This is a genomic window from Streptomyces sp. NPDC046122, from assembly GCF_056429965.1.
The window spans coordinates 267,467-323,432 of record NZ_JBWKLQ010000004.1; the positions used below are offsets into that span (position 1 = coordinate 267,467).

The window sequence follows — 55,966 nt, forward strand, 5'->3', positions numbered from 1 at the left end:
GACTCGGGCCTGATGATCGCCCAGTACACCCAGGCCGCCCTGGTCAGCGAGATGAAGCGGCTCGCGTCGCCCGCGTCCGTGGACTCGATCCCGTCCTCCGCCATGCAGGAGGACCACGTCTCCATGGGCTGGTCGGCGGCGCGCAAGCTGCGCACCACGATCGACAACCTCGCCCGGATCGTCGCCGTCGAGCTGTACGCCGCCACGCGCGGCATCGAGCTGCGCGAGGGCCTGACGCCCGCGCCCGCCTCGCAGGCCGTCATCAAGGCCGTGCGGGAAGCGGGAGTCCAGGGCCCCGGCCCGGACCGCTTCCTGGCGCCCGATCTCGCCGCGGCCGACGCCTTCGTACGGGCGGGCGGGCTCGTCGCGGCCGTCGAGCCGGTGACCGGACCGCTCGCGTGACCGGACCACTCGCGTAAACCGGACCACGGAGCGGCGCGCGGCACCGGATCGTCGCGTGCCGGACGAGCCGTGGACCGGGCGCGCCCCGGGGAGCCGGGGCGCCGAGCGCCGGACAGCAGGAGCGAGGGCCGTGCGTCAGATCACCGGACGTGCGGCCCTTCGCATCGAGTAGGCCATGAAGGCGGCGCCCACGCCGAGGAACGCGGTGCCGCCGAGCAGGTACGGCGTCGTGTCCACGCTTCCCGTGTCGGCCAGCGCGAGGTCCTGGTCCTGCGAGGACCGGGTGGGCGACTGGGCGGGCGTCTGCGCCTGCGACGCGGGCTGTGGTTTCGCCTCCTGCTCCGCCGTGGCATTGGCGGACGGGACGAACCACAGGGCACACAGCAGTGTGCCCGCGGCGGTGGCGGTCAGCAGCGGTCGGCGTGCGGACACGTAATCGATCCCCCTTGAGGCAACCGGGAATTGGCCGTGTACGCCGATGCTAATGAAAGCAGCGGGTCGCAGGAAAGTCGCGGGCGTTCCGCGGCCTACGCTCCGACACATGAACGCAACTGACACGTCCCGTTTTGTCCGTCTCCAGGTGGAATTGGTACTCGAAATCTCCGACTCCGGAGCGCTCACCGAGGCGGCTCTCGCCCACGTCTCGCAGGATGCCCACGCGGCGGACGTCGAGCGCACGCATGCCGAGGCCGCCGTGCGGGAAGACGATGCGGAGGCCCTCGCGCACCTCGTGGACCCGTTCGACCTGATCAGCGACGTCCCCGGTGTGGAACTCGCGCAGGCCTCGTGGAGCAGCGAACGGATCGACTACAACCCCGACGCCGTGGAGTGGGACCTGGATGATGACGACGAGGAGGGCCCCGCGTAGCGTTGGCGGCGAGCCGGGCGTGCCCGGCGGATGCCGCCAAGAAATGCGCGCCGCCGCCGCAACCGGCGGCGGCGCGGCTGCGTCGATCACTGTGACCAGTGGTGTTCCCCACATTCCCCCGAGATGTGGAACGGACGAAACGGTACAGGTGTTTTAGACATTGGCAGGGTGACGCTGCCCAGCGGCTCTGCCCGGGGATCTGTGGGGAATCGGCAACGATGGAGAAGCGTGTGATGACGGACAGCAAGCGGCGCAGGGGCCTGATGGCCGCGTCCGCACTGCTAAGCGGCGTTCTGGTCCTTTCGGCCTGCAGCGACGGCGGCGACAAGAGCGGCAGCAGCGCCCAGAGCTCGGAGAAGTCGCAGGCCGAGGTGGACGAGGCGGCGGCCAAGGACACCTCCAAGGCCCGAATAGCGATCACGCCGAAGGGCGGCGCCGACAACGTCAGCATCAACCGCGGCACCAAGGTCACCGTCAGCGAGGGCAAGCTGACCGAGGTCACGATGACCTCGACCGCCGGTGCGAAGGTGGCCGGCACGATCGCCGCCGACGGCAAGAGCTGGAAGCCGGACGCGCAGCTGGAGCGCTCGACGACGTACAAGATCTCGGCGACGGCGGCCGACTCCGCGGGCCGCGAGGCCCACGAGAACGCTTCCTTCACCACCGTCTCGCCCGCCAACAGCTTCATCGGCAACTTCACGCCCGACAACGGCTCCAAGGTCGGCGTGGGCATGCCGGTGTCGATCAACTTCGACAAGGCGATCACCGACAAGGCCGCCGTCCAGAAGGGCATCACGGTCACGTCGAGCAGCGGCCAGGAGGTCGTCGGCCACTGGTTCAGCTCGCAGCGGCTGGACTTCCGCCCCCAGGAGTACTGGAAGGGCGGCTCCACGGTCACCATGAAGCTGGCTCTCGACGGCGTCGAGGGCGCCGACGGGATCTACGGCGTCCAGGACAAGACCGTCACCTTCACCGTCGGGCGCAACCAGGTCAGCACCGTCGACGCCAAGACGAAGACCATGACGGTCACGCGGGACGGCAAGACGGTCAAGACCATCCCGATCTCCGCGGGCGCGCCGGAGAACCCCACGTACAACGGCCAGATGGTGATCTCCGAGAAGTTCAAGGAGACCCGGATGGACGGCTCGACCGTCGGCTTCACGAAGAAGGACGGCAAGGGCGAGTACGACATCAAGGACGTGCCGCACGCCATGCGGCTGTCCACCTCGGGCACGTTCATCCACGGCAACTACTGGGGCGCCGACTCGATCTTCGGCAGCGTCAACACCAGCCACGGCTGCGTGGGTCTGAACGACGCCAAGGGCGCGAACGACCCGAACCAGCCGGGCGCGTGGTTCTTCGACAACTCGCTCGTCGGCGACGTGGTCGTCGTCAAGAACTCCCCGGACAAGACCATCAAGCCGGACAACGGTCTCAACGGCTGGAACATGGACTGGGAGCAGTGGAAGGCGGGCTCCGCGGTCTGATCCGAGCCTCCTCTCCGCGTTCCCCGCAGCACGTACGACGGCGGGCGTCACCCTCGCATCCGAGGGCGGCGCCCGCCGTCGTCGTTGTCGGCCGTGCTGCTGCCGTGCTGCCCTGCGGCTCCGGTGGCTCTTTCGGGCGTCATCCCACCCCGCTGCTTCTCATGCGGCTCTCAGACCGGCCTTATCAAGCCATCACGAGCCGCTCGTAGCTTCGCGCCATGTTCTTCACCTACCTCCGGCGCGAACTGCGCCGCCGCAGAAAGGCGGCCTTCGTCGTCGCCTCCGGCCTCGCGCTGGGCATCGCACTGGTCATCGTGGCCGGTTCGGTCTCCGCCGGCATGGGCCGCGCCCAGGACAAGGTCCTGGAATCGCTGTACGGACTCGGGACCGACATGACGGTCACCAAGGCCGCGACACCACCGGGTGAGAACGACACCAGCCGCAGGCCGCGCTTCGAGTTCGACGCCAAGGACAGCGGCGACGACGAGGAGCAGAGCAGCGACCGGGTGATGGTGCAGGGCTTCCAGACCCTCGCCGCCTCCACCGTCGCCGAGGTCGCGGACCAGGACGGCGTCGCGGACGCCGTCGGCGGACTGAGCCTCCAGGTCCTCAAGGTCAGCGGCCAGTTCAAGCGCGGCGAAATCGACAAGGCGCAGCCCGCGCAGCCGGGCGGCGGGGCGGGCGGCGGAGGCGCGGTGCGCGGCGGCGGCGCCGCCTTCGGCGTCGACTCGTTCTCGGTCTACGGAACCGACGTCACCGAGCCCGCGCTCGGCCCGCTCACCTCCTCCCGGATCACGGCGGGACGCACCTTCGCGACGACGGAGACCAACGCCAGGACCGCCGTCCTCGACAGCGCGTACGCCAAGGAGAAGAAGCTCGGCGTCGGCGACACCGTCACCGTCTCCGGCACGAAGTACGAGGTCATCGGCATAGCGACGGCCGACAGCGGCGACGCCGCCGCGAACGTCTACCTCCCCCTCCAGCAGGCGCAGACGCTGGCCGACGCGAAGAACAAGGTCACCACCGTCTACGTCAGGGCCACCGGCTCGCAGCGCATCGAGGGCGTCAAGACGGCCGTGCAGAAGGACATCCCGGGCACCACCGTCACCACCTCCGCCGACCTCGCCGACACCGTCTCCGGCTCCCTGTCCACCGCGTCCGACCTGGCCACCAGCGTCGGCAAGTGGCTCTCCGTCGCCGTACTGGCCGCCGCCTTCCTGGTGGCCGGCCTGCTCACCTCGTCGGCCGTCAGCCGCCGGGTGCAGGAGTTCGGCACGCTCAAGGCACTCGGCTGGAAGAGCGGCCGCGTCACCCGCCAGGTCGTCGGCGAGGCCCTGGCCAACGGTCTGCTCGGCGGTGCGCTCGGCATCGCCGTGGGCGTGGGCGGCGCGTACCTCGTCACCGCGATCAGCCCCACCCTCACCGCGCAGCTCGGCGGCGGTTCAGGGGGCGGTGGCGGCGGGGCCGCCGCCACCGTGACCGGCCCCGGGGGCCAGGCGGGCGGCCCGCTGCGGCAGGCCACCGGCAAGGCCGTGGACATCGCGCTCACCGCGCCCGTGTCCCTCACCACCATCGGTCTCGCCGTCGCGCTAGCCGTCGCGGGCGGGCTGATCGCGGGCGCCTTCGGCGGCTGGCGGGCCTCCCGGCTGCGCCCGGCCGACGCGCTGCGCCGCGTGGCCTGACGAGCGCGCCCTCCCGAACCCCCATCTCGTACAGCAGGAGTTGATCCACCGATGTACCAGCTCAGAGGCGTCACCAAGCGTTACCGGCGCGGCAGGGAAACGATCGACGCGCTCGCGGGCGTCGACCTGACCATCGAGGACGGCGGCCGGCTCGTCATCCAGGGCCCCACCGGCGGCGGCAAGTCCACCCTCCTCCAGATGCTCGGCGGCCTCGACCGGCCCACGGCCGGCAGCGTCGAACTCGACGGCGTCGACCTCGCCGCGCTGCCGGAGGCCCGGCTCACCAAGGTCCGCGCCGAGAGCATCGGCTTCGTCTTCCAGAGCTTCAACCTCATCCCCACCCTGACCGCCCAGGAGAACGTCGAGACGGCGCTCGTACCGCTGGGCCTGAAGGCGGCGGACCGGCGCGAACGGGCGGGGGAGGCGCTGCACTCCGTGGGCCTCGGCGAACGCCTCGGTCACCTGCCCGGCGAGATGTCCGGCGGCCAGCAGCAGCGCGTCGCGATCGCCCGCGCGCTCGTCAAGCGGCCCAAGGTGCTGCTGGCCGACGAACCCACCGGAAACCTCGACGAGTCGATGCGCGACGAGATCATGGACCTGCTGGAGGGGCTGTGGAAGGAGCACGGTCTGACGTTCGTGATGGTCACCCACGACAGCGCCATCGCCCGCCGCGCACCGCGCCTCGCCACGATCCGCAAGGGCCGCGTCACGGTGACGGAGAACGCGACCACGCCCTGAGGACCCCCGCCCTGGGACGCCGCACGGCGCGGCGTCCGGGGCGGGGGCGTCAGCCCTGCGGTTCCGGCGCCCACACGTAGCGCACGTCCGGCTCGCGTTCCTCGTTGCGTGAGCCGTCCGTCCGCTCGGCGACGCGGAAGCCGTGCCGTTCGTAGAAGCGGTGGGCGGGCCCGTTGACCTGGAAGGTCCACAACTCCAGGCCGCCGGGGGAACGTTCCTTCGCGAGCCGCACGAAGCGGTCGCCGAGCCCGCGTCCCCGGTGTTCCGGCGCCAGGTACAGCTGCTCGATGCGGCCCGGCTCCAGGGCCATCATCCCGACCACGGCGCCGCCGCTCTCCGCGACCCAGGTCTCCTGATCAGGCACGACGACGTACCGGAAGAAGTCCCGTACGCCGTCGTCGCTGTGCGCCCGCCGCACCGTGGGCAGCGCGGCGTCGTAGGAGCGCAGCCACACGTCGGCCACCGCCGCCGCGTCGTCGGGTCCTGCCGCCCGGCGCAGGGTCACGGCCGCGTCGCTCATCCCCGTACCTCCACGCTCACGTCGGATCCCCAGCTCGCCAGCAGCCGCAGCGAGTCCTGCGAGGGCGAGCCCGGCTCCGCGTGGAAGGTGACCAGGCACTGCTCCGGGTCGTCGGGCAGCCTGAGCGTCTCGTACGACAGGGTCAGCTCACCGACCAGCGGGTGGTGCAGACGCTTGCTGCCGTGCCCCTTGTCCTTCACGTGGTGCGCGGCCCACAAACTCCTGAACACCTCGCTCTTCACCGACAGCTCGCCGACCAGCGCGCTCAGCAGCGGATCGTCCGGGTGGCAGCCCGCGTCCAGCCGCAGGTAGCTGACGACTTCGCACGCCTTGAGCTCCCAGTCGACGTACACGTCGCGGAACTCGTCGGCCAGGAAGAGCAGCCGGGCGAGGTTGCGCTCCTCGGCGGGCAGCGCGCCGATGTCGCCGAACAGCGCGCGAGCCAGGCGGTTGCTGCCGAGGACGTCGGTGCGCCGCCCCATGACGTACGCCGGGACGCCCTCCATGGCGTCCATGAGCTGCTGGACACCGCCCCGCAGCCGTTGCGGGCGGGCCGGACGCTTCCGCTTCTGCGTGGGCTTGGCGAGGTGCGTGAGGTGGGCGCGCTCGGCGTCGGACAGCCGCAGGGCGCGGGCGATCGCGTCCAGGACCTCCATGGAGACGTTGCGGCCGTTCCCCTGCTCAAGACGCGTGTAGTACGCGACCGAAACCCCGGCGAGCTGTGCCAGCTCCTCGCGGCGCAGCCCTGGGACGCGGCGGTGCCTGCCGAAGTCGGGCAGGCCGACGTCCTCGGGCTTGAGCCGCGCACGGCGGGAGCGGAGGAATTCACTCAGTTCGGCGCGCTGGTCCATAACGGTCAAGTATTGCCTGTCGTACGACGGTCATCCTGACCCCGCCGGTGGTACGCACAGCAGACGTACGCTCACCAGGGGGCTGGGTGAATACCCGCAGCTCAGGCAGGCTCTCCGCATGACCACTTCTTCCTCCCCCGCAGCCTCTGCCTCCTCTGCCTCCCCGGCCTCGCCGGTCTCCTCCGTCGCCGCGTACGCCGCCCCTTCCGCGAAGGCCCCGCTGGAGAAGATCTCCGTGCCGCGCCGCCCGGTCGGCGAGCACGACGTACTGATCGAGATCAAGTACGCCGGCATCTGTCACTCCGACATCCACCAGGTCCGTGACGGCTGGGGCAAGGGCATCTATCCGATGGTGCCCGGCCACGAGATCGCGGGGATCGTCACCGAGGTCGGTTCCGGCGTCAGCAAGTACGCGGTCGGCGACCGGGTCGGCGTCGGCTGCCTCGTCGACTCCTGCCGGGAGTGCGAGGCCTGCCTCGCGGGCCAGGAGCAGCACTGTGCCAAGGGCGCGACGGGCACGTACAACGCCCTCGACAAGAACGGCGAGCCGACCTACGGCGGCTACTCCACCCACCTCGTCGTCGATGAGAACTACGCCGTCCGCATCCCCGAGGGCCTGTCGCTGGACGTCGCCGCGCCGCTGCTGTGCGCCGGAATCACCCTCTACTCGCCGCTCAACCACTGGAAGGCCGGCCCCGGCAAGAAGGTCGCAATCCTCGGCCTGGGCGGTCTCGGCCACATGGGCGTCAAGATCGCCCATGCGCTGGGCGCCGAGGTCACCGTACTGAGCCAGACCCTGCGCAAGCAGGAGGACGGGCTGCGGCTCGGCGCGGACCACTTCCACGCGACCGGCGATCCGAAGACCTTCGAGGAGCTCGCGGGCTCCTTCGACCTGATCGTCTCGACGGTCTCGGCACCGCTGGACATGGACGCGTACCTCAGCCTGCTGAAGGTCGGCGGGGCGTTCGTGAACGTGGGCGCTCCGGAGGAGCCCAACTCGCTGAACATGTTCTCGCTGATCGGCGGCAACAAGACGCTGGCCGGCTCGATGATCGGCGGTATCGCCGAGACGCAGGAGATGCTCGACTTCTGCGCGCGGCACGGGCTCGGCGCGGAGATCGAGCTGATCGACGCGGAGGGCATCAACGAGGCGTACGAGCGGGTCCTGGCGAGCGACGTGCGGTACCGCTTCGTGATCGACGCGGCGACGATCTGACCGGGGGCGGTTGCGGCCGGTTTCGGGGCAGGGCTGGGCCGGTGGTCGGCTCGGGTCGTCGTCGTATTATCTGCGGGGTAATCGACGGCTCGACCCCTACGAGGGACGCTTCCTCGTGCACGGCACGGAAGTGGAAGTGCTGGAGGGCGAGTGGCCCGGTCACCTGGTCGTCATCGGCTTCCCGGACCTGGAGAAGGCGCGCGACTGGTACGACTCCGAGCCCTACCGGGCGCTCATCCCGCTGCGTACGCGGCACATCACCGGGGACGTGGTGCTGGCTGACGGAGTGGCCCCCGGCTACGACGCGGCGAACACGGCGGCGAGGCTGCGGCAGCAGGCGGGGTGACGCGCGGCAGCGAACGCCGCCGCGCGTCACCCCGGGCGGCTCGCTGGAGGGCGGAGTGTCACCGGGGACGGTTCGTTGTGGGACCGGATTGCTGCCCGGAGGCGGCTCCGTTACGAGGACGGAGTGCTACCCGGGCGGCCGGAGTGCAGTGCCGCGAGGCCGCGGGCGTGGTCGAAGGCCAGGACGGGGTCCTTGGCGGCGGTCCACGGGGCGGCTCCGCACCACCCTCCGATCAGCCGGAACTGCGCGAGGGCGTCGGCGTAACGTCCGCTCTTCACCAGCGCCCAGGCGAGCAGGTGCCGTATCTGGCGCAGTCGGTGATCCTCCGGGTCCACCTGCGCCATGTCGGCCTGGACTCGGGCGAGCAGGGGCTTGGAAACCCAGGTCCGGAACGCCTCGTCACCGTCCTGGAGCACGGCCTCGTGCAGGGCGTTCAGGTGGAGGGCGGAGAGCAGGGAGCCGGCCGGCGCCGACTCGGCCGCCTCCTTGGCGAACTTGAACATGATCTTGTGCGAGCCGTACCACTTCTGGCACCAGTACTGGAGGGCATGCCAGTGGGCGTCGTAGTGGTGCGGCGCGCGCGCCTTCACTTCGGACCACAGCTGCTTGAACTCGTCGTGGGAGAGCCCGAGCCCGCGTGCGGCGGCGACCATCGTGATCCACGGCGAGGGGTCGCGCGGCGCCATCTGGGCCGCCTCCCGGGCGGCGTACATCGTGGTCGGCAGCAGCTCGGCGAAGAGCGCCATCTGGGCGTCGGAGGTCTCCCCGGCGTACGCCTCTCCGCGCGCCGCCCACGCGCGCAGGAGGAGCGCGTGCGCGTGCACGACAACGGCGTCGGCGTCCTGCGGCAGCTCCGCGCGCCAGATCCGCAGCCAGCGCTCGTCCTCCACCGCGACGTCCGCGAACACTTCGACGAGCCGCCATCGGGTGGCCCAGTTCGCGTCGTCGGCGGCTGCGGCCAGCAGCCCGGCGGCGGGCTCCCAGTCGCCCTTGCAGGCGGCCTCTACGGCGAGGTGCAGGGCGGGTTCGTCGCGCGGAGGGGCGGGACGGTGGTGGTTGAGCTGATCGCGGGGTACGAGACCGTAGGCGGCGGCGTCGAAACGCTTGGCCTGCTGGTTGCGGAGGGCGAGGCGGGTGACATGGACGAGCGCCCAGGCGAGACCGGCGAGGCCGACGGCGGTGATGAGGTTCGTGAACACAGGACGTAATCATCCCTGGTCAGCATCACGTTCCGTACACGGGCGGGAGAATTACCGGACTCGGTCCGTGGGGGCGTTCGGGTGGGGTGGGGTGCCGGTGTGGGTGCGGGCGCCCTTCCACTGGCCGCGATCCAGGGCGTACTCGACTTCGCCGAGTTCCGAGCCCTCGATGCGCTCGGGCCAGTCCCCGTACCAGCGGCGTACGAACGTGAGGCCGGCCTTCTCCATCACGCGCCGGGAACGGGAGTTGACGTACATCGTGTTGGCGGTGACGCGCTGTACGCCGAAATCCGTGAAGCCCTTGTCGATCAGGGCGCGGGCTCCTTCGGTGGCGTATCCGCGCCCCCAGGCGGCGCGGCCGAGCCGGTACCCGAGCTCGACGACTTCACCGTTGTCCTCGGACAGCGGCCGGAACTCGAACCATCCGAGGAACGCGCCGGAGCGTCCCGATCCTGATCCCGCTCCTGCTGCCGTTCCCGTTCCTGTAGCTGCTGCTGTCGCTTTTTCCTCGACGGCCCAGAAGCCGCGGGTACCGGTGCAGGCGTAGTCGTGCATCAGCTGCGGCAGCACGCTCTCGACGACGAACGTGCGGGAGGTGGGGCGGCCGCCGTTGAGGTAGCGCATGACGTCGGGGTCGCTGTCGAGGGCGACGAGCCGGTCGACGTCGCTGTCACCGGGACCGTGAGCATGACCGTGGCCGTCACCCGAACCGTCACGGAAGGGGCGAAGTACGAGCCGGTCCGTCTCGAGGAAGATGCTGTGCATCCTGTGATGGTGCCGCGCGGTGTCGCGGCAGACCAACGAATTACGTGCCGACGCGAGGTGGTGAAGGGGCCCTGGTGAGTGGGGCTCAGCCGGTGGAGGCGAGGACCGCCCGGACGAACTGGGCGGGTGGCGCGTAGTCGTGGGCCTCGATGTAGTGGGTGATGAGTTCGGGTGCGGCGTAGACGACGCCGTCACCGACGACGCGTATCTCGGCACTGCCGCGCGGACAGTTGTCACGCGCGCCGTGGAGGCCGAGGAGTCTCGCGGCACACCAGGGGCAGAAGTGATAGCCGCGGGTCTGCTGGGCACGGTGGGTGTGCTGCATGCCCTTGAGGGCTTCCACCAGGCCGGGAGGAGCGTCGCCCTTGGCGTACGGCCTGACCCGCGCGAGCCAGCCGACGTTCACCTGCGGCAGCCCGTCGAACGCACGGGCGCCGTCGGCCCGTTGAGGCGCCGCTCCGCTGTCCGTGGCGTAGGTGTAGGGCGTGAGGTCTGCGTAGTAAGTCATGGTTGCTGTCTATCAGTCGCATTGCCGAGCGGCGGCATGGGCGCGACGGTCGTACGTCGCCGGGTGGCGTGGTGCGACACCGGCATGCCTGGCGCACGGTCGCACGCCGGCTGCACGGGGCCCAGGTGTCGGTCGACCTGCGCGTGTCGATGCTCGGAAGCGGCGCTCGGGGGACAGCCTGCGGGCCGTCTGGCCGGCAGGGGTGGGAGGAAGTACACAAAGTGAGGGCTGGGGGAGGGGGGTGTGACTGGTGGGGGTGGTGGGGCTTCGGGGGCGTGATGTGTGGGCTGGGGCCCGGTGGGAATCGCTTGGGGCCTTCGGCCGTTGAGGAGAGCGGGCACGGGATGCCGGTGGTGTGCGAGCCGAGCAGCCCGAGCGATCGAGCTGACAGATGTGGGAAGGGGCCGTAATGGCTGCGCAGACGCAGAGGGCCGTGCTGGCGGGCGGATGTTTCTGGGGGATGGAGGAGCTGATCCGCCGCCTGCCGGGTGTGTCGGCGACCCGGGTCGGATACACCGGGGGTGACGTGCCGAACGCGACGTACCGCAATCACGGCACGCACGCGGAGGCCATTGAGATCCTTTTCGATCCCGAGAAGACCGACTACCGCGCGATCCTGGAGTTCTTCTTCCAGATCCACGACCCGAGCACCAGGAACCGCCAGGGCAACGACATCGGTCTCAGCTACCGTTCGGCGATCTACTACGTGGACGACGAGCAGAAGCGGATCGCCGAGGACACGATCGCGGATGTGGACGCCTCCGGAATCTGGCCGGGCAAGGTCGTCACCGAGGTGGAGCCGGTCGGCCCCTTCTGGGAGGCCGAGCCGGAGCACCAGGACTACCTGCAGCGTTACCCGGACGGCTACACCTGCCACTTCCCGCGCCCGGGATGGCGGCTGCCCGCCCGCACGGAGGGCTGACCGCGCGGCGGACCGGTCAGCTCGGGAGGGTTGCCGGGTTGCCTCCGTTCGCCTCGTAGCCGGCGACGGCGAGTGCCCGGTACACCGCGTAGTCCGCCGCCGGGTCGGGGCTGTGCGTCCAGGGCAGTGCGCCGACGTGGCCGTCGACGTGGCGGATCTGGTCCATGGCCTCGGCCCAGCGTTCGGCGCGTACGAGGAAGAGGATCAGGAGGTGGCGTACGTGCGCCAGCATCGGGTCGTCGGGGCGGGCGGCGTGCACGGCGTACAGCGCGCCCTCCATCGCCTTCGTCACCACCGCGCTCTGGTAGAAGCTCTGCACCAGCACCACCTCGGGCAGGTGCTCGTACACCGCGAAGAGGGGCAGAGCGGCGAGCAGCGAGCCCTGCGGGGCGCGGGCGGCGGCGGCGGTCGCGAAGGCGTCGGCGGCCTCGCGCGAACCGTGCCAGTTCTCGCTGCGGTAGCTCAGCGCCGCGAGGTGCGCGCCCATGTGGGTCGGCGCGCGGTCCAGGATCTTCGCCCACAGCTGGTCGAACTCCGGCTCGGGGTAGGCCAGTCCGCGTGCGACGGCCAGTTCCGTGATGTACGGGACCGGGTCGCCCGGCGCCAGCAGCGCCGCCTCGCCGCACACCGTGCGGGCCTCCTCCAGGATGATCCGGAAGTCGTCGGTGCCGGGCGTCGACGTGCGCCACGCCTGCTGCACCAGGAACTCGGCGTGCACCTGCGCGCCGCCCGCGTCCTTCGGCGACTCGGCCCGCCAGGCGCGCAGCCAGCGCCCGCCCTCGCCGGGCTGGCCCGCCAGCTCGAGGGACGCGGCTCCGGCGAACGCCTGCACGCGCTGCCAGCGCACCTCGCCGTCCTTGGGCGTCCCGGCCAGCAGCTGGGCGGCGGCGCGCCAGTCCTGGGAGCGCTGCACCACTTCCAGCACGTCCTCGAGGTCCCGGTCCGGGCCCGGCATCCGTACGTCGAGCAGCTCCTGGCGTACGAAACCGTAGGCGGCCGGGTCGGCGGCGTCGGGCGAACCGGGCGCGACCAGGCGGATGCCGCCGGCGCGCCTGCGCCGTACGACGGGGCCGATGACCGCCACGAGCATGCACAGAGCGATCAGGAACCAGAGAATCTCCATGGCTCCATTGTCCCGGACGCCGTGCGGACCGTGGCCGGACGGTGTGTGGGGAGGACGGGACCGGGGCGCAGACGAACTACGCTCGTTTCCCATGAGCGACCAGCACAGTTTCGAGACTCTCGCGATCCACGCCGGAAACACCGCGGACCCCCTCACGGGCGCGGTCGTACCGCCGATCTATCAGGTGTCCACGTACAAGCAGGACGGCGTGGGCGGACTGCGCGGCGGCTACGAGTACAGCCGCAGCGCCAACCCGACCCGTACCGCCCTGGAGGAGAACCTGGCGGCGCTGGAAGGCGGCAGCCTCGGGCTGGCCTTCGCGTCGGGCCTGGCGGCGGAGGACTGCCTGCTCAGGACCCTGCTGAGCCCGGGGGACCACGTGGTCATCCCGAACGACGCCTACGGCGGCACCTTCCGCCTCTTCGCCAAGGTCGTCTCGCGGTGGGGCGTCGACTTCTCGGTCGCGGACTCCTCCGACCCGGCGGCGGTCCGGGCGGCCCTGACCCCGAAGACCAAGGTCATCTGGGTCGAGACGCCGTCGAACCCGCTCCTCGGCATCAGTGACATCCAGGCGCTCGCGGGCGTCGCGCGCGCGGCCGGCGTACGCCTGGTCGTCGACAACACCTTCGCGAGCCCCTACCTCCAGCAGCCGCTCGCGCTGGGTGCCGATGTCGTCGTGCACTCGACGACGAAGTACATGGGCGGGCACTCGGACGTCGTCGGCGGCGCGCTGATCGTGAACGACGCGGCGCTGGGCGAGGAGCTGACGTACCACCAGAACGCGATGGGCGCGGTGGCCGGGCCCTTCGACGCGTGGCTGGTGCTGCGCGGCATCAAGACGCTCGCCGTACGGATGGACCGCCACAGCGAGAACGCGACGCGGGCCGCGGAGATGCTGACGCGCCACCCGCGCGTCACCCAGGTCCTCTACCCGGGTCTGCCGGAGCACCCGGGCCACGAGACCGCGGCCAAGCAGATGAAGGCGTTCGGCGGCATGGTGTCGTTCCGCGTCGAGGGCGGCGAGGAGGCGGCGGTCGAGGTCTGCAACCGCGCGAAGCTCTTCACGCTGGGCGAATCGCTGGGCGGCGTCGAGTCGCTGATCGAGCACCCGGGCCGGATGACGCACGCGTCGGCGGCGGGCTCCGCGCTGGAGGTCCCCGCGGACCTGGTGCGGCTGTCGGTGGGCATCGAGTCGGGCGACGACCTGCTGGCCGACCTGAAGCAGATGCTGGGCTGATCTCCCCGGCAGGCGGCGGCCCACGAGCCCCCGCTACCAGCCCTCCAGCGGTGGTGCCACCTCCGACGGCGGCACCACCCACGGCTGCTCCAGCACCGCCCAGACGGCGAACGTCACCGCCGCCAGGGCCAGCAGCAGCCACAGCAGCCGCCGCGCCAGCCGACGCCGTCGCAGCAGGCGGGCGCCGCGTACGGCGGCGCGTACGCCCAGGTCGGCCGGGACCGGGGGGTGCGCGCCCTCCAGCATTCGGCGGACCTCGTCCTGCTTGCGGTCGGGGAAGCTCACGGCGCCGCCGCCTTCCCGGCCGGGGCGGGCGGCCGGCTGCGCACCGCGGCCGTCGCCCGCGCGCAGATCGCCCGGACGCGCTCCGCCGGGAGCCCGAGCAGCGCCGCCGCCTGCTCCTCGGCGACGCCTTCGTACAGCCGCAGGACCAGAATCAGCCGTTCCTGCGGCGTCAGCCGCTCCAGCACGCCGCCGGACGCGACGGGCCCGCGCGGATGCGGCGCGCACAGCCCGCCGTGCTGCCGGTAACGCCACGCGCCGCGCGCGAAACGGGCGGCCAGCTCCTGGCGCGTGCGGTCGTACGGGTCCTCGCCGCGCAGCCGGTCCCAGTCCGCGTACGTACGGGCCAGCGCGGCCGTCAGCAGCCGCCGCGCACCCGCGTTGCCGTCCGGCGGCTCCGCCGTCAGCAGCGTCGCGGCATGCAGCAGCCTTCCCGCCGCGCCCGCGACGAACGCCTCGAACTCCCTGGCCGTGCGGCGGTGCCGAACCGCCTGCCGCTCTCGCACGCCCTCATATCAGGGCAGGAACCCGCCCCGGGTCAAGAGGCCGGAGGCACCTCTGCGCCGGTGACCGCCGTCTCGGCGCCCGGTTCGGTCCCGGCTGCGCTCTGGCGGGCCGACAGCGCGGAATTGAAGCGCGTGAGGAGCGTGCAGAACGCGTCGCGCTCCTCCTGGGTCCAGCCGTCCGTCACCTGCGCCATCAGTTCGCGCCGGGAGGAGCGCACCTCGTCGAGCCGCGCCTGCCCGCGCGGCGACAGCTGGAGCACGACCGCGCGGCCGTCCTCCGGGTGCGACGTGCGCTTCACGAGGCCCGTGTCGACGAGCGGCGCGACCTGCCTGGTCACGGTCGACGAGTCGATCCCCATGCCCGCGGCCAGCGCCTTGACGCCCATCGGGCCCTCCTGGTCGAGCCGGTTGAGCAGCAGATAGGCCGCGCGGTCCATGGAGTTGCGGACCTGGCCCACTCCGCCGAGCCTGGTCTGCTCGGCGCGGCGGGCGAAGACGGCCACCTGGTGCTGGAGGGCATCGAGGAGGCCGGTGTCCGGATCAGTCGTCATGTCCTGGGAAGTGGGCATGGCTGGGGGCTCTCTTCGTGCGGTGGTCGGTTTGGTGGGGGACAGAGTACGCGGGTGGCAGCGGGTGCGTACCGGCGCTGCGGGAAACGGTGCGAGGCTCCAGACCCCGGCGGCCCCCCGGCCGCCGAGCTGCCAGACTTGCGGTCATGAGCTTCCGTACGGCCGACCCTTTCCGCGACCTCATGCTCGACGACATCCGGGGGGCGCAGAAGATGCTCTCCGGGGTGGCGCGGAGCACGGCGATGGAGGGCAGCCGTCACCTGTCGCAGCTGGTCGGGTCCCCGGTCCACCTGAAGTGCGAGAACCTCCAGCGGACCGGTTCGTTCAAGCTGCGCGGCGCGTACGTGCGCATCGCCGGGCTCTCCCCCGAGCAGCGCGCGGCCGGCGTCGTGGCCGCCAGCGCCGGAAACCACGCGCAGGGCGTCGCCCTGGCCTCGACCCTGCTCGGCGTGCGGTCCACGGTCTTCATGCCGCTCGGGGCGCCCCTGCCGAAGGTCGCGGCGACCCGGGAGTACGGCGCCGAGGTGCGCCTGCACGGGCAGGTGGTCGACGAGACGCTGGCCGCCGCGCAGGAGTACGCCGACACGACGGGCGCCGCCTTCATCCACCCGTTCGACCACCCCGACATCGTCGCGGGCCAGGGGACGCTGGGCCTGGAGATCCTGGAGCAGTGCCCGGAGGTGCGGACGATCGTCGTCGGGGTGGGCGGCGGCGGGCTGGCCGCCGGGATCGCGATCGCGGTCAAGGCGCTGCGCCCCGACGTCCGGATCATCGGCGTGCAGGCGGCGAACGCGGCCTGCTATCCGCCGTCGCTGGCGGCCGGGCGGCCGGTGTCGATCGACACGGCGCAGACGATGGCGGACGGCATCAAGGTGGGGCGGCCCGGTGACGTGCCGTTCGCGGTGATCAACCAGTTGCTCGACGGGGTCGTGACGGTCACCGAGGACGAGTTGTCGAGTGCGTTGCTGCTCTGCCTTGAGCGGGCCAAGATGGTCGTCGAGCCGGCCGGGGCCAGCCCCGTGGCCGCGCTGCTGAGCAGGCCGGAGTCGTTCGAGGGGCCGGTGGTGGCGGTGTTGTCGGGCGGCAACGTCGATCCGCTGCTGATGCAGCGGATCCTGCGGCACGGCATGGCGGCGGCGGGCCGCTACCTGTCGCTGCGGCTGCGCCTGACGGACCGGCCGGGGGCCCTGGCGGCGATGCTCGGGGTGCTGTCGGTGGTCGACGCCAACGTCCTGGACGTGGGGCACGTGCGCACCGATCCGCGCCTCGGGCTCACGGAAGTCGAGGTGGAGCTGCACTTGGAGACCAAGGGCCCCGAGCACTGCGCGGAGGTCAGGTCGTCGCTGCGGGAGGCGGGGTACACCGTGCTGTCCTGAGGGATGACGTAACGCGATGTATCGCGTTACGGTGTGTGCGTCTCGCGCTACAGCTTCGCCGAGCAGGGCAAGTCCGGCAAATCTAGGATCCGCGTAGAAACACCCACTTCACGGGGGGACCGCTTATGCCAGGCGCTATCCATGCCGAAGGTCTGGTGAAGACCTTCGGCGACGTCAAAGCTCTGGACGGGGTCGATCTCGACGTGCCGGAAGGCACGGTCCTCGGCCTCCTCGGCCCGAACGGGGCCGGCAAGACCACCGCCGTCCGCGTCCTGACCACCCTGCTGCGGCCCGACAGCGGCAGGGCGGTCGTCGCCGGCGTCGACGTCCTCAAGAACCCCAACGAGGTACGCCGGTCCATCGGCCTCTCGGGCCAGTTCGCCGCCGTCGACGAGTACCTCACCGGGCGCGAGAACCTCCGGATGGTCGGCAGGCTCTACCAGATGTCCGCGAAGGCGTCGAAGGCCCGCGCGGAGGAGCTGCTGGAGCGCTTCCACCTCGCCGACGCGGCCGACCGCACGGCCAAGACGTACTCCGGCGGCATGCGCAGGCGCCTCGACCTCGCCGCCGCGCTGGTGGTCAGTCCGCCCGTGATGTTCATGGACGAGCCGACCACCGGACTCGACCCCCGCAACCGGCAGCAGCTGTGGGAGGTCATCCAGGAGCTCGTCTCGGGCGGCACGACGCTCCTGCTCACCACCCAGTACCTCGAAGAGGCCGACCACCTGGCCGACGACATCTGCGTCATCGACCAGGGCCGCGTCATCGCGCGCGGCACGTCCGACCAGCTCAAGGCCCGCACCGGCGGCGAGCGCATCGAGGTCGTCGTGCACGACCCCGGGCACCTGACCGCCGCCGACGAGGTGCTGCGCGCCTTCGGCAAGGGGGAGAGCAAGACCGAGCGGCACACCCGGAAGATCACCGTCCCCGTCACCGGCGGCGCCAAGCTGCTCGCCGAGGTCATCCGCGAGCTGGATCTGCGCGGGGTCGAGATCGACGACATCGGGTTGCGCCGCCCCACCCTCGACGACGTCTTCATCTCCCTGACCGGTCACGCGGCCGCGGCCGCGGAGGAAGAAGCGGAGCCCGCCCAGTGAGCGCCGTAACGGACACCGCACCCGGCACCCGCGCCCCGCAGCCGCGCGGCGGCCTCTCCCAGTCGGTCACCGACTCGTTGGTCATCGCCAAGCGGAACCTGATCCGGATGGCCCGGATCCCGGAAATGGTCATCTTCGGGCTGATCCAGCCGGTGATGTTCGTCGTGCTGTTCAGCTACGTCTTCGGCGGCTCCATGAGCATCGGCGGCAGCCTCGACCCCGCCCGGTACCGCGAGTTCCTGATGGCGGGGATCTTCGCCCAGACCGTCACCTTCGCCACGGCCGGCGCGGGCGCGGGCATCGCCGACGACATGCACAAGGGCCTCGTCGACCGGTTCCGCTCCCTGCCCATGGCGCGTGGCGCGGTCCTCACCGGCCGCACGCTCGCCGACCTCGTGCAGACGGCGCTGACGGTCGTCGTCCTCGCCGTCGTCGGCCTGCTGGTCGGCTGGCGCGTCCACGAGGGCCTCGTGAAGGCGCTCGCCGCCTTCGCCCTGCTGCTGTTCCTCGGGTACGCGTTCTCCTGGATCGGCGCCCTGATCGGCCTGTCCGTCCGCACGCCCGAAGCGGCCACGTCCGGCGGCCTCATCTGGCTCTTCCCCGTCACGTTCGTCTCGAACGCGTTCGTGGACCCGACGATGATGGCCTCCTGGATCCGCCCGATCGCCGAGTGGAACCCCTTCAGCGCCACCGTGCAGGCCTGCCGCGAGCTCTTCGGCAACCCGGGCGTCGTCCAGTCCGACGCCTGGCCCATGCAGTACCCGGTGTGGGCCTCGCTGCTCTGGTCACTCGTGATCATCGTGGTGTTCCGCACGCTGGCGGTGCGCAAGTACCGCTCGGCCTCGGTCTGACCCCACGGACCGGCGCGCTCAGGACGAAGCCCCCGGCCGGAGATCCGGCCGGGGGCTTGCGCACTGCTGGGACGCAGGACGTACGGCTCAGCCCTGGTACGGCGTGGCTTCGAGGATCTTCACCGAGGCCTTCTTGCCGTTCGGGAGCTCGTACTGAGCCTCCTCGCCGACCTTCTTGCCCATTACGCCGGTGCCCAGCGGGGACTGCGGCGAGTAGGTCTCGATCTCCGAGCTCGCGTACTCGCGGGAGGCGAGCAGGAACGTCGTCGTGTCGTCCTCGTCGCCGTCGAAGGCGATCTTGACGACCATGCCGGGGGCCACGACGCCGCTGGTCGTGGGGGCCTCGCCGACCTTCGCGTTCTCCAGGAGCTGGGTCAGCTGGCGCACACGGAGCTCCTGCTTGCCCTGCTCCTCCTTGGCCGCGTGGTACCCGCCGTTCTCCCGCAGGTCCCCCTCCTCGCGGGCAGCCGCGATCTTGCCGGCGATCTCCGTGCGTGCGGGACCCGACAGGTACTCCAGCTCGGCCTTGAGCTGGTCGTACGCCTCCTGGGTCAGCCAGGTGACGCTCTCGCTGGTCTGGGTCACAGGTGCTCCTCGTCGGTACTGGGAATACAAAGCAAGCATCGCCCTACCCAGAAGGATGTGCCTCCAGGGGCGGGCGAAACCACGAGCCTAACAATTCAGGCGGAAAAGGGGGAGGAGGAAAACGCTCCGAGCGAAAGATGCGCAGGTCAGCCGGTGGAACCGGCGTCCGCGACGCAGCCTGTCAGCTCGGTGCTCGTCGCCCTCGCCGTCGTACGGACCGTGTAGACCTCGTCGAAGCGGCCGACGCCGGCCCGGTCGATGCGGACGTCCCTGCGGCCCACCTCGGCGCCGTCCTCCGCGAGCGAGCGCAGCGTGCAGGCGCCGGTCGCCCCGGCCTCCTTGCGCACCTCCAGGTGAACCTTCACCTCGGAGTCCGAGACGGTGTCGAACTTGATCATTTCGGCGCTGATCCGCTGGCCGGTGATGTAGTCGTAACCGAACCAGGCCGTCATCGCCAGGAGCAGCGCGCCCAGCACGGCGCCCAGGATCTTGAGCTTGCGGTCCGCGCGCTCGTCCGCCGACCGGCCGTAGCGGCCCTCGGGCAGGTCCTGGCGCACCGCGGTCATGATCGTTCCTCCTGGATCCGGGACTCCGGAATTTTCCGTCCCCCGATTCGGTCACTATAGAAGCCGCTTATTGCGCCGAATCACTGAGGATCGAGTCTTGACTGAGCAGCTGCGACTGATGGCCGTTCACGCCCACCCCGACGACGAGTCGAGCAAGGGTGCGGCGACCATGGCCAAGTATGTGTCCGAGGGGGTGGACGTGCTGGTCGTGACCTGCACGGGGGGTGAGCGCGGTTCCATCCTCAATCCGAAGCTTCAGGGCGACAAGTACATCGAGGAGCACATCCACGAGGTCCGCAAGAAGGAGATGGACGAAGCCCGCGAGATCCTCGGCATCCGCCAGGAGTGGCTCGGTTTCGTCGACTCCGGCCTCCCCGAGGGCGACCCGCTCCCGCCGCTGCCGCAGGGCTGCTTCGCCCTGGAGGACGTAGACGTGGCGGCCGGCCGGCTGGTGAAGTCCATCCGCGCGTTCCGTCCGCAGGTCGTCACGACGTACGACGAGAACGGCGGCTACCCGCACCCCGACCACATCATGACCCACAAGATCACGATGGTGGCCTTCGAGGGCGCGGCGGACACGGAGAAGTTCCCGGAGGACGAGTTCGGCCCGGCGTACCAGCCGCAGAAGCTCTACTACAACCAGGGCTTCAACCGGCCGCGCACCGTCGCGCTCCACGAGGCGCTCCTGGAGCGCGGCATGGAGTCGCCGTACGGGGAGTGGCTGGAGCGCTGGAAGGAGTTCCAGCGATCGGAGCGGACGCTGACCACGTACGTTCCCTGCGCCGACTTCTTCGAGATCCGCGACAAGGCACTCATCGCGCACGCCACGCAGATCGATCCCGACGGCGGCTGGTTCCGCGTGCCGATGGACGTCCAGCGGGAGGTCTGGCCGACTGAGGAGTACGAGCTGGCCAAGTCGCTCGTCGATACGTCCCTCCCCGAGAGCGACCTGTTCGCGGGCATCCGCGACAATGCCTGATGTGAACGTAACCCTGGCAATGACGCAGTTCGTCCCGCTCGCCGCGGACAAGTTCGACAAGGACAAGGTGACCCCGGGTGTTCTCGGGTTCCTGGTGTTCGCGGCGCTGGCCGTCGGCGTGTGGCTGCTGATGAAGTCGATGAACCGGCACATGGGCAAGGTCGACTTCGAAGAGGAGCCGGATCCGGCGGCGAAGCCCGAGAAGGCCGCCGCCACGGCGGCCGGCTCCGCCCCGGCGGCGCCGGCCCCGGGCGACGCCCCCGGAGAGCGACCGAAGGACGCGTAGGGCCGGGGCGGGGACGGCCGGGCCCGGGGGCCTGCGCCGCCCCGCCCTCCTCCCGTGCCCCCGAGCCGCCTTCCGACCCGGTCTCTGCCCGCGCGCCGCCCTTCCGGTCCGCTCCCTACCCGCGCGCCGCCTCCACGGGTACGCCCATGACCTCGCGCGCGTGCCGGTTCGGGACCATGCCGAGCCGCCACGCATGCCAGCCCTCCGCGAGATCCACACCCCGCTCGAGGACCACGCCGTACGCCTCCGCGCAGTCCTCCAGCTTGCCGTCACGGGAGGGGTGGGACGCCCGGAGCAGCTGGGAGAGCTCCTCCTGGGCCACCGCCGTGCCGATCTCCGAACCCCCCGGCGAACCGAACGGCAGCAGCGTGCACCGCAGGAAGCGCGCCCAGTCCGCGCCCCGGCGGTCGTCGTACGACGTGAAGAGGCGCACCGCCTCGTCGCACAGCCCCAGCGCCTGCGCCGGCCGGTCGTTGCCCCCGTCCACGATCGCCAGCTCCAGGCACGTCCACGCCTCGCCGTGCGCCACCTCGATGCGGCGGAAATCGGCGCGCGCGTCCACCAGCAGCTGACGGGCGAAGCCGGAATTGCGCAGATTGCCCGTCCGGGCCGCCCGCTGATCGCGCGTGGCCCGGCCCGAGTGGTGGCGGGCACACGCCAGCCCGTACACGTCCCGCATCCGCGAGAACATCCCGCGCGCCCGCTCCAGCTCCCGCACCGCCCGGTCGGCGTCGCCGTGCTCCTCCAGCGCCTGACCGAGGTAGTACAGCGTCCACGCCTCCCCCCGGGCGTCCTCCGCCTCACGGTGTCGCGCCAGCGCCTCGCGCAGCTCCTCGACCGCCGCCGACGCGTCACCGTCCACCAGCCGCGCCCGGGCCAGCTGCGTCAGCGCCCACGCCTCGCCGCGGCCGTCGCGCGTGCGCCCGTACAGACCGAGCGCCTCGCGCAGCTGCTCCTCCGCCCGCGGCACGTCGCCCATCCGCAGGAACACCTGGCCCAGCTGAAAGTGCGCCCACGCCTGCCCGTGCAGGCTCTCGCTCTCGCGATGGAGCACCAGCGCGGTGTCGAGATGAGCGACCGCGTCGGCGAGGTCCGCCCGGTCCCGCTCCACCGCCGCCAGCGCGTGCAGCGTCCACGCGCGGTCGGCGGCCAGCTCGTCCGACGCCTGGAGCGCGAGCGCCTCATTCAGCTTGGCCGCCGCCTCCACGAGGTTCCCCTGGTGGTGCAGCGTGATGCCCAGCGAACACAGGGCACGCGCGGCGCCCGCCTCGTGCTGCGCCTCGAAGTACAGGTCGACGACCGACGACAGCGTCGTACGGGCCTTGTCCAGCTCACCGAGCTGGCGCGCCGCGATACCCGTACGCCACTGCACCGACCGCACCAGCAGCCCTTGGCCGACGGCCTGCGTCAGCTCGCTGATCTCCCCCAGGCGGTACAGGTCGCCCCGCAGCAGGCAGTAGTCGCACAGCGCGCCCAGCAGGTTCAGCACGGCCTGCTGATCGACCCCCTCCGCCTGGCGCAGCGCCGCCGTGATGAAGCTCGACTCGTCGTCCAGCCAGCGCAGAGCGGTTTCCAGGGACGTGAAGCCGTGGGCGCCGAAATGGTCCGCCCTCGTCGACGTCTTGCCGTCGACCAGGCGGATCACCGAGTCGGCCAGCTCGCCGTAGTTGCGGATCAGCCGCTCCTGCGCCGCCGCCCGGTCCGCCGGCTCCTCCTCGTCGAGCAGACGGGCCTGCGCGAAGGCCCGGACGAGATCGTGCAGCCGGTAGCGGCTGCCCCGCACATGGTCGATCAGACCGGCGCGCGACAACGCCGCCAGCAGCCGTTGCGCCTCGTGCTCGTCCGTCGCCAGCAGCGCCGCCGCCGCGGCGGCACCCAGGCTCGCCCGCCCGGCCAGCGCCAGCCGCCGCAGCAGACGGCGGGCCGCGTCCGGCTGATCGGTGTAGCGCAGCCACAGCGCGCGCTCCACCGGGTCGACGGGGCCGTACGCCGCCAGATCCGCCGCCAGCGCCCGCGGGGTGCGGGCCCCCAGCGACGAACCGGCGACCCGCAGCGCCAGCGGCAGGCCGCCGCACAGCTCGGCGATCCGGTCCGCCGCCTCCGCGTCGTACGGCCCCTCCTTCTCCTCCGCCACCTCCCGCAGCAGCTCCTCCGCGCCCACCGGGTCCAGCGCCTCCACCGGCAGCTGGTGCACCCAGGCCGGGATGTCGGCGGCCAGGTCGAGCGGCCGGCGCGCGGTCACGAGCACCAGGCTGTCCGAACGCTCCGGCACGAGCGTGCGCACCTGCGCCGCGTCCGAGGCGTCGTCGAGCACTACCGTCACGGGCAGGCCCGTCAGATGCTGGTGGTACAGCTCGGTCAGCCTGCGCAGCTGCTGTTCCTGCGAGGACCTTCCGCCGGCTCTCGGCTCCGCCCGGGCAGGGGAGGCCCCGTTGCGGAAGAGCAACGGCTCGCGCGGCGCACCGAGCCGGTTCAGCAGGTGCAGCAGCGCCTCCCGCGTCGACAGCGGCGTCTCGCCCGCCGAGTCGCCGCGCAGATCCACCAGGCACGCACCCCGGAACTGGTCCCGCAGGTGGTGCGCCGCCCGGACGGCCAGCGTCGTACGCCCCGAACCCGGCGCGCCGTGCAGCACCACGACCGTCGGCCGCGTCTCGCTGCTCGCCCGCGCCGCGTGCACCCACTGCGCGATCTGCCCCATCGCGCCCCGCCGCCCCGCGAACGGCCCCTCCGGCTCCGGCAGGTGCCCGAAGGACTGCTCCAGTACGGACCGCCTGCGCGCCGCCTGGCTGCGGTCGGCCCCGCGCAGCTGCCCGACGACGGTGGTCTTCTTCGCCGTGGCGCCACGGTTCGCGGCCAGCAGGACCTGCTGCTGATCGAGGAACGGCCGTATCCCCCGCACCTCCAGCGCCGTCAGCCACTCCAGCCGCAGCTGCTCCGGCCCGCCGGGCTGCGCCAGTGCGCCGGCCCTGCGGTGAGCGGCGGGCCAGTGCGAGGCGGTGACCTTGGCGACGGTGGCGGCGGCCCCGGACACGCCGACGACGGCCCCGGCGGCGAGCGCGGTGCCGGCGCCCGTACCGAGGGCCAGGTCGGCCCCGAAGGCCGCCACGGCCGCAACGGCCGCGACCAGCGCGGGCGTTGCCAGATGCGCACCGCTGAACCGTTCCGCCAGCGACTGCCGCCCGGCCTGCGCCTCGTCCAGCGCCCGGACGTACGAGCCGTACTCCTCACCCGCGCTCGCCGCCATCGACTCCAGCGCGGCCCGGCCCCGCACGAGCAGCGCGTTGGCGTCCACCCGCCCGCCCGAGCGCCGCACATGCTCCTCGACGGCCCGCACCAACAGCCGCTCGGCTTCGGCCCGGTGGCTCTCCCGCATGTACGTCCCCCTCCGACAGCGATGACCGCGACAAGTGTCCTGCTTGACGCGCGTCAGCGCGAGAGAGTCGGGCGATCGGGGAGGGGTCGTGCAGGATGGAGGTATGCCGAACCGACTGGCTCATGAGACGTCCCCTTACCTGCTCCAGCACGCCGACAACCCGGTCGACTGGTGGCCGTGGTCGCCCGAGGCTTTCGAGGAGGCGCGACGGCGGGGAGTTCCCGTGCTGCTCAGTGTCGGCTATTCAAGTTGCCACTGGTGTCATGTCATGGCCCACGAATCGTTCGAGGACGAGCCGACCGCCGCATACCTCAACGAGCACTTCGTCAACGTCAAGGTCGACCGCGAGGAGCGGCCGGACGTGGACGCCGTGTACATGGAGGCCGTGCAGGCCGCGACGGGGCAGGGCGGCTGGCCCATGACCGTGTTCATGACCGCCGACGCCGCGCCCTTCTACTTCGGTACGTACTTCCCGCCCGAGCCCCGGCACGGCATGCCGTCGTTCCAGCAGGTTCTGGAGGGGGTCAGTGCCGCCTGGACCGGGCGGCAGGAGGAGGTCGCCGAAGTCGCGGGGAAGATCGTCCGGGATCTGAGCGAGCGCTCGCTGGCGTACGGGGCGCCCGAGCTGCCGGGGGAGGCGGAGCTGGCGCAGGCCCTGCTCGCACTGACGCGGGACTACGACGCCACCCGCGCCGGATTCGGCGGGGCGCCGAAGTTCCCGCCGTCCATGGTGGTGGAGTTCCTGCTGCGGCATTACGCGCGCACGGGGTCCGAGGGCGCCCTGCACATGGCCGCGGACACCTGCGAGGCAATGGCGCGCGGGGGGATTTACGACCAGCTCGCCGGGGGATTCGCGCGGTATTCGGTGGACCGCGAATGGGTCGTGCCGCACTTCGAGAAGATGCTGTACGACAACGCGCTGCTGTGCCGGGTCTACGCCCATCTGTGGCGCGCCACCGGCTCGGAGCTCGCTCGCCGGATCGCGCTGGAGACCGCGGACTTCCTGGTGAGCGAACTGCGTACGCCCGACGGCGGATTCGCGTCCGCGCTGGACGCCGACAGCGACGACGGAACGGGCAGGCACGTCGAGGGCGCGTACTACGTATGGACGCCGGGGCAGCTTCGTCAGGTGCTCGGGGAGCAGGACGCGCAGTTCGCCGCCGAGCTCTTCGGGGTGACGGAGGAGGGGACGTTCGAGGAGGGGGCGTCCGTCCTCCAGCTCCCGGCCGGGGAGGGCGAGCCCGACGCGGCGCGGGTGGCCGACGTCCGCGCGCGGCTGCTCGCGGCGCGCGGCGCGCGGGAGAGGCCGGGCCGGGACGACAAGATCGTGGCCGCCTGGAACGGCCTGGCGATCGCCGCGCTGGCCGAGACGGGGGCGTACTTCGACCGGCCGGACCTCGTGGAGCGGGCGACCGAGGCCGCCGACCTGCTGGTGCGGGTGCACATGAACGAAGGGGCGCGGCTCGCCCGTACGTCGAAGGACGGCCGGGTGGGTGCGAACGCGGGCGTGCTGGAGGACTACGCCGATGTGGCGGAGGGGTTCCTGGCGCTGGCGGCGGTGACGGGGGAGGGCGTCTGGCTGGAGTTCTCCGGGTTCCTGCTGGACATCGTCATCGACCAGTTCGTGGGGGAGGACGGGACGCTGTTCGACACCGCTCACGACGCGGAGCAGCTGATCCGGCGTCCGCAGGATCCGACGGACAACGCGACTCCCTCGGGGTGGACGGCCGCGGCGGGTGCGCTGCTCTCGTACGCCGCCCACACGGGGTCGGAGGCGCACCGGAGCGCCGCCGAGCGGGCGTTGGGCGTCGTGAAGACGCTGGGGCCTCGGGCGCCGCGGTTCATCGGGTGGGGCCTGGCAGTGGCCGAGGCCGCGCTGGACGGGCCGCGTGAGGTGGCGGTGGTGGGCGCCGGCGACGATCCGGTGACGCAGGAACTGCGCCGGGTGGCGCTGCTGAGCGGGGCGCCGGGCGCGGTGGTCGCGGTCGGCGAGGCGGGCAGTGACGAGTTCCCGCTGCTGGCGGACCGGGGGCCGGGCGCGTACGTGTGCCGGCACTTCGTCTGCGACGCGCCGACCAGCGACCCGGCGCTGCTCCGGGAGCGCCTGGGCGAGCGGGCCGTCTAGCCCCGGGGCCCTGCTTGCCGCGCGGGGCTGTCCCCTGCCGGCCCTGGGGCTCCGGCCCAGGCCCGCTCGTCAAACGCCGGAGGGGCTGGACATCATTGGATGTTCAGCCCCTCCGGGGCCTGCGGAAGAAGGACGAGCGCGACCAGTCCGCGTCGCTGCTGCTGCCGCCCGCCCAGGACCAGAAGGTCCTGACGGCGGGCGGCGGGAACCCCACCGTGCCGTCGGTCTCGAAGTGGGTGTGGATCGGCCCGCAGGGGCAGGTCGCGGCGGAGCGTGTGCGGAGTTTCGCCGACGAACTGGCGGCGGCGCCCAGGACGCCGGGGCAGGGGACCACGGGAAGCCGCGGGGCGTGAAGATGCCCGAGGGGTACGACGGCTGCGACCGGCACCGTCTGGACCGTGACGGGGACGGGCGGGCCTGCGACAAGGGCGACTTGCGCAGGCGGTGACCCGGCGGCCTGCCGGCGGCCCGGGCTCCGGGTCACCGGCGGGCCGCCGGGCGTCAGAGGCGGAAGCCGTGGTCCAGGGTGTCGAGCGTGCGGTCGACCAGAGCGATCAGGTCGTCCTGCCTGCCGTGCTCGGCCCAGTACACGGTCGTCTCCATCAGGGCCGCGACGAAGCCCATCGAGACGACCCGTACGTCGAGGTCGTCCGCCCGCCGCCCGGTCCGCTCGGCCACGACCGCGCACAGCATGCGGCCGGTCACGGACATGCTCTCCATCATGCGGGCGCGTACGGCGGGCACTTCGGTCAGCAGCTGCGAACGCGTCAGCATCTCCTCGGGCTCGTGGGTCAGGGAGTGACGCAGCGCCTGGGTGACGACGACGCGCAGGGACTCGACGAGCGGCTCGTCGGCGGGGCGGGCGCGCAGGGCCGACTCCATCAGCGGGTCGTACTCGTCGGTGATGACGATGTCTTCCTTGGTCGGGAAGTAACGGAAGACGGTCGAGGGCGAGACCTCCGCGGCCTCGGCGATCTGGTCGACGGTGGTGGCCTCGTACCCCTGCTCGGCGATCAGCCGGTACGTCGCGGTGCGGATCGCGGTCCGCGTCTTCAGCTTCTTGCGCTCGCGCAGGCCCGGGCGGGGCGGTGCGGTGTCGGCGAGGGGGTGCGGGGTGTCGGCGGCCATGACCGCCATTGTCGGGCATCGGCCCCTGCGGCCCGCTGCGTGACCCCGGACCGCTGTCAGTGGGGCATGTCACGATGTGTGTGGGGTAGATGAACGGTCCGTGAAACCGGACAGGCGTGCGGAGATGCGCACGGAAGGGGGCTGTTGTCATGCGGGAAGTCGTCAACGGGTCGGCCGTCGTCGCGGCGGCGCTGTGCGTCGTGGGGTTCCTGGTCGGCGGCGGGGCCGCCGTCCTCGGGGTGGTGCTGGCCGTCGTCGCGCTCGTGGCGTGGCGGGTGGCCGCGGCGTCGAGACCGCGGCCGCCGCGGCCGCCGCGGGCGGCGCGGGTCGGGCGGCAGGACGGGCGGTGGCCGTCAGGTCGAATAGGCGACCATTGAGATGCCCACGTAGTGCGCGACGAACGCCGCCAGGGTCAGCGAGTGGAACACCTCGTGGAACCCGAACCACCGCGGTGACGGGTTGGGGCGCTTGAGGGCGTAGATCACGCCGCCGACGCTGTAGAGCAGCCCGCCGACGATCACCAGCACCAGTACGGCGATGCCGCCCGCGTGCATGAAGTCGGGCAGGAAGAAGACTGCCGCCCAGCCCATCGCGATGTAGCAGGGGGTGTAGAGCCAGCGTGGGGCGCCGACCCAGAAGACCCGGAAGGCGATTCCGGCGACGGCCGCCGCCCAGACCGCCCACAGCAGGGTGCGGCCCGTGGGCTCGGGCAGCAGCAGCACCGTGAGAGGCGTGTAGGTGCCGGCGATGATCAGGAAGATGTTGGCGTGGTCGAGCCTGCGCAGAACGGCCTCGCCCCGCGGCCCCCAGGTACCCCGGTGGTAGACCGCGCTGACGCCGAAGAGCAGACAGGCGGTCAGGATGTAGATGCCGCAGGCCACACGGGCCCGGGTGGAGTCCGCGAGGACGATGAGCGTCACGCCGGCGATCAGCACCGCGGGGAACATGCCCGCGTGCAGCCAGCCGCGCAGCTTCGGTTTGACGGGACTCGGAAGATCGATCTCGACGGGCCCCTGCCCGGGGTCGTCGGGGTTCGTGCGCTGATCGGGCTGGGCGGACGTCATGCGATCAATCCTACCTACGCCACCGTAGGTTACGAGCAGGTAGGGGTGAAATGAGTGGTGATGCTCACGTGAGAGGTCCCCTGGACATATGGGCGGGCGGCAAGGATCATCAGATGAGTGCGGTCGGCACCGGATGAGCGCCAACGAAACAACGTCGTGAAGCATCCGGGTCGCAGCCCCCACGGGGCATACACCTAAAAACACCCTCACTTAGGAGCAACCGTGGCGCGCGAGAACGCGGCTCCCACCACCCTTCCGACGAACCACCAGGAGCTGATCTCCTGGGTCGACGAGATCGCAGCCCTCACCGAGCCGGACCAGATCGTCTGGTGCGACGGCTCGGAGGCCGAGTACGAGCGGCTCGCCGAGGAACTCGTGGCCAAGGGCACGTTCAAGAAGCTGGACCCGGTCAAGCGCCCGAACTCCTACTACGCCGCGTCCGACCCGAGCGACGTCGCCCGCGTCGAGGACCGCACGTTCATCTGTTCCGAGAAGGAAGAGGACGCGGGCCCGACCAACCACTGGAAGGCCCCCGCCGAGATGCGGGAGATCTTCGCCGGAGAGAAGGGCGTCTTCCGCGGCTCGATGCGCGGCCGCACGATGTACGTCGTGCCGTTCTGCATGGGCCCCGTCGGCTCCCCGCTGTCCGCCATCGGAGTCGAGATCACCGACTCGGCGTACGTCGCCGTCTCGATGCGCACGATGACCCGGATGGGCCAGGCCGTCCTCGACGAGCTCGGCACCGACGGCTTCTTCGTCAAGGCCGTCCACACCCTCGGCGCGCCGCTCGCCGAGGGCGAGGCCGACGTGCCGTGGCCGTGCAACTCCACGAAGTACATCTCGCACTTCCCCGAGGACCGCGAGATCTGGTCCTACGGCTCGGGCTACGGCGGCAACGCCCTGCTCGGCAAGAAGTGCTACGCCCTGCGCATCGCGTCCGTCATGGCGCGCGACGAGGGCTGGCTGGCCGAGCACATGCTGATCCTGAAGCTCACGCCGCCCAAGGGCGAGCCGAAGTACGTCGCGGCAGCGTTCCCGTCGGCCTGCGGCAAGACCAACCTCGCCATGCTGGAGCCCACGATCTCCGGCTGGACCGTCGAGACCATCGGCGACGACATCGCCTGGATGCGGTTCGGCGAGGACGGCCAGCTGTACGCGATCAACCCCGAGGCCGGCTTCTTCGGCGTCGCGCCGGGCACCGGTGAGCACACCAACGCCAACGCCATGAAGACGATGTGGGGCAACTCCGTCTTCACGAACGTCGCGCTCACCGACGACGGTGACGTGTGGTGGGAGGGCATGACCGAGGAGGCGCCCGCGCACCTCACGGACTGGAAGGGCAACGACTGGACCCCCGAGTCCGGCACCCCCGCCGCCCACCCCAACGCGCGCTTCACCGTTCCGGCCGGCCAGTGCCCGATCATCGCGCCCGAGTGGGAGGACCCCAAGGGCGTGCCGATCTCGGCGATCCTCTTCGGCGGCCGCCGCGCCACCGCCGTGCCGCTGGTGACCGAGTCCTTCAACTGGCAGCACGGTGTCTTCCTCGGCGCGAACGTCGCCTCCGAGAAGACCGCCGCCGCCGAGGGCAAGGTCGGCGAGCTGCGCCGCGACCCGTTCGCCATGCTGCCGTTCTGCGGCTACAACATGGGCGATTACATGGGTCACTGGGTCAAGGTCGGCGCCGACAAGGACCAGTCCAAGCTGCCGAAGATCTACTACGTCAACTGGTTCCGCAAGAACGACGCGGGCAAGTTCGTGTGGCCGGGCTTCGGCGAGAACAGCCGCGTGCTCAAGTGGATCGTCGAGCGCCTGGAGGGCAAGGCCCAGGGTGTCGAGACGCCCATCGGCATCCTGCCGGCGAAGGGCTCCCTGGACACCGACGGTCTGGACCTGTCCGAGGAGGAGCTGGACTTCCTGCTGACGGTCGACAAGGAGGTCTGGCGCGAGGAGGCCGCCCTGGTCCCCGAGCACCTGAACACCTTCGGCGACCACGCCCCGAAGGAGCTGTGGGACGAGTACCACGCGCTCGTCGAGCGCCTGGGCTGATCCCCCCGCTCCACTGAACTCCGCGGCCGGGCCGTCCTGACATCCGCCCTGACCTGTGGGGTCATCGGCCGACCGCGGCACAACCCCCGAAGCCCCCTCACGGCTTCGGGGGTTGTTCGTTTCGCGCCGGGCGCCGGGCGCCGGGCGCCGCGCGCCGGGTGCAGGGCGGGGGGCGAGGGGGCGGGAGCGGCCGGGCGGTCGGGGGAACGCCTCAGCCGGCTGAATGCAGTGGCACCCGGCCCGTGCGCCGCGAAGGCACGCGGGCCGGGGCCGTCAGTGGGCTCCGACGAGGAGCTCTTCGAGCGCGGCCGCGTGGGCGTCCATGCGCTCGGCGGCCAGGATCGCGACCGCCGTGTCGGCGCGCGAGGCGGCGACGACGAGCGCGCGGCCCGCGAGCTCGTGGGCGCGGCGATGGAGCGCGATCGGGTCCGCGTGGGTGAGACCGGCGTGCCGGGCCGGCGGGGCGCCGCGCAGCCGGGCGACCTGGGTGGCGATGCGGTCGGCCGCCGCGCCGAGACCCAGCTCGTCGGTGACCGCGAGGAGCGCCGCCAGGTGTCCGGCGAGCTGGATGTCCAGCTCCTCCTCGCGGGAGCGGTGCGGGAAGTCGGCCCGGTCGGCGGCCATGCGGTGCACCGACTTGGTACGGATCGGCTCGTACATGTGATGGCCTCCTGACAGGATCAGGACACCAGCCTACATTAGATTGTGTCTAAAGTTGAGCCGGGTCGATCCGGCTGGGGCCCGGGGTGCGCCCGCCCGCCTACGGCTGCCCGTATCCGTCCAGGAACGTCCCGATGCGCGTCACGGCGTCCGCCAGCTCCTCCACCGCCGGGAGCGTCACGATGCGGAAGTGGTCGGGATCGGGCCAGTTGAAGCCCGTACCCTGCACGACCATGATCTTCTCGGCCCGCAGCAGGTCGAGGACCATCTCGCGGTCGTCCTTGATCTTGTAGACCTTGGGGTCGAGGCGCGGGAAGAGGTACAGCGCGCCCTTGGGCTTCACGCAGGTGATGCCCGGGATCTGGGTGAGCAGCTCGTACGCCGTGTTCCGCTGCTCCAGGATCCGGCCGCCCGGCAGCACCAGGTCCTCGATCGACTGCCGGCCGCCGAGCGCGGTGGCCACCGCGTGCTGCGCCGGCATGTTGGCGCACAGGCGCATGTTGGCGAGGATCGTGAGCCCCTCGATGTACGAGGAGGCGTGCGCCTTCGGGCCGCAGACCGCCAGCCAGCCGCTGCGGTAGCCGGCGACGCGGTAGTTCTTCGACAGGCCGTTGAAGGTGAGGGTCAGCAGGTCGGGCGCGATGGCGGCGGTCGGCGTGTGCGTGGCGCCGTCGTACAGGATCCGGTCGTAGATCTCGTCGGAGCACACGATCAGGTTGTGGCGGCGGGCGATCTCGGTCAGTCCGCGCAGCATCTCGTCGTCGTACACCGCACCCGTCGGATTGTTCGGGTTGATGACGACGATGGCCTTGGTGCGGTCCGTGATCTTGCGCTCGATGTCGGCGAGGTCCGGCATCCAGTCGGCCTGCTCGTCGCAGCGGTAGTGCACGGCCGTGCCGCCGGCGAGGGAGACGGACGCGGTCCACAGCGGGTAGTCCGGCGCGGGGACGAGCACCTCGTCGCCGTCGTCGAGCAGCGCCTGCATGGACATCTGGATCAGCTCGGAGACGCCGTTGCCGAGGTAGACGTCCTCGACGTCCAGCTCGATGCCCTTGGTCTGGTAGTGCTGCATGACCGCGCGCCGCGCCGCCAGCAGGCCCTTCGCGTCGCCGTAGCCGTGCGCGCCCGCGAGGTTGCGGAGGATGTCCTCGAGGATCTCGGGCGGGCACTCGAAACCGAACGCCGCCGGGTTGCCGGTGTTGAGCTTGAGGATGCGGTGACCCGCCGCTTCGAGCCGCATCGCCTCCTCGAGCACGGGGCCGCGGATTTCGTAACAGACGTTTGCGAGCTTCGTCGACTGGATCACCTGCATGCTGGCCACCTTACGGGTGCATAACGGGACCCGCTTCGTGTTTTTGGCCACGCGGGTGTACGTCCGCCCCGGAGCGTCCGCCCCGGAGCGACCGCCCGGACCTGCCGGAATCGCAGGTCGGCTGCGGCGGTGACGGGGGCCCGGTGGTGCTCCCCAGTCGCTCCGCGCGCGAGCGGGCGCACGCGTCCTGATCGCGGTCTTGTCCGGCATGTGGAATCCCCTCAACAATGCGCATGACAAAACCGGGGTGCGCGCACCCCGGTCACACAGGTCGTTCAAGAGGGGACCCCCACATGAAGAAGCCTCTCGTCGGCGCGCTCTTCGCCCTGCTGCTCTCCGGAGCGGCAGCGGCGCCGGCGGCCGCGGAGACTCGCAGCCCCCAGCAGGACCGGCCGGCCGTCAAGGCGGTCGACTTCGCCGGAACGGTGGCGCTCAGCAACTGTTCCGGCTCCGTGGTGCGTACGCCCGCCTCGCAGCCGGGCGACCCGGCGCTCGTGCTGTCGAACGGGCACTGCCTGGAGACCGGCTTCCCCGCTCCGGGGCAGGTCGTGGTGGACAAGCCGTCCTCCCGGACCTTCAGCCTGCTGAACTCGGCGGGCAGCAAGGTCGCGACGCTCCGGGCGAGCAAGATCGCGTACGCCACGATGACCGACACCGACGCCTCGCTGTACCAGCTCACCAGCACCTACGCCCAGATACAGAACGCCCACAACATCAAGGCGCTGGAACTGAGCGCCACCCGTCCCGCGCAGGGCACGGCCATCAAGGTCGTCTCCGGCTACTGGAAGCGGATCTACAGCTGTTCCGTCGACGGCTTCGCGTACCGGCTGAAGGAGGGCGCGTGGACCTGGAAGGACTCGGTCCGCTACACCTCGGCGTGCAACACCATCGGCGGCACCTCCGGCTCACCCGTGGTCGACACGGCCACCGGCAAGGTCGTGGCCGTGAACAACACCGGTAACGAGGACGGCGCGCGCTGCACGGACAACAACCCGTGCGAGGTCGACGAGAGCGGCAATGTGACCGTGCGCAAGGGCATCAACTACGGCCAGCAGACGTACGGGTTCGTCGCCTGCATCGGGGCCGGCAGCAAGGTCGACCTGACCCGCCCGGGCTGCACCCTGCCCAAGCCGTAGTCGGGGGCGGGCTGCGCCCCGGGGGAAGCCGTCCCGGGGCGGAGCCCGCCGCGAACGGTCGCGGGGCCGCGCGATCCCGCCCGGCCGCTCCGGCGCGCGCCGCCCGGTGCTCCGTACGGCCGCCGCCCTGCTGGTGCGTACGGCCGTCCCGCGCCTGATCCCGTGCGCCGTCCGGTCGTTCCCCCACGTCCTCCGGCCGTTTCCGCGACTCGGATAGGTTGACCGGTCATGTGGACGCTGAGTGCTGCCGGGTACCGCCGGCTGGGTGCCGCCGGATCGGTCGCGGTGGCCGTGGGCGGCATGGCCGCCGGGAGGCTGCCGGCTCGCGACCCGTGGGGGCTGTGGGTGCCCCACGGCGCCACGACGACCGCTGCCGCCGCCGTCCTGGCGTACCTCGGCCTGACCGTCCTGGTCGTGGCCTGGTGGCGGTACGGGCGGCTCGTCGCCCGGGGCGCCGCGGGCGAGGTGCGCGACGTCCTGGTGACGCTGGCCTGGTGGGCGGCTCCCCTCGTGGCGGCGCCCCCGCTGCACAGCGCCGACGTCTACAGCTACATCGCCCAGGGCGCGATGGTCGTCGAAGGCCATGACGTGTACACGTCTGGTCCCTCGGTCATCGGCCCGGACGAACTGGGCGCCGACGCCGCGGCGAGCAGCGGCGCGCAGTGGAGGGACAGCCCGGCTCCGTACGGACCCGTCTTCCTCGTCCTGGCGAAGTGGGTCGCGCTCGTGACCGACGGCCGGATCGTCCCCGCCGTTCTCGGGATGCGCCTCGTCGCCCTCGCCGCGCTCGCCCTGATCGTCTGGGCGACGCTCCGCATCGCCCGCGCGCGGGGCGCCGACGAGACCGGCGCGCTGTGGCTCGGAGCCCTCAACCCGCTGCTGCTGATCCACGTCGTGGGCGGCATGCACAACGACGGCCTGATGATCGCCCTCATGCTGACGGGCCTGGTGTGCGCGCTGCGCGGCCGCTGGATACTCGGCAGCGCGGTCGTCGCACTGGCGATGATGGTGAAGTCGCCGGCCGCCGTCGCCCTGCTCTTCGTCGGCACCCTTGCCGTACGCCGCACCTCCGGCCCCCTGGCGTGGCGAGCCGTCAAGGCGTTCGCCGTCCCCGGCCTGGTCGCCGGGGCGGTCGCCGTGACCGTCACCCTGCTCAGCGGCACCGGCTTCGGGTGGCTGCACACGCAGAGCGTCGCCGGGACCATCCACACCGCGCTGTCGGCCACGAGCGACATCGGCCTGGGTGTCGGCGAGGGTGCGCACGCGCTGTTCGGCTGGGACCCGCAGCCGGTCAAGCGGGCGTTCCAGACGCTGGGCCTCGCCCTCGCGCTCGCCGTCGTCGGGTACGCCGCCCTGGCGACCTTCCGCCGGGTGCGGCCCTGGCGGGGCGGCCCGCCGCCGCATCCGGTCCACGCGCTGGGCGTGGCGCTGGTCGCTCTGGTGGCCCTCTCGCCGATGGTGCAGCCGTGGTACCTGCTCTGGGGCACGGCCGTCGTCGCGGCCACCGCCTGGAACGGCCGGCTCGGCCGCGTCCTGTCGGTGCTGTCGGCCGCCCTTGTCTACGAGACGCACCCCACGGGCAGCACCCCGGGGTACGGCTTCTACCTCGCGGGCGCCGTGTGCGCACTGGGCGCGGTGCTGCTGCTGCGCGAGAGCGGCCGGTGGCCGTCACCAGCGGCGGGCGGACGGACCGGCGTACCGGCGAGCGGTCCCGTACGGCGCACGTCCCGGGCCGTCGCCCTGCCGTCGATGCGCAGGCACACGGACGCCGCGCCGCGGCCGGACGGCGAGTCGGCCGACGGGCCGAAGCGGTCCGCGCCGGTGCGCTAGCGCCCCGCGCTCGCGGGACATTCCGCCGCTCAGGCCGTACGCCGTACCGACCGCCCCGCGAGGACGTCCGTCCGCTTCCCGTCCTCGATCACGAACCGGCCGTCGATCAGGACGTACGGGATGCCCACCGGCAGGGTGCGCGGGGCCTCGAACGTCGAGCCCGCCGCGACGGTGTCCGGGTCGAACAGCACGAGGTCCGCGCGGTAGCCCTCCTTCACGAGCCCCCGGTCCGGCAGCCGCAGGCGCGCCGCCGGGCGCGAGGTGAGGTGCGCGACGCACTCCTCCAGCGAGAGGACGCCCAGGTCGCGGGCGTAGTGGCCCAGGTAGTGGGGAAAGGTGCCGTAGGCGCGCGGGTGCGGCTTGTCGCCCTGGAGGATGCCGTCGCTGCCGCCGGTGTGGACGCGGTGGCGCATGATCGCGCGGACGTTCTCCTCGTGCCCGACGTGCTGGAGGATCGTCGAGCCGAGGTTGTCGTCGACGAGCAGGCGCCGGGCGGTGACCCACGGTTCCTCGCCCCGCAGGGCGGCGGACTCGGCGATCGTCCTGCCCACCCAGCCCGCCAGGGCGGGGTCGCTCACGCCGGAGATCTCGATCGTGTCCCACTCGATGGGCACGCCGTGGCAGCCGTCGGCGCCCACCACCTCCATGTGGTGACGGATCCGCTCGGCGCTCCCGTCGTCCCGCAGACGGGCGAGTGTCGCCTCGGGACCGCCCTCACTCGCCCAGCTCGGCAGCATGGCGACGAGCGTCGTGCAGCCCGGCGTGTACGGATAGGTGTCGAGCGAGATGTCCGCGCCGCCGTCGAGCGCCGAGTCGAGCAGGGCGAGGAGGTCGGGCGCCCGGCCCTTGTTGACCCCGAAGTTCATGGTGGCGTGGGCGAGGTGCAGCGCGCAGCCGGCGTCGCGGGTGAGGGACACCATCTCCTCGTACGCCGCCAGGGCTCCGGCGCCGTACGAGCGGTGGTGGGGGCAGTAGTAGCCGCCGTACCGCGCCACCACGCGGCACAGCGCGGTGAGTTCGGCGTCGTCCGCGTACATGCCGGGCGTGTAGGTCAGGCCCGACGACATGCCGACGGCGCCCTGCTCCATGCCGTCGGCGACGAGCTGCCGCATGCGGTCCAGCTCGGCGGGGGTCGCCGGGCGGTCGTCCCAGCCGGTCGCGTACATGCGGACCGTGCCCTGCGGGACGAGGTACGCGGCGTTGACGGCGACGCCCCGGTCGAGCCGGTCGAGGTACTCGCCGACGGTCCGCCAGTCGAAGTCGACGCCCGTGTCCCCGGGCCCGCCGCCGTTCCAGCCGGTGATCGTCCTGCGGACCTCCGCCAGAGTGCGGTCGTCGACCGGTGCGTAAGACAGGCCGTCCTGGCCGAGGACTTCGAGCGTCACGCCCTGGGCCGCCTTGGCGCTGTGGTCCGGGTCGCGGAGCAGCGCGAGGTCGCTGTGGGCGTGCATGTCGATGAAGCCGGGGGAGAGGGCGAGGCCGTCCGCGTCCAGCGTGCGCGGCGCGCCGAGCCCGGGGCCACCGTCGCCGCGGCGCCGTATCCCGGCGATGCGGCCCCCGGCCAGGCCGACGTCGGCGCGGTAGGAGGCACCGCCGGTGCCGTCGATGACGCGTACGTCGCGGATGACGAGGTCCATGGCTGATTCGCCTCTCTGAGCGGCTGGGGAACCGGGGTGAACGGGTGGGGGCCGCGGCGCCGCGGCCCCCACGCCCGGCCCGGCGCGCCGCGGGCTAGAAGAACGTGCGGAGGTAGTCCGTCACGGTGCCGTCCGCCTCCACCAGCGGGATCAGCTGCCACTTGTCGAACGACGTGCACGGGTGCGACAGGCCCAGGCCGAGCCAGTCGCCGACCTCCAGGTCGGCGTCCGGCTCCGTACGGACCCAGCCGTGCTGGTCCGAGAGCCCGGTCACCGTGATGCCGTCCGCAGGGCGGATCTCGCCCGTGCCGGCGTCCCGTACCGCCCGGGCCACCGGCAGGTCCAGGTCGTACGCCGCGTCGCGCTTGCCCGCGTTGACGAACGCCTGCTCCGGCGTGGGCCGGGAGACGACCTGCGCCCACAGGCGGAACGCCGGCTGGAGTTCGCCCTCCTCCGTGACCCGGTTGAACGGGGTGAGGCGGTGGTAGTGGCCGTCGTCGTGCGAGACGTAGGCCCCGGACCGGATCAGTTTGAGCACCGGCAGCGACAGCTCGGGGATCTGCGCGAACACCTCCGCGACCGCGTCGAACCACGCGCTGCCGCCCGCGCTGATCACGATCTCCCCGGCGGCGGCGAACCGGCCCGCCCTGTCGAACTCCGCCGCCACGGCGACCAGTTCGCGTACCCAGGCGCGCACCCGGTCGCCGTCCGCCCGGGGCACCTCGCCCTCGTACCCGGCCACCCCCACCAGCCGCAGCGTCGACGTGGCCGCGACCGCGTCCGCGACCGCCGCGCAGTCGGCGGCCGTCCGGGCGCCGGTACGGGCGCCCTCCCCGGCGCCGAGTTCGACGACCACGTCCATCGGGCGGGAGGCGGCGGCCGCCCGCAGCGCCTCGTCCATCAGGTGCACTCCGCGCACGGAGTCGACGTAGCAGACGAAGCGGAAGCCGGGGTCCGCGTCCAGTTCCGCGGCCAGCCAGCGCAGCGCCGCCGCGTCGACGACCTCGTTGGCGAGGAAGACGCGCTGGATGCCGTACGCCCGGTAGACGCGCGCCTGGTGCGGGACGGCGGCGGTGATGCCCCACGCCCCGCGCTCCAGCTGGCGCGCGAAGAGCTGGGGCGACATCGACGTCTTTCCGTGCGGGGCGAACGCGAGGCCGTGGCGCTCGGCGTACGTCTCCAGCAGGGCGAGGTTGTGCTCGACCGACTCGGCGGAGAGGGCGAGGACGGGAGTGGTGAAGCCGCCCGTGAAGAGGTTGCGCCGCTCGGCGGCGAGCGCGCCGACGGTCAGGCCGTCGGCGTCCGGCGGCAGTCCCTTGAAGCGGTGGTCCACGCGCTCGCCGGCGAGCGCCGCGAGGGCCGCTCGGTTCGCATGGCCGGTGTCTCGTCCGGCCGGGTTGTCGACGGCCATGACGGCCTCCTCACGTAGGTTGCAGCATGTGCAACGACCATTGCGCATATCGTTGAACGCTGTCTAACATCCGAGCCGATGCAGGGTCAACGGTGAGGAGCTCGATCGTGACCGCGCCCGCGGACGAAGCAGCAGAGCGAGAGGCGGACGCCGCGACGGTGGATGTGATCTGCCTCGGCGAGTCCATGGTGACGTTCCTGCCCTCCCGGCCCGGCCGCCTCGCCGACGTACCCTCCTTCGGGCGAGGCATCGGGGGCGCCGAGTCCAACGTCGCCTGCGCCCTGGCCGCCGCTGGACACCGCACGCGGTGGGTGGGCCGGGTCGGCGCGGACGGCTTCGGCGACCACCTCGTCGACACCATCGCCGCGTACGGAGTCGACACCTCCGCCGTCCGGCGCGACCCCCACCGCCCCACCGGCGTCTACTTCCGCACGGCGGACGACCGCGACGCCGACGGCTTCGAGGTCGTCTACTACCGCGCCGGGTCCGCCGCCTCCGCGATGTCCCCGCTCACCGTGCCGCCCGGTGACCTGGCCGGGGGCCGCGTACTGCACCTGTCCGGGATCACGGCGGCGCTCTCCGCCGACTGCCTGGCGCTGATGCGCACGCTGACCGCCCGCCGCGCCGGCCGCCCGCTGGTCTCCTTCGACGTGAACCATCGCGCGCACCTGTGGCACGGGGCGGACGGCCCCCGGGTGCTGCTCGACCTCGCGCGCGGCGCGGACCTCGTCTTCGTCGGCGAGGACGAGGCCGAGACGGCCTGGGACGTGCGGGGCGCGTCCGCGATCCGCGCGACGCTCCCGCAACCGGAGACCCTGGTGGTCAAGCGGGGCGCGGCGGGCGCCACGGTCTACACCCGCGCCGCCACCGGCCGGGACACCGTCACCACCGTCCCCGCCCTGCGCGTCGACGTCGTCGCCCCCGTCGGCGCGGGGGACGCCTTCGCCGCCGGTTTCCTCTCCGCGACCCTGCGCGGTCTGCCCGTACGCGACCGGCTGCGGCACGGTCACCTCATGGCCGCCGCGGCGCTCACCGTCCCCGGCGACCTCGGCACGCCCCCGTCCCGCGCGGACGCCGACCGCCTCGCCGCCCTGGACCCCGACGACTGGGGGAGACTTCGTCTCGGCCCCGGCTGGACCGCCGAGGTCGACGGATCCCGGGCGGCCGCAGAGCCGCCCGCGACCGAAGCGCCCGGCGCGCCCCGGGCCGCCGACGACCAGGAGGAACGTACGCCATGAGCCAGACCGTCGACCGAGCGCTGAGCATTCTGCCGCTGCTCGCGCAGGGACCGGCCGACCTCGGACAGGTCGCCGACCGCCTCGGCGTGCACAAGTCCACCGCTCTGCGCCTCCTGCGCACCCTCCACGAGCACGGCCTCGTCTACCGCCAGCAGGACCAGCGCTACCGCCTCGGCGCCCGCCTCTTCGCCCTCGCGCAGGAGGCCGTCGAGAACCTCGACGTGCGCGAGATCGCCCACCCCCACCTCACCGCCCTCAACAACGAGTGCGGGCACACCGTCCACCTCGCCGTGTACGAGGAGACCGAGGTCGAGGTCCTCTACATCGACAAGGTCGAGAGCCGCTACCCCGTCCGCATGTACTCGCGCATCGGCAAACCCGTCGCGATCACCGTCGCCGCCGTCGCGAAACTGCTGCTCGCCGACCTCCCCGAGGCCGAGCGCCGCGCCATCGCGGAGAAGCTCGACTACCCCGCGTACACCTCCCGTTCGACGCCGAACGCCGCCGCCTTCCTCAAGGAGCTGGCGCTCGTACGCGAACAGGGATGGGCCACCGACCTCGGCGGCCACGAGGAGTCCATCAACTGCGTCGCGGCCCCCGTCCGCGGCGCCGACGGCCGGGTCGTCGCCGCCATGTCGGTGTCCGCGCCGAACGTCGTCGTCACCGCCGAGGAACTCCTCACCCTCCTGCCGCTGGTGCGCCGCACCGCCGACGCCATCAGCAGCGAGTACTCAGGAAACACACCCCCGAAGGAAGCACGCGCATGAGCGAGAAGACCGCGATCACCCCGCCCACCCACACCGTCCCGCCGGCCAGGTTCTCCCACGGCGTCCGCAAGGGCAACATCCTCCAGGTCGCCGGTCAGGTCGGCTTCCTGCCTGCCGTCGAGGGCCGGGCGCCCACCCCGGCGGGCCCGACCCTGCGCGAGCAGACCCTCCAGACCTTCGCCAACGTCAAGGCGATCCTGGAGGAGGGCGGCGCGAGCTGGGACGACGTGATGATGATGCGCGTCTACCTCACCGACACCGCTCACTTCGCCGAGATGAACGAGATCTACAACGCGTACTTCGAGGAGCAGGGCCTCAAGGAGGCCCCCGCCGCCCGTACGACCGTCTACGTCGGACTCCCGGCCGGACTCCTCATCGAGATCGACGCGCTCGCCGTCCTGAGCTGACGCGCCCCGCACCTCCCCCTCTTCTCCCCGTAGCCGTACGCCGTCACGGCACGGCGCCCACCGCCCGGGCGCCGTGCCGCGATCCCCCCTGCCCGAAAGCCCCATGGAATTACGAGGTCCTCCTCATGCCCCTGCTCGCTGCCGCCCCCGTTCCCGCGGAGACCCCACCCCACACCGGCGGTCTCCTCACCCTCATCGACGGCACCGCCGGTCTGCTGACCGTCGCCGCCCTCGGCATCGCCCTGCTCCTCTTCCTGATCATCAAGGTCAGGCTCCAGCCGTTCGTCGCGCTGCTGGCCGTCTCCATCGCGGTCGGTCTCGGTGCGGGCCTCTCGGTCACCGAACTCTTCGGCACGGTCCAGAAGTCGGCCGTCGTCTCCGTCATCGAATCCGGCATGGGCGGCATCCTCGGCCACGTCGCGATCATCATCGGCCTCGGCACGATGCTCGGGGCGATACTCGAAGTCAGCGGCGGGGCCGAGGTGTTGTCCAGCCGCCTCCTGGGCCTCTTCGGCGAGAAGCGCGCCCCGCTCGCCATGGGCCTCACCGGCCTCATCTTCGGCATCCCGGTCTTCTTCGACGTCGGCATCTTCGTCCTCGCCCCGATCGTGTACGCCGCCGCCAAGCGCTCCGGCAAGTCGATCGTGCTGTACGCGATGCCGCTGCTGGCCGGTCTCTCCATGACCCACGCGTTCCTGCCCCCGCACCCCGGCCCGGTCGCCGCCGCCGGCCTCTTCCACGTGTCGCTCGGCTGGGTCATCCTCATGGGCGTCGTCTGCGGCGTCCCCGCCGTGCTCGCGGCCTGGGCGTACGCCGCCTGGATCGGCAAGCGCGTCTTCGTCGAGGTCCCGCACGACATGGTCGAGGCCGCCGAGGACGCCAGGGCCGCCGTCGTCGCCGAACAGACCGCCGCGGGCCGCACCCCGCAGGAGCAGCCCGTCTCGCTGGCCACGGTCCTCACCATCATCGGCACGCCGCTGGTCCTGATCCTCGCCGCGACGTTCTCCTCGATCGCACTGGAACCCTCCCTTCTCCGCTCGGTCGTCGAGTTCTTCGGCAACCCCTTCGTCGCCCTGACGATCGCGCTGCTGATGGCGTACTACCTGCTCGGCATCCGGCGCGGGTGGTCGCGCAAGTCCCTGGAGCAGGTGTCGACCTCGTCCCTCAAGCCCGTGGGCAACATCCTGCTGGTCGTGGGCGCGGGCGGCGTCTTCGGCGCCGTGCTCAAGGCGAGCGGTGTCGCCCAGGCCCTGTCCGACACCTTCAACGACGTCGGCCTGCCCGTCGTCGTCCTCGCGTATCTGATCTCCCTCGTGCTGCGCGTCGCGCAGGGCTCGGCGACGGTCGCGATCGTCACCACGGCCGGCATCGTCCTCCCGCTCGTCGAGGGCGGCGGCCACTCGCAGGCGTTCCTGGCCCTGGTCATCATGGCCATCTCGGCCGGCTCGATCTTCGCCTCGCACGTCAACGACGGCGGATTCTGGATCGTCGCCAAGTACTTCGGCATCTCCGAGCGGGACACCCTGAAGTCCTGGACGGTGCTGGAGTCGGTCCTGTCCGTCGCGGGCTTCGCGGTCGCGGCGCTCCTGAGCCTGGCGCTCTGACGACGCCGCGCCCTGCCCCCTCGACCGTCGAGGGGGCAGGGCGCGGCGCGGTCCGGACGTCAGCCCTTGGCCACCGTGCCCGCACGGGGGAAGAGCTTGGCGATGACGAGCTTGGTCAGCTCGTCGGCCGGCGCGCTGCCGTCGGGCGACTGGTTCAGGTTGACGAGCACCACGATGGTCGCGCGGCGCTCGGGGTCGTGGCCCACGAAGCTGTTGTAGCCGGGGATCTGCCCGTCGTGGCCGAGGAAGCCGTCGACGTTCGCGATGCCCAGTCCGTAGTCGGGGCTGCCGGGCACGTCGGACGTGGGGACGAAGTGCAGCCGCTCCCGCTGCACCTCGGGGCTCAGCAGAGCCCCGGTGGCCAGTGCCGGCGCCCATCGCCGCAGGTCGTCCACGGTGGACGCGGCGGCGCCCGCCGCGTACGCCCACGAGGCGTTGACGTGCGTGACGTCCAGCGGGTTGCCGGCCGACCAGTTCGCCCACGCGGCCTTCTTCCCGGTCAGCACCGGCGCGGTCAGGCTCGCGACGTTGCCGATGAACTGGTAGCCCCGCGCGTACGGACCGGGAATCTGCGAGCCGTTGGCGAACGCGGTCCGGTGCATGCCGACCGGGCCGAAGACCCGCTCCTGGAACAGCCGGCCGATCGGCCGGCCGGTGAGCTGCTCGGCGATGAGCCCGAGCAGCACGTAGTTCGTGTTGGAGTAGTGCCAGCCCTTGCCCGGCTTGAAGTACGGGCGGTGGCCGAACGCCACATCCAGCAGCTCCCGGGGAGTCCACTCCGCTTCCGGCTGCCGGTCGAGCCGCTGGTTGAAGCCCAGGTCCTCGGAGTAGTTGTAGAGCCCGCTGGTCATCTGGAGCAGGTGGCGGACGGTGATGTTCTTCCCGTTAGGGACGTCCGGGCGGTAGGCCGCCACCGGATCGTCGAGCGACAGTCTGCCTTCGTCGACGAGCTGGAGGATCACCGTCGCCGTGAAGGTCTTGGTGATGCTGCCGACACGCATATGGTCGGCGGTACTGGTGGGCCTTGCGGTAGCGAGGTCGCCGGTCCCGATCGTCGTGGTCCAGGTCCCCCACTCGGGCGTACTGACGGAGACGACCGCCCCGGGGATGCGCAGCCGCTGCGTCAGCGCGACCAGGTCAGGTGTCAGCCGCTCCGGGGACCTGACCTCCCGTACGGCCCGTACGTCACCCGCGTCGGCGGGCGCGCCCAGTGCGGGGGTGGCGGCGGACAGCGGCAGCAGCGCGGCCACCAGCAGCGCCGCCCAGGACCGGGTACGTACGCGCGGGGTCCGAGGCGGGCGCCGGAGCGCGTCGGCCGGGGATCGGTCGGAAACGTTCTGCGCCATGGGTCGTACGTGCATGCGTAGCGTCCAGTTCGCCGCGGGGAGTGGTCGCGCCCGGTGTAGCACGCGGCCGAGCGCGCCGAACGGGCTTGCGCCGGAGGTGGGCGTGTTCGCGGACCGCGGCGGGCGAGGCGGCGCGTCCGCGCGGCACGAGACCCCCGGGGGCCCCGGATCCGGCCCTTCCCGGGCGTCCATACTGGGGGCATGGACGAACAGACCGGACAGCAGGGCGGCGCGGTGCCGGAGGCGTACGCACCGCCTCCCCAAGGCTTCGGCCCGCCGCCCCCGGCCTACGCCCCGGTCACGCAGCCGCCGTACGCGCCTTCGCCGGGCGCGCCCGCACCCGTACCCGTACCGGCGCCCGTGCCCGGCCCCGACTTCCTGGCGGCGGACCGCCGCAACGCCGTCGTGGTCGACTCCGAAGGCGTGTCACTCGAACGCGACGGCGCCACCCTCGACTTCCCCTGGCGCGACATCGCGACCGTCCACTACAAGGCCGGCCCCGGGGGCGGCGTCCTGATGGTGGCCGTCGTGCTGCCCGACGGCCGGTTCTACGAGGGCGTGGTGGCCGCCCGCAACCAGGCGAAGCTCCAGGAGTGGTTCGCCCAGCTCGCCCCGGTGCTGGGCTTCTACCTGGCGGGCCGGGGCCACTAGGCGCTGAGCACCCGCACGACCCCACGAGAAGCGGGGCCCCGGGCGGCAGCCCCGGGCCCCGCTCAGCGGCAGCCGCTCAGCCGCAGTACTGCTGCTCCTTGCCGATCGACCGGTACATGCAGTCCGAGTTCTCCAGCAACTGCAGCACCGCGTCCCGGTTGCGGCTGGTCTCGCGCTCGATCACCTCGTCGGGCGGGTAGAACCCGCCCCCGCCGAAGCCGCTCGGGTACATCTCGAAGGTGTACCCGAAGATCCGCTGGTTGCCCCACAGCCAGTCGTCGATCGACCCGTCGGTGATGTAGAGGTCGCTCGACTGCTCCGGCGTGTAACCGTTGCTCGCGGCCATCTTCTGGCCGACGGCTGCGAAGGCGTTGCGGTCGTCCTGGGTCATGCCGGGCGCCGTGTCCGCGTTCGTGTAGCCGAACGGCCAGAGCACCAGCTCGCTGTACGTGTGGAAGTCGATGCCGGTCCTGATCTGCTGCTTGCCGCCGACGATCCGCGAACGGACGAAGTCGGCGACGACCTTCACCTCGGGAGCGGATTCGGCCGCGCGGCCCCGGTACGTCTCCGAGCTGAACGACCCCGAGGAACCGCCGCAGCAGCCCCACTTGTAGTTCCAGTTGCGGTTCATGTCCGTACCGACGTACGAGGAACCGCTGTTGGGCTGCCGGTTCTTGCGCCAGCTGCGGTACGAGCCGGACGCGATGTCGTACTCGCCGCCGTCCGGGTTGAGGTCGGGGATGATCCAGATCTCACGGCCGTTGACGGCGTTGGTGATCCGGGAGTCCGAGCCGTAGCCCGCGCCCAGCTCGCGCAGCAGGTAGAGCGCCATCTCGACAGTCAGGTGCTCGCGGGCGTGCTGGTGGTGGGTGAAGAGGACCTCGGGCTCGTTCTCGTCGGTCGCCACGTTGTCGCTGATCTTGATGGCGATGAGATCGCGGCCCTGGTACGACTTGCCGATCACGCGCTTGCTCATGAGGTTCGGGTACTGCTGGAGGCGCTGGTTGATCTCCGCGTTCATCTCGGCGTAGTTGTGGTAGCGCGAGTCGGCGGGAGGGAAGTCGAACGGTTCGGCGGCCAGCCCGTTCAGGCGGGCCGGCGGCCCCGGCAGCGCCTTCGGCGCGTAACCGAGCGCCTTGAGCCGCCTCAGCTGCGCGGCGTTGGCGCTGACGACGACCGAGTGGTCGTCGGATTCGTCCACCGACACGCCGGTGGCCGCGACGGCGGTGCGGTCGGCGGCGGTGGCCGGACCGTGGATCTCGTACTGCCGGATCACTTCTTCGGCTGCGGCGGCGGGGGCGGGTCGCGCCCCCGTCGGGGACGCGCTCGCGGTGAGCGGCGCCGCCACGGCGAGCGCCACCAGGGCCGCAAGGCCCGCGAGTGTGGCGGACTTGGCCGAGGCGCCGGACGCGGCGGACCCTCTTCCGCGTATGCGAAGTCGCATGCTGTCTCCTGGGTGGGGAGTGTGGGGGTGTGCGACGCATGTCGTGCGGGGGTGCTGGGCACATGGTGGGCGCATGGCATGCACGGGTCAAGAGCGGGGTTCGGCCACCGGTGCGTCCTGCCGTCCTCTTGCGCGATCACCCCCGACCCCGCTTTGGTGACGTGGATCACTACTTGGGGACGAGCGGGAGGACGCCTGAGATGGCAGAGACGACAGAGAGCGGCAGCGGCACGGGGAAGGCCGTCTCCCCGCCGCGCAAGTCCAGTTGGAAGTACATCGGCCCCGGCATCGTCGTCGCCGCGACCGGCGTCGGAGCCGGCGACCTCGTCGCCACCCTGATCGCGGGCAGCAAGTTCGGCTACACGCTGATGTGGGCCGCCGTCATCGGCTGCCTCGTCAAGATCTCGCTGGCCGAAGCGGCCGGCCGCTGGCACCTCGCCACCGGCCGCACCCTCTTCGAGGGCTGGCGCAGCCTCGGCCAGTGGACCACCGTCTACTTCGCGATCTACGTCGTCATCTGGGGCTTCGTCTACGGCGCGACCGCCATGTCGTCCTCCGCCCTCCCCATCGTGGCGCTCTTCCCCGACGGCCCCGGCCTCAAGACATGGGCGATCGTCACGGGCCTGGTGGGCCTGGCCTTCGTCTGGTTCAACCAGTACGCCGTCTTCGAGAAGGTCATGACGGTCCTGGTCGGCGTGATGTTCGTGGTCGTCGTGTACGTAGCGGTCCGCGTCGGCCCGGACATCGGCGCGTCCTTCGCCGGCCTCGCCCCGGTCCTCCCCGACGGCTCGCTCCTCTACACCCTCGGCCTGATCGGCGGCGTCGGCGGCACGATCACCATGGCGGCGTACGGCTACTGGGTGAACGCCAAGGGCTGGACCGACTCCGGGTGGATGAAGGTGATGCGCCTCGACAACCGCGTCGCTTACATCACCACCGGCATCTTCGTCGTCGCGATGCTGATCGTCGGCGCGGAACTGCTGCACTCCTCCCAGCTCGCCCTCACCAAGGGCGACCGCGGCCTGATCGACCTCGGCAAGATCCTTGAGGACCGCTACGGCGCCGTCACGGCCAAGCTGTTCCTCGTCGGCTTCTTCGCCACGTCCTTCTCGTCCCTCATCGGCGTGTGGCACGGCGTGAGCCTGATGTTCGCCGACTTCGTCGAGCGCCTCCAGCGCGACCGCAAGGGCGCCCCCGTCGACGCGGGCACGGTGGAGGAGGTCGCGGCCGGCGTCAAGGAGCGCTCCCTCCCCTTCCGGGCGTACGCCCTGTGGCTGACCTTCCCGCCCATGGCGCTGCTGTGGCTGGACCAGCCGTTCGGCCTGGTCGTGGTGTACGGCGTGCTCGGCGCGTTCTTCATGCCGTTCCTGGCCCTGACCCTGGTGTGGCTCCTGAACTCCGACCGCACCCCGGCCGAATGGCGCAACGGTCTGCTGAGCAACGGAATGCTGATCACGGCGGGCCTGCTGTTCATCGTGCTGTGCGTGCAGCAGGTACGGGAGCTGCCCTGGTAGGGGCTGCGACCGACGGACCGACTCGCACGCGACCGCAGGCGCATCCGCGTGCGCGTGCGCGTGCGCCAGCGCCGCCGGGGGAGCGGCGGCGCTGACGCACGGGGCCGGCCGGCGGCGCCGTGCCTACGGCAGGTTGTGCACGTGCGGTCCCACCGCGTTCGACCAGGCGTTGCCGGCCGTCGCGTCCCAGTTCGTCGACCAGGTCATGGCGCCGCGCAGACCGGGGTAGGTCTTGGCGGGCTTGAAGGAGCCGCAATTGGTTCCCCGGGTCAGGCAGTCCAGGGCGGCGTTCACGATGGACGGCGGGACGTACCCGCTGCCCGCGCCCCGCGTGGACGCCGGTACGCCGATCCCGACCTGGCTCGGGGCGAGCCCGCCCTCCAGCTGGATGCAGGCGAGGGCGGTGAGGAAGTCGACGGACCCCTGCGAGTAGACCTTGCCGTCACAGCCGAGCATGGAGCCGCTGTTGTAGTACTGCATGTTGACGACGGTCAGGATGTCCTTCACCGCGAGCGCCGTCTTGAAGTATTCGGTCCCGGTGTTCTGCATGTCGATGGTTTGCGGCGCCATGGTGAGGACCATCCCGGAGCCCGCCTTCGCGGACAGCTGGCGCAGCGCCTTCGTCAGATACGTCGAGTTGATCCCGTGCTCGAGGTCGATGTCGACGCCGTTGAAGCCGTACTCCTGCATGAGGGCGTACGCGCTGTTGGCGAAGGCGGTGGCGGACGCGTCACTGTTGATGGTGACGTTGCCCTTCTCGCCGCCCACCGAGATGATCACCGACTTGCCGGCGGCCTTCTTCGCGGCGATGTCCGCCTTGAAGTCGGCGACGCTCGCGTACCCGACCGCGGGGTCGAGGTTGAAGACGATCTGGCCGGGCGTGGCGGTCGAGTCGGCGAACGAGACGGCGATGATGTCGTACTGCGCCTGTACGTCACGGAGCTTCTGCACGGTGGCGCCGTTGTTGAAGTTCTGCCAGTAACCGGTCAGCGCGTGCTTGGGCACGGCCGGCCCGGGGCCGGGATCGCCGCCGCCGGGGGCGGTACGGCCGCTGACGGAAGCGGACTTGGGCGACTCGCCGGCCGCATTGGTGGCGGTGACCTGGAACTGGTACGCGGTGTCTGCCGCAAGCCCGGAGACGGTGGCCGAGGTCCCGGTCACGGACCGGACCTTCGTACCGCCGCGGTAGACGTTGTACCCGGTGGCGCCACTGACACCGGACCACGAGAGAGCGACGGAGGACGACGTCGTCGCCCCGACGGTCAGTCCGGCGGGGGCGGCCGGTATGCCCGGCTCGGGGTCGGTCCCGCCGCCGCCGTCGGGGCCGAAGACGGAGACGTCGTCGACGTAGTAGGCGCTCTGGCCGTACCAGCCGTGCGTGTAGACCGTCACGGAGGTGGTGGAGGGGCCTGCCTTGAAGCTGGTGGTCAGCTGCTTCCAGCCGGACGAGTCGGGCGTCCAGGTGGACACGTCGGTGGTCCCGGTGCCGCTCGCTCCGAGGTAGGCGTACCCGCCCTGGACCCACGCGCTGAGGGTGTACGTCGCACCCGGCTTGACGGTGACGGTCTGCGAACAGCGGGAGTTGTCCTGGCCGCCGGGGGTGGCCTTGAGGGCAGCGGTACCACCGTGAGTGGGGGAAGAAACGGTGGCACCGCTGCCTGCGGAGCAGGCCCAGTTACTGAGCCCGGCCTCGAAGCCGGCGTTCTTCACGACGTTGACGTCGGCGGCGGCGGCTTGGAGGGTGGATTGGGGTGCGGATCGGGGTGCGCCACGGACGGGGGAGTCTGCGGCGGCTTGGGCGGCGGGGGCGGCCAGACCGGCGGTGAGCAGGGTGGCGGCGGTGAGGGCTATGAGGGGAAGAGCTGGGCGGTCCACTTGCTGCCTCCGGTGGGGGAGTGTGGGGAGGAGTCGCTGAGACGGTGGCCACCGTTTGCTGCCGGGTTTTGGTCGTTGGTCGTTGGTCGATAAAATGGTTCAGACCAATTGTGTTGTCAAGACCTCTGGCAGAAGAGGATGGTTGGGGGAGTTGGCTGCGGCGGGGGTGGGGGCCGGGGTGACAGGCGGAGGGCTTTGTTGGGCCGGGGGCGGTGGTTGTTTCCGGTTCCCCGTGGGCTTCCCCGGGGGCCGAATGCGGTGTCGCGCCAACGGCCGTCGTCACACCCGCTGAGACTGGGCCAGAAGCAACGGGTGGTTCCCCAGCCACCCCAACCCCCGCCCCCCTAGCTTCCTCCCCAAACCCTTCGCGCCGCCCCGCCCACCCCACCACCCCGGTATGAGAAAAAGGAAAAGTGTTCTCCGCCACGTAGGCCGTGGATAAAGTGCTGGTGCAGCACGACGGAGCAGCATCGATCTGCGGACGCCGCCGGGATCAGCGGCGTACGGAGTGAACGGGGAAACCAACGTGCCGACCGCGATCGCAGTCACCAGCGCCGATTTGGTGTTGCCGCCGACCGATCAGCAGACCCCCACCGCAGCCCTGTTACAGGCACCCGGCGATCAGCCGCTCGAAGCCGCGCTCGTCGACATGCACGTCATGCTGGAGCGGTACGGATACGTCGTCGCCGTCTATCCGGCGTCCATTCCGGCCACCCACGAGCGCCGCCTCCACACCCTCCGTTCGATGCTGGAGACCGACCGGCTCGCGCTGCTGAAGCTGGATCTGCCACCGCTCGGGATCGCCGTACTCGTACGGCAGCTCCGTCAGTTGTCCATCTGTGACTTCAGCGCGGGTGTCGTCGCCTCGGCCGCTCGGCTTCTCTCGCACTACATCTATTCCGGCGCGCTCCTCAACTCCGTCACCAAGCTCGACCGCGTCCCCGTAAGCCTCAAGTCGCACGCGAAGTCCTGGATGCCGGGCACGCAGTTCGCCGTACTGGCCAACCCGAACCCGCAGTTGGTCAAAATCAGCAGCAGTAACAGCAGTAACCACAACAGCAGCAGCACTCACAGCAGCCACAGCCGTGGCAGTCGTAGCCGCGGTGGCGCCTCGGCTTCAGGTGTGGTCGCCACCCGCGCCGGGTCCGACGCCCCCGCTGCGGCTGCCGCCTCCGCCGGCCTGGCCGGTCCCGAGTTCGCCACTCAGCTGCTCGTCGGCCGGGGCGCCCTCGCGTCCGACTGGGTCACCGGCGTCCTGGCGCCCGCCTGGCAGGTGTCCGGCGTGCACGAGATCGGGCTGCCCGCCGACTCCCCGCGCTGGTGGGGCACGGCGAAGATGATCGAGTTCGCCGCCTATCTGCCGGACATCTCCGTGCTCTACCAGTTGGTCGCCTCCGTGCGGCGCGAGAAGTGCCGCTGGTGCGGCGTCGAACTCATCGGCGACCGCTGCGGGTTCTGCTCCTCCCCCCTCACCCCGCCCGAGAATCAATCCCGTGCGGTCGGTGTCCTGAACCAGGGGTCGTCATAGCGTCGCGCGGGGCACGATATCCCTCAGGCAGCACAACTGTTCCACGCATGTCCGTTGACCGTGACCGTGATCCTGCTCGACATCCAGACCCTGACCCTGATCCGACGTTCCTGATCGAGGTAGCCCTACTCCATGAACTCACGTCAGCGCCGCGGCGTCATTCTGCTGCTCCTGTCGGTTCTCTGCGCCTTCGGGGCGTTCGCCGGCGTGCTCTCGGTGATCAGTGATGTGAACTCAAAGGTGGGTCCGGAAGTCTCGGCGTACCGGCTCAAGAACGACGTGGAACCGTACAAACAGCTCGACTCCGGTCAGTTCGAGAAGATCTCGATGCCGAAGCGGTGGCTTTCCGCCAATGCCGTGACCGACATCGCGGAGGTACGCGGCAAGATCGCGGTGACCCAGCTCCAGAAGGGCTCACTCCTCCAGAGCGACATGATCGTGAAGAAACCGGAACTCGGGTCTGGTGAGCAGGAGATCGCGATCATGATCGATGCCGCCACCGGCGTCGCGGGCAAGATCAATCCCGGTGCGAGAGTGAACATCTTCGCCACGTTCGAGGGCGAGGACGAGGGGCAGCCGAACAAGTCCCAGGTCATCGTCTCCGGTGCGCGCGTGCTCGACGTAGGCAAGATCACGGCTCTGGAGCCGGGCAGCAACGACCGCAGCCGCCGTGCCAAGGACGCCGTACCGATCACCTTCGCCCTGAACACGCTCGACGCCCAGCGCGTGGCGTACGCGGAGTCGTTCGCCGAGCACGTGCGCCTGGCCCTCGTGGCCGACGGCAGCGACACCACCATCTCGCCGCGCGACCGCGAGTACACCCTCGACGGGGACAAGTGAGGACCGGCGCATGACGACTCGTATCCTCCCGGCGGTCGGCGATCCTGACGCCGCCCGCGCCATCACCACTCTCCTCAGCCAGCTCCCCGACGCCGAACCCGCCGCGCCCGTCATCGACTCCACGTCGCTTCTCGACACCCTCGCCAGGCTCGCGGGCGAATCGCTCGACGAGCTGCCCGAGGTGGTGCTCGTGCACGAGCGCATCGGGCCGGTGCCCGCGCTGGAGTTGATCCGGGAAGTCGCGCTCCGCTTCCCGGCGGTCGGCGTCGTCCTCGTCACCGGCGACACCGGGCCCGCGCTCTTCACGGCCGCCATGGACTCCGGTGCGCGCGGGCTGGTCGGACTGCCGCTCGGTTACGAGGAGCTGGCGGCCCGCGTGCAGGGCGCCGCGTCCTGGTCCACGGGCGTACGACGCCACCTGGGCACCGGGCCGGACGTCTTCGCCGGGCCCGGCGGCACGGTGGTGACGGTGACGGGCGCCAAGGGCGGCACCGGGGCCACGGTCGTCGCCGTACAGCTCGCCCTCGCGGCGAAGGCGTCGGGGCGTACGGTCGCGCTGGTGGACCTGGACCTCCAGTCGGGCGACGTGGCGTCGTACCTGGACGTGCAGTTCCGCCGCTCGATCGTCGACCTGGCCGGCATCGCCGACATCTCGCCGCGCGTACTCCAGGACGCCGTCTTCTCCCACCCCACGGGCATCAGCCTGGTGCTCGCCCCGGCCGAGGGGGAGCGGGGCGAGGAGGTCACCGACCGGGTGGCGCGGCAGGTGGTGAGCGCGCTGCGCAACCGTTACGAGGTCGTGGTCGTCGACTGCGGTACGCAGATGAACAGCGCCAACGCGGCCGCCGTCGAAATGGCCGACCAGGCGCTGCTCGTGGTGACGCCGGACGTGGTGGCCGTACGGGCGGCCAAGCGCATGGTGCGGATGTGGGACCGGTTGCAGATCCGCAAGGCGGAGGAGACGACCACCGTCGTCAACCGCCACAACCGCAACACGGAGATCCAGCCGCCGCTGGTCGAGCGGATCACGGGCACGAAGGTGGCGCGCGCCGCGATCCCGGCCAACTTCAAGGAACTCCAGGCGGCCACGGACGCGGGCCGCATGCAGGATCTCGACAGCCGCGGCACGGTCCGGCAGGCCCTGTGGGCGCTGGCCGGCGAGCTGGGGCTGGTCAAGCCGGCGGCGGGCTCGGGGAGCAAAGGTGCCGGGAAGCTGCTGCGCAGCGACCGGGGGGCGATCGGGTTCCGGGGGCGGGGCAAGGACCGCGACCGGGGTGCGGTCACGGTCGAGCTCGCGGGCATGGCGCCTCTGATCATCTTCGTCATGGTCGCGATGTGGCAGGCGGTCCTGTTCGGCTACACGTTCTCGCTGGCCGGCAACGCGGCGGACGAGGGCGCGCGGGCGGCCACGGCGGCGGCCACGCGGGGTGAGAGCGGACAGGCGGCATGCCGGGCGGCGGCCGAGGAGCACCTGCCGTCGTCGTGGCAGGACGGAGCCGGGATCGACTGCCGCGAGGAGGGCAACCTGTGGAAGGCGAGCGTCGGGCTCAACACTCCGATCCTCTTCCCCGGAGCCGGCAACTTCCCGTGGGACGTGGACGGCAGTGCGGGCGCCGCGAAGGAAGGGGACGGGCCGTGAGACGTCTACTGCGCCGGATCGGCGGGCGGGAACGCGACCGGGGAGCGGCCATCCTGGAGTTCGCCGGGTTCCTGCCCATCCTGCTGATCGTCGCCATGGCCGGCATCCAGCTCGGCATCGTCGGTTACGCCGCCTCCCAGGCGGGCACCGCGGCGCGCGCGGCGGCCCGTACGGAGGCGCAGGAGGAGTTGCGGGGGCAGGGCCGTGCCACGGGTCTGGCAGCGATGAGCGACTGGATGGCAGGACGAACGGACATCGCGGTGGAGACCGGGGACGTCGTCACCGCCGAGGCCACGGTCCAGATCCCCTCGGTCGTCCCGGGCATGCCGGACTTCGGCACGGTGGATCGCTCGGTGACGATGCCCGCGGACCAGGAGGACCGGTAGCGACCGTCCGATGGGAGAGGCGCCGCCCACGAGCGACCCGTACAACAGAGCCGCACGAGCGATCCGCACCACCGAGGAGTGACGCACATGAGTCTGCGGGCACGCATCACCGCCCCCGACGAGCACGCGGGAGGGCGGGAGGACGGCCACCTGGTCGCCACCTACCGGACCAAGCTGCTCGAGGAGATCGACCTCGCGGAGATGTCCTCGCTCGCGGCCGGCGAGCGGCGGGCCCGGCTTGAGCGCGTCCTCGCCCACATCATCAGCCGTGAGGGGCCCGTCCTCTCCACCGCCGAGCGTTCGCAGCTCATCCGCCGGGTCGTCGACGAAGCGCTCGGGCTCGGCGTGCTGGAGCCGCTCCTCGAGGACGCGTCCATCACCGAGATCATGGTGAACGGCCCCGACTCGATCTTCGTCGAGCGCGCAGGCCGTGTGGAGCAGCTCCCCATGCGCTTCGCGTCCAGCGAGCAGCTCATGCAGACCATCGAGCGCATCGTCTCGACCGTCAACCGCCGCGTCGACGAGTCGAATCCGATGGTCGACGCCCGCCTCCCGTCCGGCGAGCGCGTCAACGTCATCATCCCGCCGCTGTCCCTCACCGGCCCGACGCTCACGATCCGCCGCTTCCCGCGCGCGTACCGCCTCCAGGAGCTGATCGGCCTCGGCACGCTCGACGAACAGATGCTGCTGCTGCTGTCGGCTCTCGTGCGGGCCCGCTTCAACGTCATCGTGTCCGGCGGCACGGGCTCCGGGAAGACCACGCTCCTCAACGCCCTCTCCGGACTCATCCCCGACCACGAGCGCATCATCACCGTCGAGGACGCGGCCGAGCTCCAGCTCCAGCAGGCGCACGTCATCCGCCTGGAGACCCGGCCGCCCAACGTCGAGGGCAAGGGCCAGATCACGATCCGCGATCTCGTGCGCAACTCCCTGCGCATGCGCCCCGACCGCATCATCGTCGGTGAGGTGCGAGGCGGGGAGACGCTCGACATGCTCCAGGCCATGTCGACCGGCCACGACGGCTCGCTCGCGACCGTCCACGCCAACAGCGCCGAGGACGCACTGATGCGCCTGCAGACCCTCGGCTCGATGTCGGAGGTCGAGATCCCCTTCGAGGCGCTGCGGGACCAGATCAACAGCGCCATCGACGTCATCGTGCAGCTGGCCCGCATGGCCGACGGCTCCCGCAAGATCAGCGAGATCGCGATCCTGGTGTCCCACGGCCGCGAGCGGTTCCAGATCGCCACCGTCTCGCGCTTCCTCGCCCAGCCGATGAGCGCGGACCGCGTCGTCCACGGCCGGTTCGAACACCTGGGGCTGCCGCGCCGCATCGCGGACCGGCTCCACCTGGCGAACGAGCCGATCCCGCCCGCCTTCGGCGTGGCGGACCTCGATGATCCGCTCGACCCGCTCAATCCGCTCTACGTACGAGAGGCCCAGTAGGTACGCGATGAACAATCCCGCAATGCTGGCGATCGGCAGCACGCTGCTCTGCGGCGCCTTCGCCGTCGCCGGGCTGCACACGTACGTGTCGGGCAAGGCCCAGCGTGCCGCCCTCGTCGACCGCCTGGCCATCAGCGGCCCCCATCCGGTGGGCCGGCAGCGGCGGTTCACGGCGGTCGACCGGCGGCTGCGGAAGACCGCTCTGGGCAAGAGGATCCACGTACGGCTCTCGGCCACCGGGCTCGACCTGACGGCGGGCGAGTTCTTCGTCTACGTGGTCGTCGGCGTGGCGGCGCTCTGGCTGATCGCCTCGTCCGTACTGGCGCCCTTCTTCGGCCCCGTCGCCGGCCTGGTCGCCCTCTGGGGGGCCAGCGCGTTCCTCAACTGGCAGCGGCAGAAGCGGATCGAAGCCTTCATCAACCAGCTTCCCGACCTGTCCCGGATACTCGCCAACGCGACCGCCGCCGGACTGGCCCTGCGTACCGCGCTCAGCATGGCGGCCGAGGAGCTGGAAGCGCCGGCGGGCGAGGAACTGGCCGGGGTGGCCAACCAGCTCGCGGTCGGCCGGTCCATCGACGACGCCCTCGGGGAACTGGCCGAG

General features: G+C 71.4%; 54 protein-coding genes (2 of these 54 cut by a window edge). 32 read left to right on the plus strand and 22 right to left on the minus strand.

Annotation, left to right across the window (positions count from 1 at the left end; translation table 11 throughout):
* Positions 1-402 carry the end of a histidine ammonia-lyase gene (gene hutH / locus AC07FK_RS14345; RefSeq protein ID WP_479105174.1) on the plus strand. 1,143 nt of this gene lie to the left of the window's left edge, so only the last 402 of its 1,545 coding nucleotides appear in the window; its start codon lies off the left edge, out of view; it ends in the stop codon at positions 400-402.
* Positions 403-537: 135 nt separating this feature from the next.
* On the opposite strand, the gene AC07FK_RS14350 is transcribed toward hutH, so the two are convergent.
* Positions 538-834 carry a hypothetical protein gene (locus tag AC07FK_RS14350; protein ID WP_479105175.1) on the minus strand — a complete coding sequence of 99 codons (297 nt, stop codon included), beginning with the start codon at positions 832-834 and terminating at the stop codon, positions 538-540.
* A 109-nt stretch (positions 835-943) separates the two neighbouring features.
* Between AC07FK_RS14350 and AC07FK_RS14355 the strand changes: the two genes are divergently transcribed.
* The 4 genes from AC07FK_RS14355 to AC07FK_RS14370 all read left to right on the plus strand — a co-directional run bounded on the left by AC07FK_RS14355 (position 944) and on the right by AC07FK_RS14370 (position 5,177).
* A complete protein-coding gene (locus AC07FK_RS14355; RefSeq protein WP_479105176.1) occupies positions 944-1,270 on the plus strand; it encodes a hypothetical protein in 327 nt (108 codons plus the stop codon).
* A gap of 218 nt (positions 1,271-1,488) precedes the next feature.
* Positions 1,489-2,757, plus strand: coding sequence for a L,D-transpeptidase (locus AC07FK_RS14360; RefSeq protein ID WP_479105177.1), 1,269 nt, complete (start codon positions 1,489-1,491; stop codon positions 2,755-2,757).
* A gap of 218 nt (positions 2,758-2,975) precedes the next feature.
* Positions 2,976-4,439: an ABC transporter permease gene (locus AC07FK_RS14365; protein ID WP_479105178.1), complete on the plus strand. Its 1,464-nt coding sequence runs from the start codon at positions 2,976-2,978 to the stop codon at positions 4,437-4,439.
* Between the two features lie 51 nt (positions 4,440-4,490).
* On the plus strand, positions 4,491-5,177 hold the full coding sequence (locus tag AC07FK_RS14370; RefSeq protein ID WP_479105179.1) for an ABC transporter ATP-binding protein: 687 nt from the start codon (positions 4,491-4,493) through the stop codon (positions 5,175-5,177).
* Positions 5,178-5,226: 49 nt separating this feature from the next.
* Here the strand turns inward: AC07FK_RS14370 and AC07FK_RS14375 are convergent, their stop codons facing one another.
* Together AC07FK_RS14375 and AC07FK_RS14380 are read right to left on the minus strand one after the other, a co-directional pair.
* The gene (locus tag AC07FK_RS14375) at positions 5,227-5,697 is read right to left on the minus strand and encodes an N-acetyltransferase family protein (RefSeq protein ID WP_479105180.1); all 471 of its coding nucleotides are present in this window, start codon (positions 5,695-5,697) and stop codon (positions 5,227-5,229) included.
* The gene (locus AC07FK_RS14380; protein ID WP_479105181.1) at positions 5,694-6,548 is read right to left on the minus strand and encodes a helix-turn-helix domain-containing protein; all 855 of its coding nucleotides are present in this window, start codon (positions 6,546-6,548) and stop codon (positions 5,694-5,696) included. The genes AC07FK_RS14375 and AC07FK_RS14380 overlap by 4 nt, the downstream gene beginning before the upstream one ends.
* A gap of 118 nt (positions 6,549-6,666) precedes the next feature.
* Here AC07FK_RS14380 and AC07FK_RS14385 point away from each other — a divergent pair, with 118 nt between their 5' ends.
* A complete protein-coding gene (locus tag AC07FK_RS14385; protein ID WP_479105182.1) occupies positions 6,667-7,764 on the plus strand; it encodes an NAD(P)-dependent alcohol dehydrogenase in 1,098 nt (365 codons plus the stop codon).
* Positions 7,765-7,774: 10 nt separating this feature from the next.
* Positions 7,775-8,110 (plus strand): DUF1330 domain-containing protein, encoded by a 336-nt coding sequence (locus AC07FK_RS14390; RefSeq protein WP_479105183.1) that lies wholly within the window; start codon positions 7,775-7,777, stop codon positions 8,108-8,110.
* Positions 8,111-8,220: 110 nt separating this feature from the next.
* On the opposite strand, the gene AC07FK_RS14395 is transcribed toward AC07FK_RS14390, so the two are convergent.
* From AC07FK_RS14395 to AC07FK_RS14405, 3 genes are all read right to left on the minus strand, one after another.
* Positions 8,221-9,309, minus strand: a complete 1,089-nt coding sequence (locus AC07FK_RS14395) for a hypothetical protein (RefSeq protein ID WP_479105184.1) — start codon at positions 9,307-9,309, stop codon at positions 8,221-8,223.
* A gap of 51 nt (positions 9,310-9,360) precedes the next feature.
* A complete protein-coding gene (locus AC07FK_RS14400) occupies positions 9,361-10,074 on the minus strand; it encodes a GNAT family N-acetyltransferase (RefSeq protein ID WP_479105185.1) in 714 nt (237 codons plus the stop codon).
* An 85-nt stretch (positions 10,075-10,159) separates the two neighbouring features.
* Positions 10,160-10,582, minus strand: coding sequence for a DUF7919 family protein (locus AC07FK_RS14405; RefSeq protein ID WP_479105186.1), 423 nt, complete (start codon positions 10,580-10,582; stop codon positions 10,160-10,162).
* Positions 10,583-10,991: 409 nt separating this feature from the next.
* Here AC07FK_RS14405 and msrA point away from each other — a divergent pair, with 409 nt between their 5' ends.
* Complete coding sequence (gene msrA, locus AC07FK_RS14410; protein WP_479105187.1) at positions 10,992-11,504, plus strand: peptide-methionine (S)-S-oxide reductase MsrA; 513 nt, start codon at positions 10,992-10,994, stop codon at positions 11,502-11,504.
* 16 nt (positions 11,505-11,520) lie between these two features.
* Here the strand turns inward: msrA and AC07FK_RS14415 are convergent, their stop codons facing one another.
* Positions 11,521-12,627 carry a hypothetical protein gene (locus AC07FK_RS14415; protein WP_479105188.1) on the minus strand — a complete coding sequence of 369 codons (1,107 nt, stop codon included), beginning with the start codon at positions 12,625-12,627 and terminating at the stop codon, positions 11,521-11,523.
* Between the two features lie 91 nt (positions 12,628-12,718).
* On the opposite strand from AC07FK_RS14415, the gene AC07FK_RS14420 reads away from it, so the two are divergent.
* A complete protein-coding gene (locus AC07FK_RS14420) occupies positions 12,719-13,864 on the plus strand; it encodes a cystathionine gamma-synthase (protein ID WP_479105189.1) in 1,146 nt (381 codons plus the stop codon).
* 33 nt (positions 13,865-13,897) lie between these two features.
* On the opposite strand, the gene AC07FK_RS14425 is transcribed toward AC07FK_RS14420, so the two are convergent.
* The 3 genes from AC07FK_RS14425 to AC07FK_RS14435 are packed head-to-tail and all read right to left on the minus strand — an operon-like array spanning position 13,898 to position 15,221.
* A complete protein-coding gene (locus AC07FK_RS14425; protein ID WP_479105190.1) occupies positions 13,898-14,149 on the minus strand; it encodes a hypothetical protein in 252 nt (83 codons plus the stop codon).
* On the minus strand, positions 14,146-14,652 hold the full coding sequence (locus AC07FK_RS14430) for a sigma factor-like helix-turn-helix DNA-binding protein (RefSeq protein WP_479105191.1): 507 nt from the start codon (positions 14,650-14,652) through the stop codon (positions 14,146-14,148). The genes AC07FK_RS14425 and AC07FK_RS14430 overlap by 4 nt, the downstream gene beginning before the upstream one ends.
* Before the next feature lie 32 nt (positions 14,653-14,684).
* Positions 14,685-15,221, minus strand: coding sequence for a MarR family winged helix-turn-helix transcriptional regulator (locus AC07FK_RS14435; protein WP_479105192.1), 537 nt, complete (start codon positions 15,219-15,221; stop codon positions 14,685-14,687).
* A gap of 146 nt (positions 15,222-15,367) precedes the next feature.
* Between AC07FK_RS14435 and ilvA the strand changes: the two genes are divergently transcribed.
* The 3 genes from ilvA to AC07FK_RS14450 all read left to right on the plus strand — a co-directional run bounded on the left by ilvA (position 15,368) and on the right by AC07FK_RS14450 (position 18,545).
* A complete protein-coding gene (gene ilvA / locus AC07FK_RS14440; RefSeq protein ID WP_479105193.1) occupies positions 15,368-16,597 on the plus strand; it encodes a threonine ammonia-lyase in 1,230 nt (409 codons plus the stop codon).
* A 125-nt stretch (positions 16,598-16,722) separates the two neighbouring features.
* Positions 16,723-17,694, plus strand: coding sequence for an ATP-binding cassette domain-containing protein (locus AC07FK_RS14445; protein ID WP_479105194.1), 972 nt, complete (start codon positions 16,723-16,725; stop codon positions 17,692-17,694).
* A complete protein-coding gene (locus AC07FK_RS14450) occupies positions 17,691-18,545 on the plus strand; it encodes an ABC transporter permease (protein ID WP_479105195.1) in 855 nt (284 codons plus the stop codon). Before AC07FK_RS14445 ends, AC07FK_RS14450 begins: the two co-directional genes overlap by 4 nt.
* An 87-nt stretch (positions 18,546-18,632) precedes the next feature.
* Here AC07FK_RS14450 and greA read toward each other — a convergent pair whose 3' ends face one another.
* On the minus strand, positions 18,633-19,130 hold the full coding sequence (gene greA, locus AC07FK_RS14455; protein ID WP_479105196.1) for a transcription elongation factor GreA: 498 nt from the start codon (positions 19,128-19,130) through the stop codon (positions 18,633-18,635).
* A 146-nt stretch (positions 19,131-19,276) separates the two neighbouring features.
* A complete protein-coding gene (locus AC07FK_RS14460; RefSeq protein WP_479105197.1) occupies positions 19,277-19,696 on the minus strand; it encodes a DUF4307 domain-containing protein in 420 nt (139 codons plus the stop codon).
* A 97-nt stretch (positions 19,697-19,793) separates the two neighbouring features.
* On the opposite strand from AC07FK_RS14460, the gene mca reads away from it, so the two are divergent.
* Together mca and AC07FK_RS14470 are read left to right on the plus strand one after the other, a co-directional pair.
* On the plus strand, positions 19,794-20,675 hold the full coding sequence (mca, locus tag AC07FK_RS14465) for a mycothiol conjugate amidase Mca (RefSeq protein WP_479105198.1): 882 nt from the start codon (positions 19,794-19,796) through the stop codon (positions 20,673-20,675).
* Positions 20,668-20,961 (plus strand): hypothetical protein, encoded by a 294-nt coding sequence (locus tag AC07FK_RS14470; protein WP_479105199.1) that lies wholly within the window; start codon positions 20,668-20,670, stop codon positions 20,959-20,961. The genes mca and AC07FK_RS14470 overlap by 8 nt, the downstream gene beginning before the upstream one ends.
* Positions 20,962-21,076: 115 nt before the next feature.
* On the opposite strand, the gene AC07FK_RS14475 is transcribed toward AC07FK_RS14470, so the two are convergent.
* Positions 21,077-24,334 carry a tetratricopeptide repeat protein gene (locus tag AC07FK_RS14475; protein WP_479105200.1) on the minus strand — a complete coding sequence of 1,086 codons (3,258 nt, stop codon included), beginning with the start codon at positions 24,332-24,334 and terminating at the stop codon, positions 21,077-21,079.
* Positions 24,335-24,437: 103 nt separating this feature from the next.
* Here AC07FK_RS14475 and AC07FK_RS14480 point away from each other — a divergent pair, with 103 nt between their 5' ends.
* A complete protein-coding gene (locus tag AC07FK_RS14480; protein WP_479105201.1) occupies positions 24,438-26,459 on the plus strand; it encodes a thioredoxin domain-containing protein in 2,022 nt (673 codons plus the stop codon).
* A 95-nt stretch (positions 26,460-26,554) separates the two neighbouring features.
* Positions 26,555-26,812, plus strand: a complete 258-nt coding sequence (locus AC07FK_RS14485; RefSeq protein ID WP_479105474.1) for a hypothetical protein — start codon at positions 26,555-26,557, stop codon at positions 26,810-26,812.
* A 148-nt stretch (positions 26,813-26,960) separates the two neighbouring features.
* Here AC07FK_RS14485 and AC07FK_RS14490 read toward each other — a convergent pair whose 3' ends face one another.
* Positions 26,961-27,596: a TetR/AcrR family transcriptional regulator gene (locus AC07FK_RS14490; protein ID WP_479105202.1), complete on the minus strand. Its 636-nt coding sequence runs from the start codon at positions 27,594-27,596 to the stop codon at positions 26,961-26,963.
* A 140-nt stretch (positions 27,597-27,736) separates the two neighbouring features.
* Between AC07FK_RS14490 and AC07FK_RS14495 the strand changes: the two genes are divergently transcribed.
* On the plus strand, positions 27,737-27,964 hold the full coding sequence (locus tag AC07FK_RS14495; protein WP_479105203.1) for a hypothetical protein: 228 nt from the start codon (positions 27,737-27,739) through the stop codon (positions 27,962-27,964).
* Here AC07FK_RS14495 and trhA read toward each other — a convergent pair.
* Positions 27,941-28,651: a PAQR family membrane homeostasis protein TrhA gene (gene trhA, locus AC07FK_RS14500; protein WP_479105204.1), complete on the minus strand. Its 711-nt coding sequence runs from the start codon at positions 28,649-28,651 to the stop codon at positions 27,941-27,943. The two genes, AC07FK_RS14495 and trhA, sit on opposite strands and share 24 nt — an antisense overlap.
* A gap of 222 nt (positions 28,652-28,873) precedes the next feature.
* Between trhA and AC07FK_RS14505 the strand changes: the two genes are divergently transcribed.
* On the plus strand, positions 28,874-30,697 hold the full coding sequence (locus AC07FK_RS14505) for a phosphoenolpyruvate carboxykinase (GTP) (protein WP_479105205.1): 1,824 nt from the start codon (positions 28,874-28,876) through the stop codon (positions 30,695-30,697).
* A gap of 273 nt (positions 30,698-30,970) precedes the next feature.
* Here AC07FK_RS14505 and AC07FK_RS14510 read toward each other — a convergent pair whose 3' ends face one another.
* Entirely contained in the window at positions 30,971-31,357 is a 387-nt protein-coding gene (locus AC07FK_RS14510; protein WP_453403773.1) for an SCO4983 family protein, read from the minus strand.
* A gap of 100 nt (positions 31,358-31,457) precedes the next feature.
* Positions 31,458-32,669, minus strand: a complete 1,212-nt coding sequence (locus AC07FK_RS14515) for a pyridoxal phosphate-dependent aminotransferase (RefSeq protein ID WP_479105206.1) — start codon at positions 32,667-32,669, stop codon at positions 31,458-31,460.
* A 293-nt stretch (positions 32,670-32,962) separates the two neighbouring features.
* On the opposite strand from AC07FK_RS14515, the gene AC07FK_RS14520 reads away from it, so the two are divergent.
* Together AC07FK_RS14520 and mptB are read left to right on the plus strand one after the other, a co-directional pair.
* Positions 32,963-33,805 carry a S1 family peptidase gene (locus AC07FK_RS14520; RefSeq protein ID WP_479105207.1) on the plus strand — a complete coding sequence of 281 codons (843 nt, stop codon included), beginning with the start codon at positions 32,963-32,965 and terminating at the stop codon, positions 33,803-33,805.
* Between the two features lie 228 nt (positions 33,806-34,033).
* A complete protein-coding gene (gene mptB / locus AC07FK_RS14525; protein ID WP_479105208.1) occupies positions 34,034-35,635 on the plus strand; it encodes a polyprenol phosphomannose-dependent alpha 1,6 mannosyltransferase MptB in 1,602 nt (533 codons plus the stop codon).
* Between the two features lie 29 nt (positions 35,636-35,664).
* Here the strand turns inward: mptB and AC07FK_RS14530 are convergent, their stop codons facing one another.
* On the minus strand, positions 35,665-37,272 hold the full coding sequence (locus AC07FK_RS14530; protein WP_479105209.1) for an N-acyl-D-amino-acid deacylase family protein: 1,608 nt from the start codon (positions 37,270-37,272) through the stop codon (positions 35,665-35,667).
* A gap of 94 nt (positions 37,273-37,366) precedes the next feature.
* The gene (locus tag AC07FK_RS14535; RefSeq protein ID WP_479105210.1) at positions 37,367-38,683 is read right to left on the minus strand and encodes an amino acid deaminase; all 1,317 of its coding nucleotides are present in this window, start codon (positions 38,681-38,683) and stop codon (positions 37,367-37,369) included.
* Positions 38,684-38,790: 107 nt separating this feature from the next.
* Here AC07FK_RS14535 and AC07FK_RS14540 point away from each other — a divergent pair, with 107 nt between their 5' ends.
* The 4 genes from AC07FK_RS14540 to AC07FK_RS14555 all read left to right on the plus strand — a co-directional run bounded on the left by AC07FK_RS14540 (position 38,791) and on the right by AC07FK_RS14555 (position 42,699).
* Positions 38,791-39,921: a sugar kinase gene (locus AC07FK_RS14540; protein ID WP_479105211.1), complete on the plus strand. Its 1,131-nt coding sequence runs from the start codon at positions 38,791-38,793 to the stop codon at positions 39,919-39,921.
* Positions 39,918-40,688 carry an IclR family transcriptional regulator gene (locus AC07FK_RS14545; protein WP_479105212.1) on the plus strand — a complete coding sequence of 257 codons (771 nt, stop codon included), beginning with the start codon at positions 39,918-39,920 and terminating at the stop codon, positions 40,686-40,688. Before AC07FK_RS14540 ends, AC07FK_RS14545 begins: the two co-directional genes overlap by 4 nt.
* Complete coding sequence (locus tag AC07FK_RS14550) at positions 40,685-41,095, plus strand: RidA family protein (protein WP_479105213.1); 411 nt, start codon at positions 40,685-40,687, stop codon at positions 41,093-41,095. The genes AC07FK_RS14545 and AC07FK_RS14550 overlap by 4 nt, the downstream gene beginning before the upstream one ends.
* A 125-nt stretch (positions 41,096-41,220) precedes the next feature.
* Entirely contained in the window at positions 41,221-42,699 is a 1,479-nt protein-coding gene (locus AC07FK_RS14555) for a GntP family permease (RefSeq protein ID WP_479105214.1), read from the plus strand.
* Between the two features lie 59 nt (positions 42,700-42,758).
* Here AC07FK_RS14555 and AC07FK_RS14560 read toward each other — a convergent pair whose 3' ends face one another.
* Positions 42,759-44,045: a serine hydrolase domain-containing protein gene (locus AC07FK_RS14560; protein WP_479105215.1), complete on the minus strand. Its 1,287-nt coding sequence runs from the start codon at positions 44,043-44,045 to the stop codon at positions 42,759-42,761.
* A gap of 201 nt (positions 44,046-44,246) precedes the next feature.
* Here AC07FK_RS14560 and AC07FK_RS14565 point away from each other — a divergent pair, with 201 nt between their 5' ends.
* Positions 44,247-44,696, plus strand: coding sequence for a hypothetical protein (locus AC07FK_RS14565; protein ID WP_479105216.1), 450 nt, complete (start codon positions 44,247-44,249; stop codon positions 44,694-44,696).
* Positions 44,697-44,772: 76 nt separating this feature from the next.
* Here AC07FK_RS14565 and AC07FK_RS14570 read toward each other — a convergent pair whose 3' ends face one another.
* Positions 44,773-46,140 (minus strand): M14 family metallopeptidase, encoded by a 1,368-nt coding sequence (locus AC07FK_RS14570; RefSeq protein ID WP_479105217.1) that lies wholly within the window; start codon positions 46,138-46,140, stop codon positions 44,773-44,775.
* A 200-nt stretch (positions 46,141-46,340) separates the two neighbouring features.
* On the opposite strand from AC07FK_RS14570, the gene AC07FK_RS14575 reads away from it, so the two are divergent.
* Entirely contained in the window at positions 46,341-47,654 is a 1,314-nt protein-coding gene (locus AC07FK_RS14575; protein WP_479105218.1) for an Nramp family divalent metal transporter, read from the plus strand.
* A gap of 123 nt (positions 47,655-47,777) precedes the next feature.
* On the opposite strand, the gene AC07FK_RS14580 is transcribed toward AC07FK_RS14575, so the two are convergent.
* Positions 47,778-49,529 (minus strand): chitinase, encoded by a 1,752-nt coding sequence (locus tag AC07FK_RS14580; RefSeq protein WP_479105219.1) that lies wholly within the window; start codon positions 49,527-49,529, stop codon positions 47,778-47,780.
* Positions 49,530-50,055: 526 nt separating this feature from the next.
* Here AC07FK_RS14580 and AC07FK_RS14585 point away from each other — a divergent pair.
* The 6 genes from AC07FK_RS14585 to AC07FK_RS14610 form a co-directional block, all read left to right on the plus strand.
* Positions 50,056-51,057 (plus strand): hypothetical protein, encoded by a 1,002-nt coding sequence (locus AC07FK_RS14585; protein ID WP_479105220.1) that lies wholly within the window; start codon positions 50,056-50,058, stop codon positions 51,055-51,057.
* Positions 51,058-51,189: 132 nt separating this feature from the next.
* Positions 51,190-51,897 (plus strand): Flp pilus assembly protein CpaB, encoded by a 708-nt coding sequence (gene cpaB / locus AC07FK_RS14590; RefSeq protein WP_479105221.1) that lies wholly within the window; start codon positions 51,190-51,192, stop codon positions 51,895-51,897.
* A gap of 10 nt (positions 51,898-51,907) precedes the next feature.
* Positions 51,908-53,536: a CpaE/TadZ family protein gene (locus tag AC07FK_RS14595; RefSeq protein WP_479105222.1), complete on the plus strand. Its 1,629-nt coding sequence runs from the start codon at positions 51,908-51,910 to the stop codon at positions 53,534-53,536.
* Positions 53,533-53,922, plus strand: a complete 390-nt coding sequence (locus AC07FK_RS14600) for a TadE family protein (protein WP_479105223.1) — start codon at positions 53,533-53,535, stop codon at positions 53,920-53,922. The genes AC07FK_RS14595 and AC07FK_RS14600 overlap by 4 nt, the downstream gene beginning before the upstream one ends.
* A gap of 87 nt (positions 53,923-54,009) precedes the next feature.
* A complete protein-coding gene (locus AC07FK_RS14605) occupies positions 54,010-55,365 on the plus strand; it encodes a CpaF family protein (RefSeq protein WP_479105224.1) in 1,356 nt (451 codons plus the stop codon).
* A gap of 7 nt (positions 55,366-55,372) precedes the next feature.
* Positions 55,373-55,966, plus strand: partial view of a type II secretion system F family protein gene (locus tag AC07FK_RS14610; RefSeq protein WP_479105225.1) — the 5' portion only. It continues 342 nt past the right edge of the window; only the first 594 of its 936 coding nucleotides appear in the window; it begins with the start codon at positions 55,373-55,375; the stop codon falls past the right edge of the window.

Coding starts and splice junctions, on each gene's coding strand:
- AC07FK_RS14355 (WP_479105176.1), top strand. CDS start 944: ATGAACGCAACTGACACGTCCCGTTTTGTCCGTCTCCAGGTGGAATTG.
- AC07FK_RS14360 (WP_479105177.1), top strand. CDS start 1,489: ATGGAGAAGCGTGTGATGACGGACAGCAAGCGGCGCAGGGGCCTGATG.
- AC07FK_RS14365 (WP_479105178.1), top strand. CDS start 2,976: ATGTTCTTCACCTACCTCCGGCGCGAACTGCGCCGCCGCAGAAAGGCG.
- AC07FK_RS14370 (WP_479105179.1), top strand. CDS start 4,491: ATGTACCAGCTCAGAGGCGTCACCAAGCGTTACCGGCGCGGCAGGGAA.
- AC07FK_RS14375 (WP_479105180.1), bottom strand. CDS start 5,697: ATGAGCGACGCGGCCGTGACCCTGCGCCGGGCGGCAGGACCCGACGAC.
- AC07FK_RS14380 (WP_479105181.1), bottom strand. CDS start 6,548: ATGGACCAGCGCGCCGAACTGAGTGAATTCCTCCGCTCCCGCCGTGCG.
- AC07FK_RS14385 (WP_479105182.1), top strand. CDS start 6,667: ATGACCACTTCTTCCTCCCCCGCAGCCTCTGCCTCCTCTGCCTCCCCG.
- AC07FK_RS14400 (WP_479105185.1), bottom strand. CDS start 10,074: ATGCACAGCATCTTCCTCGAGACGGACCGGCTCGTACTTCGCCCCTTC.
- AC07FK_RS14405 (WP_479105186.1), bottom strand. CDS start 10,582: ATGACTTACTACGCAGACCTCACGCCCTACACCTACGCCACGGACAGC.
- msrA (WP_479105187.1), top strand. CDS start 10,992: ATGGCTGCGCAGACGCAGAGGGCCGTGCTGGCGGGCGGATGTTTCTGG.
- AC07FK_RS14415 (WP_479105188.1), bottom strand. CDS start 12,627: ATGGAGATTCTCTGGTTCCTGATCGCTCTGTGCATGCTCGTGGCGGTC.
- AC07FK_RS14420 (WP_479105189.1), top strand. CDS start 12,719: ATGAGCGACCAGCACAGTTTCGAGACTCTCGCGATCCACGCCGGAAAC.
- AC07FK_RS14435 (WP_479105192.1), bottom strand. CDS start 15,221: ATGCCCACTTCCCAGGACATGACGACTGATCCGGACACCGGCCTCCTC.
- ilvA (WP_479105193.1), top strand. CDS start 15,368: ATGAGCTTCCGTACGGCCGACCCTTTCCGCGACCTCATGCTCGACGAC.
- AC07FK_RS14445 (WP_479105194.1), top strand. CDS start 16,723: ATGCCAGGCGCTATCCATGCCGAAGGTCTGGTGAAGACCTTCGGCGAC.
- AC07FK_RS14460 (WP_479105197.1), bottom strand. CDS start 19,696: ATGACCGCGGTGCGCCAGGACCTGCCCGAGGGCCGCTACGGCCGGTCG.
- AC07FK_RS14470 (WP_479105199.1), top strand. CDS start 20,668: ATGCCTGATGTGAACGTAACCCTGGCAATGACGCAGTTCGTCCCGCTC.
- AC07FK_RS14475 (WP_479105200.1), bottom strand. CDS start 24,334: ATGCGGGAGAGCCACCGGGCCGAAGCCGAGCGGCTGTTGGTGCGGGCC.
- AC07FK_RS14480 (WP_479105201.1), top strand. CDS start 24,438: ATGCCGAACCGACTGGCTCATGAGACGTCCCCTTACCTGCTCCAGCAC.
- AC07FK_RS14490 (WP_479105202.1), bottom strand. CDS start 27,596: ATGGCGGTCATGGCCGCCGACACCCCGCACCCCCTCGCCGACACCGCA.
- AC07FK_RS14495 (WP_479105203.1), top strand. CDS start 27,737: ATGCGGGAAGTCGTCAACGGGTCGGCCGTCGTCGCGGCGGCGCTGTGC.
- trhA (WP_479105204.1), bottom strand. CDS start 28,651: ATGACGTCCGCCCAGCCCGATCAGCGCACGAACCCCGACGACCCCGGG.
- AC07FK_RS14510 (WP_453403773.1), bottom strand. CDS start 31,357: ATGTACGAGCCGATCCGTACCAAGTCGGTGCACCGCATGGCCGCCGAC.
- AC07FK_RS14515 (WP_479105206.1), bottom strand. CDS start 32,669: ATGCAGGTGATCCAGTCGACGAAGCTCGCAAACGTCTGTTACGAAATC.
- AC07FK_RS14520 (WP_479105207.1), top strand. CDS start 32,963: ATGAAGAAGCCTCTCGTCGGCGCGCTCTTCGCCCTGCTGCTCTCCGGA.
- mptB (WP_479105208.1), top strand. CDS start 34,034: ATGTGGACGCTGAGTGCTGCCGGGTACCGCCGGCTGGGTGCCGCCGGA.
- AC07FK_RS14530 (WP_479105209.1), bottom strand. CDS start 37,272: ATGGACCTCGTCATCCGCGACGTACGCGTCATCGACGGCACCGGCGGT.
- AC07FK_RS14535 (WP_479105210.1), bottom strand. CDS start 38,683: ATGGCCGTCGACAACCCGGCCGGACGAGACACCGGCCATGCGAACCGA.
- AC07FK_RS14545 (WP_479105212.1), top strand. CDS start 39,918: ATGAGCCAGACCGTCGACCGAGCGCTGAGCATTCTGCCGCTGCTCGCG.
- AC07FK_RS14550 (WP_479105213.1), top strand. CDS start 40,685: ATGAGCGAGAAGACCGCGATCACCCCGCCCACCCACACCGTCCCGCCG.
- AC07FK_RS14555 (WP_479105214.1), top strand. CDS start 41,221: ATGCCCCTGCTCGCTGCCGCCCCCGTTCCCGCGGAGACCCCACCCCAC.
- AC07FK_RS14560 (WP_479105215.1), bottom strand. CDS start 44,045: ATGGCGCAGAACGTTTCCGACCGATCCCCGGCCGACGCGCTCCGGCGC.
- AC07FK_RS14565 (WP_479105216.1), top strand. CDS start 44,247: ATGGACGAACAGACCGGACAGCAGGGCGGCGCGGTGCCGGAGGCGTAC.
- AC07FK_RS14570 (WP_479105217.1), bottom strand. CDS start 46,140: ATGCGACTTCGCATACGCGGAAGAGGGTCCGCCGCGTCCGGCGCCTCG.
- AC07FK_RS14575 (WP_479105218.1), top strand. CDS start 46,341: ATGGCAGAGACGACAGAGAGCGGCAGCGGCACGGGGAAGGCCGTCTCC.
- cpaB (WP_479105221.1), top strand. CDS start 51,190: ATGAACTCACGTCAGCGCCGCGGCGTCATTCTGCTGCTCCTGTCGGTT.
- AC07FK_RS14595 (WP_479105222.1), top strand. CDS start 51,908: ATGACGACTCGTATCCTCCCGGCGGTCGGCGATCCTGACGCCGCCCGC.
- AC07FK_RS14605 (WP_479105224.1), top strand. CDS start 54,010: ATGAGTCTGCGGGCACGCATCACCGCCCCCGACGAGCACGCGGGAGGG.